Raw genomic sequence first — 55,165 nt, forward strand, 5'->3', positions numbered from 1 at the left:
TGCAGAAAGCTCAACGTCACGCCCCACGTGGCGGCCAAGGACAAGCACTCGGCGGTGGATGGCCGCATCAAACGGCATGAGGGCTACAAGACCAGCCTGAAAGTGCGCAAACGCATCGAAGAGGCCTTTGGCTGGATCAAGACCGTCGGCGGTCTGGCCAAGACCAGGCTGATCGGCCAAGCCAAGCTCACGGGGCAGGCACTTCTGTGCTTTGCCACCTACAACCTGGTGCGCATGGGCAGCATCGGCGGTTGGTGGGACGCGCATCATGCGTGAGCCATGGCAGGGGTGCGCCCAAAATGGGCGAAATGGCCTGCCAACAGGCCGAAACAACCGCCGGAATCGCTTCGCAGGCACGCCAGGGCGACTGGCTTCTTCAAAATCAGCGGCGGCAGGACGTTCGATGAGCACTTTTTCAACGGCCTGTTAGCACGAACTGAAGCCCGCATTGCGGAGCGAGATTGGTGTGCTGTCGCCGAAGTTAGCCAGGTTGGTGCACATCCTGGAATGGGTGCGCATTGCAGAATTTGTCAGTTCGTCGTAGGTGGTATCGGGCGGCCTGGACACGACCGTGGCATGCTGCAAATGCCTTTGTTGCCAAGGCCGTGTTGGGTCTGTCGACGAGTGCCGGGCTGATTGAAGGTCTGACCATGGATTGCGCATTGAAGCGCATCTATGGCTTTTCGAAGTGGCATAAATTGCCGAGCACCTCGAAAAACCCCGACACGTCCGCCCCTAAAATTACGTCGTTGTGAAACCTGCCATCGTCCGTTTTTATGAAGCCGCGTAGCGCCATCAAGACCGACCTGTTCGCTGACGAATATCACCGCAAGAAGATCGACGCGTTGGGTGATGCGCTGACCGAGATCGAGGCGCATATCGACTTTGCGGCGCTGGCGGCCGAGGTTGATCGGATGACGCCTCGTCCGAAGAGTCCGCAGGGCGGGCGTTCGCCGTATCCGACCGAGACGATGGTGCGCATCTTGGTGTTGAAGCGTCTGTACAGCCTCACGCACGGGCAGATAGAGTACCAGTTGCTCGACCGCATGAGCTACAAGCGTTTCTGCGGACTGGCGGACGCGATGAACGTCCCCGATCGCACCACTGTGTGGATCTTCGAGAACCGGATCGGCGAAGCGGGCGCGCAGGCCCTGTTCGACGGTGTTTCGGCGCAGTTGCTGCACAAGGGGTTCATGGCGCGCGGCTGCCAGATCATCGATGCCATGGTGGTGCCCGCGCCCAGGCAGCACAACGGGCGCGGCGAGAAGGAACTGATCGAACAAGGGGCGATGCCCGCCAATTGGAAGCCGGCGAAGCGGCGCCAGAAGGACACCGACGCGACTTGGACGAAGAAGCACGGCAAGAGCCACTTCGGCTACAAGCTCTCGATCAACGTCGACAAGAAATACAAGATCATCCGCCGGATCAAGACCGATACTGCCCCCACGCACGACAGCCAGCACTTTGACAGCGTCTTCGACTCGAACAACACGAGTCGCGATGTCTATGCTGATGGAGGCGACCCGTCCGAGGAGCGCCAAACCTGGCTCAAAGAGAACGGCTTCCGAAACCAGATTCAGCGCAAGGGCAGGCGCAACAAGCCGCTGTCCGCGTGTCAGCAAGGGCGCAACCAACGCATCGCCAAGACGCGCGCGCGGGTCGACCATGTGTTCGCAGCCACCAAGCAGATGGGCGGCAAATTGCTGCGTGCCATTGGTCAGGCGCGAGCGAACTTTGCGATGACGATGATTGCGACCTGCTACAACTTGAAGCGACTGGCCTACTTCGGGCAGGCCGCAATCGAGGTCTTCTGACGCCCAATATGGGCCAAATCGCCGACGCCCGAGGCGATTCAAGGTAAAAACGGGGCGACTCCGCCAAGAAAAGCGGTGATTTGCCAGAGAAATTGAACCGAATTCGGTCACGATCATGCTTGCGCGGCGGGGTTCACTGAAAACTTCGCGTTATTCGAGGTGCCCTATTGCGTCATTTTCTGAATTAGCGCTAATTCTTAGTAAGAAGGAGTTGGGGATTAGAATGCGAGCCGCCTTTCTTGCGTACCCTAGTTGATAAGATGTATTTCTGAAGAATTTACCAAGCATAATTTTTTATAAATGAGATCGAATGTCGTTAACTACACGCTATAAAATCAACGAGAGTTTACGTTTGCTCTCGGCTATTTTCAACGCGACTCCCCGCAACCGTGCGGCGGCCTTGCTTATCGTGCTGTTTGCCGCCATCGTGGCGGCGACCGAGCCGGTGCTTCCAGCTCTGATGAAGCATGTGCTCGACGTGGGGTTCACGGCCAAGCGGGACTTTCCGCTGTGGGCCGTGCCCGTAGTGCTGTTGGGCCTGTTCACCGTGCGGGGGCTTGCGTGGCTGGCCTCGCAGTTTCTTACGCAGTGGCTAACGCAGAACGTGCTGGCGCGGGTGCGCGAGCTGGTCTATGCCCAGATTGTGCATGCACAGCTGGCGCAACTCCAGCGCGAGAGTGCCAGCAGTCTGATCGGGGCCTCGGTGTACGAGGCGCAGCTGGCGCTGGGGATGATTTTCCCGGGCCTGCTCACCCTGGTGCGCGATAGCTTCACCCTGGTTGCGCTGTTCGGCTATTTGCTTTGGGTGAACTGGAGTCTCACGGCGCTGACGCTGGCAATCTTGCTGCCGCTGATTTTCACCATGCGCCTCATCAGTCGCCGCGCCAAGCGCTTGAATGCGCAGATGCAGAAAGCGGCGGAAGAAACATCCTACGCGCTGGAGGAGGGCATGCTGGCCGCGCCGGTGATTCGTGTGCACAACGCGCAGAGCGGTTTCGCCGCTCGGTTCGATCGCATCAATCAATCTTTGCGCCGCACCACGGTGAAAACGCTGGTGTCGGGCTCCACGACCACGCCAGTGTCGCAATGGTTGTCGGCGCTGGCGGTCTCGGTGGTCATCGTGTTTGCGATGTGGCAAAGCGATGTGTCGGGGCAGCACAGTGTGGGCGGGTTTGTCGCGTTCATCACCGCGATGATGATGACCCTCTCCCCCCTGCGCCGCGTGGCTGACATCGTGCAGCCGATGATGCGCGCGCTGTCGTCGCTTGACCGGCTGCAGGCCATCGTCAATGCGCCGCAGGAGCAGGATGGCGGCACCCATGCGGTCGACCGGGCGCGTGGTGATCTGGTATTCGACGCCGTCAGCGTGACTATCGACGGGGTGGGCCGCCCGGTGCTCGACCGCGTCAGCCTGCACGTGCAGGCGGGCGAGAGTCTCGCGCTGGTCGGTCCCTCGGGTGCCGGCAAGACCACTCTGATGCGGCTGGTGCCGCGTCTGATCGAGCCGACGCAGGGCCGTATCCTGCTCGACGGCGTGCCGCTGCGCGACTGGAGCCTGCATAGCCTGCGCGAGCAGATCGCCTACGTCGGGCAGGACGTGGTGCTGCTCAACGACAGTATCGGCGCCAACGTCAGCTTCGGCGCGCCGCTGGACCCCGAGCGCGCCTGGGCCGCGCTCGACGCCGCTGCCCTCGGCGACTTCGTGCGTGGCCTGCCCGGTGGGCTCGACGCCACCGTGGGGCACAACGGTTCGCAGCTCTCGGGCGGGCAGCGCCAGCGTCTGTCGATCGCGCGCGCGCTCTACCGCGACGCTCCGATCCTCATCCTCGACGAAGCCACGAGCGCGCTCGACGCCGAAAGCGAACGCCTGGTGCAGCAGGCGATCGACCGCCTGATGCAAGGTCGAACCACCATCGTCATCGCCCACCGCCTGGCGACGATCGCGCATTGCCACCGTATCGCCGTGCTCGACCAAGGGCGACTCGTCGAACTCGGCACGCAGGCAGAACTGCTGCGGAAAGACGGGCTGTATGCGCAGCTGCACCGGATGCAGTTTCACACGGCGTCGGCGTCAGGCTGAATCAGCGCCATCAACTTCGAGACGTACGTGGCGACGTCGGGCCGGTAACGCAGCACGGCGTGCAGCGTGTCGAGACGCGCTGCGGGCTTTCCGGCAATGCGTGCTGCGCGCGCCCGCAGAAGATTCAGATCAACCTGACATGCGATGACCAACGGGCGCTGCGACGGCATCATGCAGGTGTCATCCAGCGCTCGGCCTGTTGCCGCACGACCTCGGGCAGATGGCGCTCGCGGGTGTACACCTGCCGCAGCCATTGCGCATCGTTGCCGCGGGCGCTCACGTCGGCGAGCAGTTCGCGCAGCGCGACATCGGCCTTACAGTCGGCGGCGTGGTTCTCCAGCCTGACCAGGGTGCGGATCAGGTCTTCGCGCAAAGCGCGGTGCTCGCGGGTGGCGGGGTCGACAAACGTGCCGTCGAAGCCGAAGCGGCAGGCCTGGAAGCGGTTGAAGGTGTAAACCAGATAATCGTCCTCCTGCGGCTGGAAGGGCCGCTCGCGCTGGATGAACGCGCCCAGGGTCTGGATGTACGCGGCGATGCGCGCGGCCTTGGTGATGGTCAGCGGCGTGTCCATCACCCGCACCTCGATGGTGCCGTACTCTGGCTTGGGGCGGATGTCCCAATAGAAGTCTTTCATGCTCTTGACCACGCCAGTGGCGGTCATTTTGTCGAAGTAGCGTTCGAAGTCATCCCAGTTTAGGGCGAAGGGTGCGCGGCCTGAGAGCGGGAAGGCGAACACCGAATTCAGCCGCGCGGAGTGAAAGCCCGTGTCCTCTCCCTGCACATAGGGCGACGAGGCGGAGAGGGCGATGAAGTGCGGAATGAAGCGAGAGATGCAGTGCAGGGTGTAGAGCGCCGTGTCGGCGTCGGGACAGCCCAGATGCACATGCTGGCCGAACACGGTGAACTGCTTGCTCAGGTAGCCGTACAGCTCTGAGAGCTGCTGAAAGCGCGGCTTGTCGAAAATGCGCTGCTGCGCCCAGTGCTGGAACGGGTGGGTGCCGCCCCCGGCCAGGCCCACGTCGAGCTTGGTGGCGGCCTCGACCAGCGCGCCCTGGATGTCGGTGAGCTGGGCTAGCGCGTCGTCATAACCAGTGCAGATGCCGGTGGATAGCTCGATCATGCTCTCGGTTATTTCCGGCGTGACCAGCCCAGGCAGCTTGCGGCCTTCGAGCAGGCGCAGCAGATCGGGCGCACAGGGCATGAGGTCGTAGTTGTAGCGGCCCACGATCTGCAGCTCCAGCTCGATGCCGATGCTCAGCGCGTGCGACTGTTTGAACGGCCCCAGACTCATGCGTCGCTCCCCGTGCCGCGTCCGGCTGCGCCCGGCGCGATGTCGCCGCTATAGCCCAGCGCCCAGCGGGTGAGCAGTGGGGCGAGCAGCTCCAGAAAAGCGATGGCGCTGAACACTACGGCTAACACCGGGTGCAGCGTCGCGCCCGCAGACGTGCCGAGAAAGCTCAGGCCTAGCACGAAGCTCACGCCGGCAGCCGGGTTGAGTGCCAGCCCCAGTGCGAGCGATTGCCGCCAGCTTGCCCCGCTGACCCGCCCGAAGGCCAGCGCCCCGCCCAGCTTGGCCACCAGCCGCGCTGCGACCACCAGCGCTGCCGCCGCGCCGCCGGCCAGCAGGATGCGTGCATCCAAGCTCAGACCCAGGATCAGGAACATCAGCACCAGCAGCACTGCGCCGGCGGTGCCGAAATGCGGCGGCCACAGCCGCGGCCGCGGACTGCGCCAGCGCAGCAGCGCGCCCGCCAGCAGCGGCGTGAGCAACGCAGACCAGCCCAGCATGCGGGTCAGCGATAGGGTCAGCACGATCAGGCCGACCAGCATCAGCGCGCCGCCTTCGTTGCGAAAATCGAAATGCCGCTCCACCCAGTTCACCGCCCAGGCCAGCAACGCCGCCGCAAACACCGAGCCGCCGAGCAGATACAGCAGATGCAGCGCCGAAGCGACTGCGCCCTGCGGCCCGCCGGCGTCCATTATGCCCAGCAGCAGACTGCAGACCAGTAGCGCATAGAAGGTGTTGAGGGCCGAGAGCAGCAACAGGCGCTCGGTCACTTGCCCATTGGCGCGAAACTCGCTGCCGATGCGCAGCACCACGGCGGGCGACGTGGCCATGAGCACGCCCGACACGATGGCCGCCTGCAGCGCAGTGAAGCCCAGGAAGGACAGCACGGCCCACACCGCGCCAAAGCCCAGCGCGGACTCCAACAGACTCAAGCCCAGCAGCGCCGGGTTGGCGCGCAGCCAGCGCAGGTTGACCCGGTGGCCAATTTCGAACAACAGCACGGCCAGCGCCGTGTCCACGATGGCGCGCGCGCCGTTTTGCAGCTGATATACATTGAGCCCGGCGCCTCCGGCCGCCAGAATCATGCCGGCTGCGGCATAGCCCACCAGTCGCGGCCAGCGCAGGAAGCGAAACACCGACTCGCCCGTCAGCGTGGCCAGGACCAGCGCCGCCCCCACCCAGAACACCCCATCCGGGTGCAAGGGCCAGGAGGGCAGGTCGGCGTGGATCATCTTGCGCAGTCTCCAAAGGCAAATCGGGCAGTCGCCGCAGCCTAGGCTGACACCATACCAGACCCGGATGCCGGTTCTCGATCTGGTTGTTGAAAACACAGCGTCAAGCAAAAAAACGGCGCGATCTGCACGGGCCTTCGGGAGGTTCGAACGCATGCCGGATCGGCTCCTAGAATGCCGCCATGCCCTACGTCCACCTGCGCACCCATACCGAGTTTTCCATTGTCGACGGCATGCTGCGCGTCGACGACATGGTGTCTGCAGCCGCACGCGACGGCCAGGGGGCGCTGGCGATCACCGATTTCAATAATCTGTTCGCCACCATCCGCTTCTACAAGGCTGCGCTGGCTGTCGGGGTCAAGCCCATTATCGGCTGTGATGTGCTCGTCAACGGCAGCCGCGACGCCGCGCAGCACACCCGCCTGTTGCTGCTGGTGCAAAACCGCACCGGCTATCTTCATCTGTGTGAGCTGCTCAGCCGCGCCTGGCTGCACAACCAGCAGCGCGGGCGTGCCGTGGTGCGCTGGGAATGGCTGCAGGACGATGGGCTGGCCGAGGGGCTGATCGCCCTGTCGGGCGCGCAGGACGGCGCGATTGGCCAGGCTTTGCTGCAGGGCGACATGGCCGGCGCGCTGGCTCTGGCGCGGCAGCATGCCGCGGTGTTCGAGGGGCGTTTTTTCATCGAACTGCAGCGCAGCGGCCATGCCAGCTGCGAGCCGCATGTGCAAGCGGCAGTGCCGCTGGCCGCGGAACTCGGCTTGCCGGTGGTGGCCACGCACCCGGTGGAGTTCCTCAGGCCGGAGGATTTCGAGGCGCACGAGGCTCGGGTGTGCATCGCCGAAGGTGAAACCCTGGGCAACCCGCGGCGCCAGCGCCGGTTCACCGACCAGCAGTATTTCAAGTCGCAGGCGCAGATGCAGGCGCTGTTTGCCGATGTGCCCAGCGCGCTGACTAACACGGTGCTGATCGCGCAGCGCTGCAATCTGGTGCTCGATCTGGGCAAGCCGCAGTTGCCGCTGTTTCCCACCCCCGAGGGTTTGACCCCGGCCGAGTTTTTCCGCCAGCAGGCACAGCAGGGGCTGGAGCAGCGACTGGCGGTGCTGTATCCGGACACCACCCAGCGCGAGGCTGCACGCCCGCGCTACCAGGAGCGGCTGGAATACGAGCTGGGCATCATCGCCAAAATGGGGTTCGAAGGCTACTTCCTGATCGTGGCCGACTTCATCAACTGGGCGAAGAACAATGGGTGCCCGGTCGGGCCGGGGCGCGGCTCGGGAGCCGGATCGCTGGTGGCGTACAGCCTGCGCATCACCGATCTCGACCCGCTGGCGTACAAGTTGCTGTTCGAGCGCTTTCTCAATCCCGAACGGGTGTCGATGCCCGACTTCGACATCGACTTCTGCCAGGAAAACCGCGACCGGGTGATCGACTATGTCAAGCAGAAATACGGTGTCGAGGCCGTGTCGCAGATCGCCACCTTCGGCACCATGGCCGCGCGCGCCGCGGTGCGCGACGTCGGCCGCGTGCTCGATCTGAGCTACACCTTTTGCGACGGCATCGCCAAGCTGATTCCGGCCAAGCCCGGGCAGCACATCACCATCGCAGATGCCTTGAAGCAAGAACCCCTGCTTGCGCAGCGCTACGAACAGGAAGAAGAAGTGCGGCAGCTGCTCGATCTGGCGCAGCAGCTCGAGGGACTGCCGCGCAATGTCGGCATGCACGCCGGGGGCGTACTCATCGCTCCGGGCAAGCTCACCGATTTCTGCCCGCTGTATGCCCAGCCTGGCAGCAGCGATGCGGTCTCGCAGTTCGACAAGGACGACGTGGAGGCCGCCGGGCTGGTGAAGTTCGATTTTCTCGGGCTGGCCACGCTGACCATTCTGGAACTGGGCGCGCACTTCATTCGCCGTAACCACCCGGACCGCGCCGATTTTCGGCTCGAGGACATTCCGCTGGATGATCCGAAGAGCTACCGCCTCATGGCCGCGGGCGACACGGTGGCGGTGTTCCAGCTCGAATCACGCGGCATGCAGGGCATGCTGCGCGACGCACAGCCCGACCGCTTCGAGGACATCATCGCGCTGGTCGCGCTGTACCGCCCGGGGCCGATGGACCTCATTCCCACTTACTGCGCGCGTAAGGCGGGCAAGGAGCAGGTGGTCTACCCCGACCCGCGCATGGCGCCGGTGCTAGAGGAAACCTACGGCATCATGGTCTATCAGGAACAGGTCATGCAGGTGGCGCAGGTCATCGGCGGCTACTCGCTGGGCGGCGCCGATCTGCTGCGCCGCGCCATGGGCAAGAAAAAGCCCGAAGAAATGGCCAAGCACCGCGGCATCTTCGCCGAAGGTGCTGCAAAGAACGGTATCGCGCCGGAGAAAGCCAACGAAATCTTCGACCTGATGGAGAAGTTCGCGGGCTACGGCTTCAACAAGTCGCATGCCGCGGCCTATGCGTTGCTGGCGGTGCAGACTGCGTGGATGAAGGCGCACTATCCGGCCGAATTTCTCGCCGCCAACATGAGCATCGCACTCGACGATACCGACAAGCTCAAGGTGCTGGTCGAGGATGCGCAGGCGCGCGGCATCACCGTGCTGCCGCCCGATGTCAACGCCTCGCAGTGGCGTTTCGACCCGGTCGACAGCCGCACCATCCGCTACGCCCTCGGCGCGATCAAGGGCAACGGCCAGGCTGCCGTGGAGGCGATGATCGCCGCGCGCCAGCAGCGGCCGTTCGCCTCGCTGTTTGACTTTGCCGCCCGCGTGGACCGCACCCGCATCAACAAGCGCGTGCTCGAAGCGCTGGCCAAGGCCGGGGCATTCGACACGCTGCACCCCGAGCGCGCCGCGGTGCTCGCCGCCGTGGAAACCGCGATGGACTATGCCGTGCAGCAGGAAGCCGCACGCCAGCAGGCCGGGTTGTTCGACCTGTTCGCGGGCGATGCCCAGACCGACTGCGGCGACAACCCTGCGCATGAACCCGCGCTGCCTGCGGTCGAGCCGTGGGACTTGCGCACCAAGCTGTCAGCGGAAAAAACCGCTATCGGCTTTTACCTCAGCGGCCACCTGTTCGACGCCTGCGCGCAGGAAGTGCGGCAGTTCGCCCGCACCCCGCTGGCCGAGCTGGTGGATTCGCGCGAGCCGGTGCTCATCGCCGGCATCGTCTGTGGTGTGCGGCTGGTGCAGTCGCAGCGCGGGCGCATCGCCATCCTCACCCTAGAAGACCGCTCCGGCGCGATGGAAATCGTCATTGGTGACAGTCTTCTCGACACCGTGCGCGACCGTCTGCGCGACGACGCGCTGCTGGTGCTGCGCGGCAAGGCGCAGACCGATCGCTTCAGCGGCGGGCTGCGCTTCAACGCCGATGCGGTGTGGACACTCAACGAGGCCCGTGCGCGGCTGGGCAAACACATCCGGCTGACGCTCAATGGTGCCAGCAGCGCCCAGCCGCTGGTGGCGCTAGCCCGCGCGCGCGCCAGCGAAGACGGCCTGCCCCTGCTGCTGGACATCGAACGCGCCGGCGCTCAGGTCAGCCTGATCGTGCAAAGCGTTTTGCTGCCGCCGTCGGACGATGTGCTCGCCGCGCTGGCCCGGCTGTCCAAGGACGGTCGGGCAGTGGTGGGGTATTGATCAGCTCGGATCGCGCGGGCCGGCCTTGACCACCATCGGTGTCCAGATCTTGCCACTGTCGTCTGGCGGAAAGCGCCCAACGCGCTCGATCGCGCGCAGCACCGCCCGATCCCAACTCGGCACGCCGCTGGAACGCTCGATCTTGGCGGTCAGCACCGTGCCATCGGGCGCAAGGTTGACCAGGATGGACACGCGCGGATCGCCGCTGATCTGGTTGATCTCCGGATAGATCACGTTCTCGCGCACCAGACTGGCGATGCGCGCCGCATAGGCGCCCGACGGCCCCGAGGTCTGCGCCGCGGTCCCCGCGCTGGTGGCCGCCCCGGTGCCGGCCTGTTTCATCAGCTGCTTCATGTAATCGTCACGCGAGGAGGCGGCCAGCTGCGCCTGCTGCTGTTCGCGCTTTTTCTGGCGCAGCTCGGCTAGGCGTTTCTGCTCCTGCAGCTTTTTTTCCTCGATGCGTCTTTGCTCGCGCAACTTGTCCTGCTCGGCCTGTTTCTGCGCGGCCAGACGCTGCTGTTCTTGCAAGCGCTTCTGCTCGGCCAGGCGCTTTTTTTCCGCGGCGAGCTTTTTCTGCTCTTCCTCGAGGCGACGCTTCAGCTCGGCCTGCTCCTGCTGCTTTTTGAGTTCGGCTTGGCGCTGCTGATGCAGCACAATGTCGGCCTGCTGCGTCTGCGGCTGCGGCTTGGGCTCGGTCATCGGTTTGGGCGCGGGCGGGGGCGCCGGCTGCGGTTCGGGCTGCGGCTGTTTGCGCTCGATCGGCGCTGTGGGGCGCGGGGCGGCGCGCTGCACCGTAGGTGACCAGAGCTCGGCCTGCACCGCTTCCGGCGGGTGGCTCTTCCAGTGCACGCCGAAGGCGATGAGCGCGATCAGCAACAAATGGAACAGCGCAGCCAGCGCAAAAGCGCGCAGCGTGCCGCGCTCGTGCGGCGGGCGCAGCGCCTGGGGATCTGCCTGGGGAAAACCTGCAGTGCTCATGGTTCAGGAGGCATCAGAAGTTGTGAATTTTTCTGCTGCGCGGCCCGCCTGCCGTAAAGCGCGGTGATCGGGTCTGGCCGATCTGGCTGATCTGTCCGGACCTTGCGCGCCGTGCGCATGAGCAGCAGGTCGCTTGCGACGACATCTTCACAACTTCTCAGGGGTGAGACTGCACGGCCAGGCCCACGCGCTCCACGCCGTGCTTCTTGAGAATGTCGAGCGCGCGCATCACGGCGTCGTACTTGACCTCTTTGTCGGCGGCAATCAGTACCGGCATCGCCTGCAGGCTCAGCCCGGCCTGCGCAGCGAGCTGCTGCACGGTCTGCGGCAGGGCCTGGAGCGTGACTGGCTGCGGCGCGGCGCTACCGGCGCGGGCGTTGGGGTCGCGCAGCGCGACCTGCAGAGTATCGTCCTTCTGGATGGTGACCTGCACCAGCGTGCTCGGGGCCTGCGGCGCATTGCCCACGGTTGGCAGCTTGACTACCGTGGGGGTGATCAGCGGCGCGGTCACCATGAAAATGATCAACAGCACCAGCATCACGTCGATGTAGGGCACGACATTGATGTCGGCCAGCGCTCGGCGCGAACGGTGTGCGCGGCTGCCTTGCTGGATCGTGGGCATGGTCAGCGGCCTGCGGCGAAACCTGCGGCCGGGCCGGCGCGTCCGACCGCAGCGGCCTGTGCCACGGCAGGGGCCGGCGCACTCTGGCGTTGCAGGATATTGGAAAACTCCTCGGTGAACGATTCGAACCGGTTGGCCAGGCGGTCGATGTCGCGGGCGAAAAAGTTGTAGGCAATCACCGCCGGGATCGCGGCGAACAGGCCGATTGCCGTGGCTACCAGCGCCTCGGCAATGCCCGGGGCCACGGTGGCCAGCGTCACCTGCTGCAGGTTGGACAGGCCGACGAAGGCATGCATGATGCCCCACACCGTGCCGAACAGACCAACGTACGGCGAGACCGATCCGACCGAGGCGAGAAAGGAGAGATTGGCCTCGAGCGCGTCCATCTCGCGCTGAAAGGCCGCGCGCATGGCGCGGCGGGCGCCGTCCACCAGGGTCGAGGCATCGTGCACATGGCGCTCGCGCAGCTTGAGATATTCGCGCATACCCGAGGCGAAAATGCGCTGTAGCGGGCTGCCGTGGCGACCATTGCTCAACGCCGCCTGGTACAGGTCGTTCAGCCCCGTGCCGGACCAGAATTCCTGCTCGAAGTCCTCGGACTTGATGCGCGCGGACTTGATGGCGAAATACTTGCGGAAGATCACGGTCCAACTCGCCAGTGACACGCTGAGCAGCAGCGCGAGAACCAGCTGCACCACGATGCTGGCGCCGAGCACCATCGATACGATGGAAAAGTTCTGATCCATGGAGTGGGCTTGGAGTTGTGGGGGGGATTGCACGCGGCAGGTGGTCGCGCGCTGGCCTGCATTACAACAAATCCCGCAACGCGCGGGAACGACTCCGGGAAGACAGGGCCGCGGCAAAAAGGTTCATCGCCCTCAACGCTTCAGGCGGCGCTCGCGCCGGCTGTCCACTCGACGATGCGCTGGCGCAAGTCGGGCGCGATCCGCGTGGGCCGCAAGCTGGCCGCCGCCACGCAGCCCACGCGCACATTGGCTTCGCACAGCAGCAGCGCGGGCACGCCCTGTGCATCGCAGCGCCAGGCCTGCTGCGCCACGGTGAGACTGGCGTTGCCGATGTCGCTGACCTGAAGCTGGATCTGCAACAAGTCGTCGAGCCGGGCAGCCGCGGCGTAGCGCATCTGCATCTCGGCTACCACGAACATCAGCCCGGCGCTTGCCGCCAGCCCGGACTGAGCCAGCCCCAGGCTGCGCAGCCATTCGGTGCGCGCGCGCTCGAAAAACTTCAGGTAGTTGGCGTAGTAGACGATGCCCCCGGCGTCGGTGTCTTCCCAGTACACCCGCACCGGCCAGCGGAAGACCTGCGCCTGCGTCCTCATGCCGCAATGCGCTCCAAATGGCCGCGCAAGCGCAGCAGGGCCTCCTGCAGATTGGCGATGCTGTTGGCATAGCTCAGGCGAAAGTAGCGCTGCGGCTCGGCCACGCCGAAATCCTTGCCGGGCACCAGCACGACGCCAGTGTCGCGCATCACCTCCAGGCAGAAGTCCCAGCTGTCGGCGCTGAAGGCCGAGCAGTCGGCATACACATAGAACGCGCCGTCCGGCTGCACGGGCACGCGCAGGCCCAGGGCTTGCAGGCCGGGGACGATCAGGTCGCGGCGGCGCTGGAACTCGACGCGGCGGCGTTCGTACTCTGCCAGGCTGTCGGGCTCGAAGCAGGCCAGCGCCGCCTGCTGTGCGACGCTGCTGGCGCAGATGTACAGATTACCGGCCAGACGCTCCAGCGGCGCTGCCAGCGCGGGCGGCACGACCAGCCAGCCCAGTCGCCAGCCGGTCATCTGGAAGTATTTGGAAAAGCTGTTGATCGTGATGATGTCGTCGCCTGCGGCCAGGGCGGTGCGGTCGTAGGCACTGTCATAGCCGAGGCCGAGATAGATTTCATCGACCAGGCAGATCCCGCCCCGTCGGCGCACCACCTCGGCAATCCGGTGCAGTTCGTCCGCCGCGATCGAGGTGCCGGTGGGGTTGGACGGCGAGGCCAGCAGCACACCTGTGGTGCGGTCGTTCCATGCCGCATCCACCTCTGCCGCGGTGAGCTGAAAGCGTTGCTGCGCCGGCGCGGGCAGCATGCGCGCGCGCGCACCCGCCGCGGCAACGAAGTTCTTGTTGCACGGATAGCTCGGATCGGGCATGAGGACTTCGTCGCCCGGGTTGAACAGCAGCAAACTGGCCAGGGTGAGCGCGCCCGAGGCCCCGGCGGTGATGAACACCCGCGCCGGATCGATCTGCACCCCGTGCGCCTGGGCATAGTGCTGCGCAATGCGCTCGCGCAGCGCGGGCAGACCTGGTGCCAGGGTGTAGCCGGTGCGCCCATCACGCAGCGCGCGGGTGGCCGCTTCGACCACTGGCGCGGGCGCGGTGAAATCGGGCTCGCCCACGCTGAGGTGGATCATGCGCCTGCCCGTTCTGTCCCATTCAGCCTGCTGCTGCGCGGCAGCAGGCACCACGTCCATGACATAGAACGGTGCGATGGTTTGATTGCGTTGGGCAAGGCGCATGGCAGGGTGGGTAGGCAGTTCAGTCCTTGCGTGGGGTGCGGGGGCTGGCGCTGACGCGCCGCGTGGCGTAAGGCGAGGCCCGGCGCGCGGCGGTTTTGCGGCGCACGGGCACGCTCGCATAGGGGCTGGGCGCGGGGCCGTTGTCGGTTGCGGATGGCGGCGTCTGCGGATGCGATTGCTGCGCCGCCTCGACCTCGACCGGGCGCAGCTGCGCCGCAATGCGGTCGAGTACGCCATTGACATATTTATAGCCGTCGGTACCGCCGTAGATCTTGCCGAGTTCTACTGCCTCGTTGATCACCACGCGGTAGGGCACTTCGAGGTGATGCCGCAGCTCAAACGCGCCCATCAGCAGCAGGGCATGCTCTACCGGGGAGAGTTCGCTGGTCTGGCGATCGATGTGCGGCTGGATCAGCGCATCGAGCGCCCCGGCTTCGGCCAGCGCGCCGTGCAGCAACGACTGGAAGTGTGCATTGTCGAGCTTGATGGTGGGGTAGCGCTCGTGCAGGAAGGCTTCGATGGCGCCGGCGTCGCTGCCGGCGATCAGCCATTCGAAAATGCCTTGAAACGCGAGTTCGCGCGACTTGCGCCGCGCACTCTTCGGGGCGGTGGAAGCGGTCATGCGTCCTCGTCCTCGTCGGCGCTGATGTCGATGAACAGATTGGCCATTTCCACCGCCACCCGGGCGCATTCGGCGCCTTTGTCGATGCGGGCCTCGGCCTGCTCGACCGTGTCGACGGTGAGCACGCCGTTGGCCACCGGGATGTTGTAGTCGAGCGCGACCTGGTTGATGCCGGCGGCGCTGGTGTTGCACACTACCTCGAAGTGATAGGTGTCGCCGCGGATCACGCAGCCGATGGCGATCAGGGCATCGAATGCCTCGCTCTCGGCCAGCGCCTGCAGCATCAGCGGCAGCTCCAGCGCGCCGGGCACGGTGTACAGGCCGATGTCGTCCTCGCCCACACCCAGGCGCTGGAGTTCGTCGAGGCAGGACTGGGTGATGCGGTCGGTGATGGCGGTGTTGAAGCGTGCCTGCACCACGGCGATGCGTAGATCGTGGCCGTCGAGTTGTTCGGAGAGGATGCGGTTCTGGACGTTTTGCATGGCGGGGCGGGCGGAAGGGGCGGGGCGCCGGGTTGCGGCGCGGTGGTCTGGGCCGACAGCTTACGCGCCGGGCAAAGGGTGGGACGACTGCGCGGCTTCGAAGCCGAGGATTTCCAGCCCATAGCCTGCCATGCTGGGCATCTTGCGCGGCTGGCCAAGCAGCCGCATCTGTCGCACGCCCAGATCGCGCAGGATTTGCGCACCGATGCCGTAGTCGCGCAGCGCGGTGGTGCTTGCCTTGGGCGGCGTGGGCGCGGGTTGCAGCAAACGCTGGAACTGCGCGGCGAGCTGCTCGGCGGATTCGCCGCAGTTGAGCAGCACTGCCACACCGGCGCCTTCGCGCTGGATGCGGCTCAGCGCCTGCGGCAGGTTCCACGAATGCCGAGTGCTGGTGCTGTCGAGCAGGTCGAGCACCGACAGCGGCTCGTGCACCCGCACCAGCGGCGCGCTCTGCGCAGCTAGGTCGCCATGGACCAGCGCCAGGTGCAGGCCGTGTCCAGCTCGGTCGGTGTAGGCCACGCAGCGCATGGCGCCGAACGGCGTCTGCATGGCATGCGCACCGATGCGCTGCACCAGCGTCTCGGTGCGGCTGCGGTATTCGATCAGGTCGGCGATGGCGCCGATCTTCAGACCGTGCTCGGCGGCGAAGCGCTCCAGATCGGGCAGACGGGCCATGCTGCCGTCGGGGTTCATCACTTCGCAGATCACGGCCGCGGGCTCGAGTCCGGCCAGCGCGGCCAGGTCGCAGCCGGCTTCGGTATGTCCGGCGCGCATCAGCACGCCGCCCTCAGCAGCCATCAGCGGAAACACATGACCAGGCTGCACGATATCGCTGGGCTTGGCATGGCGCGCCACCGCGGCCTGCACCGTGCGGGCGCGGTCGGCAGCGGAAATGCCGGTGGTCACGCCCTCGGCCGCCTCGATCGACGCGGTGAATGCGGTGCCATGTGATGAGGCGTTGTGCTCGACCATGGCCTTGAGACCGAGTTGCTGGCAGCGCTGGCGGGTGAGGGTCAGGCAGATCAGGCCGCGCGCGTGCGTGGCCATGAAGTTGATCGCCTGCGGCGTGATGTGCTCGGCGGCGATGACCAGATCGCCCTCGTTCTCGCGGTCTTCCTCATCCACCAGGATGACCATGCGCCCGGCCTTGAGCTCGGCAATGATGTCGGGGATCGCTGACAGGGGCATGATGGGCAGGCGCTCGGGAAAACCCCGAATTCTACGGGCCCACTGCGGCGTGCGTTTTCCTTGTCAGAAATCGTAGCGGCCGAAGAAGAATGCGACGTTACCGTTGTTCAGCTTGTTGTTGACCTTGGGAATGAAGGTGCCGTAGAGCGAGAACCTGCCGAAGCGGATCGAGGCGATCGGCAGGGCGATGGGGAAGGGGATGTTGTGGAAAATGTCGGCCCGCGAGGTGACCGCCAGGGTGTAGCCCAGGCCGAGCCCGACCGGAGCATCGTTGAAATACATCCACTGGTGGGCGTAGCCGACCACCGGCTCGGCGTTCCAGTGCGAATCGGAAAAGATCATGGCGTAGACCATGTTCTCGTTGCCGGCGGCATCGGTGAGGTGGCGCCCCCAGCCGATGCCCCAAGCGCGGCTGTTGAGCGTGGCGCGCTTTTCGGCAGTGTAGGTGCCGGGGTCGTGCCAGGTGTAACCGCTGAAATACAGATCGTCCTTGCCGTGCCTGGTGGTGTCGACCGCGGTAGTCCAGGTGTCCTTGGCCCAGTCGGCCAGGCTGCCCAGGCCGAGTGCCCAGCTCGCACGGGGGGCGCCTGCCAGCGCGGCCAGGATCAGCAGGTGGATGAGGCGAGCGCGGGCGGTTGGTTCAAGGTAACACTGAATGAGTCCCTGTGATGCGGCGCGCCGGGCTGCAAAATGGGATGCAAGGCGCACACCGAGACAATAGCTGCCGCTATCGCGAGCGAGAGCGACACAGCAGACCGCCCGCAGGACGGATGCGCAGCGCGCAAGGGACTTGTTCAGTGTTGCCTTAAGCATGAACCGGGGCGGAAGCGTTTTGCTGCGCGGCAACTGTAGCAGTGCGGGCTGCCGGTGTTGTTGCGGATTGCAACCTGCGTGCCTGGGAGATCAGCCCTGCACCCGAGCCAGCAGGCGGCCATGCTGCAGCACCAGCAGGGTGTTCTCGGGCAGAGGTTCCCAGACCTCGGGGGTCAGCGGCACGCTGGCCAGCAGCACGGCGGGTGCGGGCTTGTCGTCCTGCCCGTGGATGTGCAGCCCGCTGGCGTGAACCTGGTGTTCGCTGGCCGCTTCGCGGCTGAGCATGTGCAGGCCCGCGACCCAGGTGTTGCCAGGGTGGGAAAGGCGTCGGTGGGCATGGGCGAACAACAGATCGCCGTCGGTGTAGAGAAAGTTTGCTGGGCCGAGGGTGCGCAGCCGGGCGGCAAAACCGGCGACCAGGTCGATGCGACGCTTGAGATCGCCGCCGCCGCCAGCGGCGTCCAACGCGATCAGCTCGTCCATCAGCACGTAAAAGGCATGCTCGGAATCGGTCTGGCCCATCGGCCGGTGTGGGGTGTGCGGCAGCGGCAGCGCGTGGTTGATGTCGGGCAGATCGCCGTTGTGCGCGAACACATGGCGGCGCCCGAACAGCTCGCGCGCAAACGGCTGGGTGTTGACCAGCGCCACCGCCCCGCGCGAGGCGCGGCGGATGTGCGCGATCACCAGGCGGCTGTGGAAGTCGTGCTTTTCCAGCACCGAGACGAAAGCGCTGGAAAGCGCCGGTTGGGCCTCGCGCAGCACATGCGCGTCCACCCCTTCGAAGTAGGCCGCGCCCCAACCGTCCGGGTTGGCCGCATGCGGGCCGCCGTGCTGGGCGAATTCGCGGAAGGCAAACCGCACCCGCGCAGGCACCCGGCTGGAATAGGCAAACAGTTCACACATGGGGCTGACTCCGGTTGAAGTTCAGCATGCGCTCCACATAACGGGCGATCAGATCGACTTCCAGATTCACCGCCGCGCCCGCCTGCAAGCGGTGCAGATTGGTGTGCTGCAGGGTGTGGGGGATGAGGTTGATGCGCACGCGGCAATGCTGCGGCAGGTCATCGACACGATTGACCGTCAGGCTCACGCCGTTGACCGTGATCGACCCCTTGTAAGCGAAGAATTTGCCGAGCTCGGCGGGTGCATCCACCTCCAGCAGCCAGGACTCGCCCACCGGCTCGAACCGGGCCACCTGGCCGATGCCGTCCACATGCCCGGTCACCAGATGGCCGCCGAGCTTGGTGGCCAGCGACAACGACTGCTCCAGATTGACCAGACCGCCCACCGCGTCCAGGCCGGTGGTGCGCGCCAGACTCTCGGCCGAGATGTCGAAGCCAAATCCGTCCGGCTGCAGTTCTACGATGGTCATGCAGGCGCCGCTGATGGCGATACTGTCGCCCAGCTGCACGCCCAGCAGCCATTGGGGGTCCACCTGCACGCCTACACGCTTGCCGTGCCGGCTGTCGCCGCCCAGCGGTGCGGTGCTCTTGATGGTGCCGACTGCGGTGATGAGTCCGGTGAACATGGCGATTCAGAAGGGGAGGGAGGAGGGAAGGTGCGCGAGGATGCGCAGATCGTCGCCGATGCGGTCGACCGCGTGCCAGCGCAGCCGCACGCCGTCGGCGAGGCGCTCGAAGGGCCCGAGCGCGGCCAGCCCCGTGCCCTGACCAAGCAGCGTCGGCGCCAGATAAAGCAGTAGTTCGTCGACCACACCGGCGCGCAGTAGTGAGCCGTTGAGCTTCTCGCCGGCTTCGCAGTGCAATTCGTTGATGCCACGCTGGCCGAGTGCGGTCATCAGCGCGCGCAGATCGGTCTTGCCGGGCTTGTCCGCGTCGGCGGGCAGGGCGATGTCCTGCAGATCGAGGCCCGGCGCCCCGGCAGCGCGCAGCGCAGACAGCCTCGGCGCAGCCGCCTCGGCGGGCAGAGCATGGACGATCCACAGCGGCGAGGCTGCGCTGTGCAGCAGGCGCGCGGTGGCCGGCAGTTCCAGCCGGCTGTCGATGACGATGCGCACCGGCTGGCGCGGCGTGTCCAGCGCGCGCACACTCAGCTGCGGATCGTCCGCCCGCACCGTGCCCAGCCCGGTGAGCACGGCGCAGGCGCGCGCGCGCCAGTGGTGGCCATCCGCGCGGGCGGCTTCGCCGGTAATCCACTGGCTTGTCCCGTTCGGCAGCGCGGTGATGCCGTCGAGCGACGCCGCCACCTTCAGCCGCACCCATGGCCGGCCGCGCACCATGCGGGAGATGAAGCCGATGTTGATCTCGCGCGCCTCGTCTGCCAGCAGTCCGACCTGCACCTGCACCCCGGCCTGCTGCAGCCGCTCCAGTCCCTTGCCGGCCACCAGCGGGTTGGGATCGGCCAGCGCCGCAACCACGCGCCGCAGGCCCTGCGCAGCCAGCAGGTCGGCGCAGGGCGGGGTGCGGCCGTGGTGGGCGCAGGGTTCGAGAGTTACATACGCGGTGGCGCCGCGTAGCACATGGCCGCGATCCCGGGCCTGTTTTACCGCCTGCACCTCGGCATGGTCTTGCCCGGCAGCCTGGGTGGCGCCTTCGCCCAGTACCATCCCGTCGCGCACCAGCACGCAGCCCACGCGCGGATTCGGACTGGTGCGGTACATCGCACTGCGCGCCAGATCAAGCGCCCGACGCATGTGCCGCCGGTCGTCGTCGGTGAATGCGGTGTCTGCCGGGATCATTCAGACGCCTTGCCGCGCCGGGGTTTGGTGCCCGGCAGCGGGGTGGGCTGCATTTCTTGCAGCACGTCGATGAACTGGCTCAGGTCCTTGAAGCTGCGATAGACCGAGGCGAAGCGCACATAGGCGATGCTGTCCAGCCCGCGCAATTCCTCCATCACCCAGGTGCCGATCTGGGTGGATGGCAGCTCACGCGCGCCGCTTTGCAGCAGTAATTGCTCGACCCGGCCGATCGCCGTGTCCACCGCCTCGGCGCTGACCGGCCGCTTGCGCAGCGCCAGCAGGAAGGAGGCGCGCAGCTTGTTGCGGTCGTAGTCGGTGCGGCGGCCGTCTTTTTTCACCACCACCGGAAAGCTAACCTCGGCGCGCTCGTAGGTGGTGAAGCGTTTGTCGCACAGCCCGCAGCGCCGCCGCCGCCGCAGCGCGGTGCCGTCCTCGACTTCGCGGGTCTCGATCACCTGCGTGTCGGGGCTTTGGCAAAAAGGGCATTTCATCGCAGCGCTCGCAAAGGCAAAGCTCCATTATTCATGCATTGCGGTGCCGCCGCGTGCCGTGCGGCGGCTACACTGCGCGCCGATGAAACATCTGGTTCTGCTTATTTCCGGGCGCGGCAGCAATCTGCAGGCCATTCTCGAGGCTGCGCAGGCGCAAGGCTGGATGGACAGTGTGCGCGGGGTGATCAGCAACCGCGCCGATGCCGCCGGTCTGCAGGTGGCGCGACGCTTCGGCGTGCTCACGCAGGTCGTGCCGCATGCGGACTTCGCCAGCCGCGAGGCGTTCGATCAGGCACTGGGTGACGCGATTGCCGCGATGCAGGCCGATCTGATCGCCCTTTGCGGCTTCATGCGGGTGCTTGGCGAAGCGTTCGTCGCGCGGTTTGCCGGGCGTGTGGTCAACATCCATCCGTCGCTGCTGCCAGCGTTCACCGGGCTGCACACCCATGCCCGCGCGCTGCACGAGGGCGTCAAGTGGCACGGTGCCACGGTGCATCTGGTCAGCAGCGCGCTCGATCATGGCCCGATCCTGGCGCAGGCAGTGGTGCCTGTGCGCGACGATGACACCCCGCAGACCCTGGCCGAGCGGGTGCTCGAGCAGGAACACCGCATCTATCCCCCGGTGATCCGCGCGCTGCTCGAAGACAGGGTGCGCATCGACGGCTTGCGCACCCGCATCCTGCCCGGCGCCGACTGGCCGGCCGAGGCGACGCGATGAAGCCGCGCGATCTGCTCTACACCGCACGCGACCTGCTGCGCGAACTGCTGCGTTTCGACGCAGCAGCCGACGCCGTGCTGACACGGCAGATGCGCGCCCGGCCCCAGCTTGGCAAGGGCGACCGGCAGATGCTGGCCGACACGGTCTACCAGGTACTGCGGCACCTGCGTTTGTTCCAGACCCTAGCCGACAGCGACCAGAGCATCGGCGGCGCTGCGGAACTGCGGCTGGCGATTCTCGGCTGGGCCGGCGATGCGGCATCGCTGCATGCGGCGCTCACACCGCCGCAGTTGCAATGGCGCAAGCAGATGCTCGCGCAGGACGCCATGGCCCTGCCGGAGGCGGTCCGCTGGAGTCTGCCCGACTGGCTGGCCGATGCGTTGCGCAATGCCTACGGCGACGAGTTTCCGGCACTGGCCCAGGCGCTGCTGCGCCCGGCCCCGCTTGATCTGCGGGTGAATGTGCACAAGGCGCGGCGCGAGGCCGTGCTCGACGCCTTCGCCCGGCTGGGCATTGCGGCGCAGGCAACCAAATACTCTCAGTGGGGCGTGCGTCTCGAGGGCAAGCCCGCACTGCAGGATCTCACCCTGTTTCGCGATGGCTGGGTGGAAGTGCAGGACGAGGGCAGCCAGCTGCTGGCGCTGCTGCTGGCGCCGCGCCGCGGCGAGATGGTGGTTGACTTTTGCGCCGGCGCCGGCGGCAAGACGCTGGCGCTCGGTGCCATGATGCGGAGCACCGGCAGGCTCTATGCCTTCGACGTGGCCGATTACCGCCTGGCCAAGCTCAAGCCCCGTTTGCAGCGCAGCGGGTTGAGCAATGTCTACCCGGTGACCATCGCCCACGAGCGCGACGAGCGGGTCAAGCGCCTGGCGGGCAAGGTCGACCGCGTGCTGGTCGATGCACCGTGTTCCGGCCTGGGCACACTGCGCCGCAACCCTGACATGAAATGGCGACAGGCTCCGGAGGGAATCGCCGAACTGACGGCAAAGCAGGCCAGCATCCTGCAGTCCGCAGCCACGCTGCTCAAGCCGGGCGGACGCCTGGTCTACGCCACCTGCAGCCTTCTGCCCGAGGAGAACGCGGCAGTGGTCGACGCCTTTCTGGCGGGGCATCCGGAGTTCGAACGGATTGCGGCGGATGCGGTGCTTACCCAGCAGGGCGTCGATGCGGCCGAATTGACCTCGGCCGGCGACCTGCATCTGTTGCCCAACCGTCACGCCACCGACGGCTTTTATGCCGCCGTGCTGCAGCGCCACAGCGTCTGAGGCGCGCCTCGGTTGCAAGTCGTAGCGTAAAGCGCCCGTGTCGACAACTTCTCAAGGTCATGGCGAGCGCCCGGCACATTTGCGGTCGCATTGACACGATAATGGAACATCGCAGTGACGCGCGTTGCCGATCGGGCTGTTTCATTTTGGAAGTTTTTCATTCATGTTTGATGCGTTTTTGACTTGGGCCGGACACGGCCTCGTTTGGGCCTCCTGGTGGCAGATCGTGCTGTTTGCGCTGATCACCACGCATATCACCATCGCCTCGGTGACCATTTTTTTGCATCGTGCCCAGGCGCATCGCGCACTGGAACTGCATCCGATCGCGTCGCATTTTTTCCGCTTCTGGCTGTGGTTGACCACCGGCATGGTGACCAAAGAATGGGTGGCCATCCACCGCAAGCACCACGCCAAATGCGAAACCGCCGAAGACCCGCACAGCCCGGTCACGCGCGGCATCGACACCGTTCTGCTGCGCGGTGCCGAGCTGTACCGCGCCGAATCGCGCAACGCACAGACCATCAGCAAATTCGGCCAGGGCACGCCCGACGACTGGCTCGAGCGTCACGTCTATTCGCGTTTTACCTGGCAGGGCGTGGGTGCGCTGCTGATCCTGGATGTGCTGCTGTTCGGCGCGATCGGTGCCACGGTCTGGGCGGTGCAGATGCTGTGGATTCCGGTGTGGGCTGCGGGGGTGGTCAACGGATTGGGGCATTGGTGGGGATATCGCAATTTTGCTGCGCGTGACAGCAGCCACAACATCTCGCCCTGGGGCTTGTTGATCGGCGGTGAGGAACTGCACAACAACCACCATACCTACCCCACCTCGGCCAAGCTGTCGGTCAAGTGGTGGGAGTTTGATATCGGCTGGGCGTATATCCGCGCCTTGAGCTGGGTCGGTCTGGCTAAGCCGCGCAAGCTGCCGCCGCAGTTCCAGTTGGGTGAACTGCGAGCAGAAGTCGATGAGCTCACGCTGCAGGCGGTGATCGCCAACCGCTACGAGCTGATGGCCCGCTACGCCAAGGGCCTCAAGGCCACGCTCAAGGCCGAACTAACCAGTGCTGCCGAGCAGGGCGGCTCGGCCAACTTGAATGTCTTGCGCGCGGCGCAGCGCTGGATCGGCATCGAGCGCGACATTCTGAGCGAGCGCTCTCGCGCTCTGGTTGACGCCGCAGCCAGCGCCAGCCCTAACCTGGGCAAGCTCCTGCACATGCGCGAGGAGCTCAAAGCGGTCTGGGAGCAGACCAATCTGAACGCCGAACAACTGCGCCAGAAATTGCAGGACTGGTGCCGCTCGGCGGAGGAAAGCGGCGTTGCCGCGCTGCGTGACATCTCGCTACGCCTGCGGCGCTATACCCCTGCGCATTGACCGCGGCAGCCACCCGACTTGCCCGGGCTTGCGGCGACTTTGGCGTTCAAAGAGCGAGAGACCCATCAACAAAAAATCCGCTGGACTGCCGTTTGCGACAATCCAGCGGATCGCAAGCCAGCCGGAAGAAGCGGCTTACTTGATCTTGCCTTCCTTGTAGGTCACGTGCTTGCGAGCCACCGGATCGAATTTCATGATTTCGATTTTTTCCGGAGTGGTGCGCTTGTTCTTGGTCGTGGTGTAGAAGTGGCCGGTGCCTGCAGAGGATTCCAGCTTGATTTTTTCGCGTCCGCCTTTGGTTGCCATTTCGGGCTCCGTGCAGTGAGGAGGTCAGTCGGGAGGGTCGGCAGGCGACGCTCAGATTTCGCCGCGCGCGCGCAGCTCGGCGAGGACGACGTCGATGCCTTTCTTGTCGATGGTGCGCAGACCCGAGCTCGTCACGCGCAAACGCACGAAGCGGTTTTCGCTTTCCACCCAGAAGCGGCGGTATTGCAGATTGGGTAGAAACCGGCGCTTGGTCTTGTTGTTCGCGTGGGACACGTTGTTGCCGACCATCGGCCGCTTACCCGTCACTTGGCATACTCGTGCCATGGCACACCTCGAAATTGTGTTGGACAAAATCTAAAGATTATATCCGCAGTTCATGGTCTGTCCACGCTCGGCTGCAACTGGGCGTGCGCGCCTGCGGGATGTCTGCCAATCAGGGGGCTGCGTTTTCCAGATAGCGCTGCGCGTCCAGCGCAGCCATGCAGCCAGTGCCGGCGCTGGTGATGGCCTGCCGGTAGACATGATCCTGCACATCGCCAGCAGCAAAAACACCGGGCACGCTGGTGGCTGTGGCCATGCCTTCGCTGCCGCCTCGGGTGAGGATGTAGCCGTCCTTCATGTCCAGCTGGCCTTTGAAAATGTCGGTGTTGGGCTGGTGGCCGATGGCGATGAAGCACCCCTTGAGCGCGATGTCCTCGGTCGCACCGGTCTGGTTGTTGCGGATGCGCACACCGGTAACGCCGGAGTCGTCGCCCAGCACTTCCTGCAGTTCGCTCCACAGCTTGAGCTCGACCTTGCCTTCCTTGGCACGCGCCAAGAGCTTGTCGACCAGGATGGGCTCCGCGCGAAACTTGTCGCGGCGGTGGATGACCGTGACCTTGCTGGCGATATTGGCCAGGTACAGCGCTTCCTCGACCGCCGTGTTGCCGCCGCCGACCACGCACACCGGCTGGTCTCGGTAGAAAAAGCCGTCGCAGGTGGCGCAGCCGGATACACCCTTGCCCATGAACGCTTGCTCGCTGGGCAGGCCCAAATACTTGGCCGACGCGCCGGTGGCGATGATCAGGCTGTCGCAGGTGTAGGTGCCGCTGTCGCCTTCGAGGCGGATGGGTTTTTCGTTCAGGTGCGCGGTGTGGATGTGATCGAACACGATCTCGGTGTTGAAGCGCTCAGCATGCGCCTGAAAGCGCGCCATCAGGTCGGGGCCCTGCACGCCGTCGACATCGGCGGGCCAGTTGTCCACCTCGGTCGTTGTCATCAGCTGTCCGCCCTGCGCCAGGCCGGTGATGAGCACGGGTTTGAGGTTGGCACGGGCGGCGTAGATCGCTGCGCTGTACCCGGCAGGACCCGACCCGAGAATGAGGACTTTGGCATGTTTGACTGACATAATGTGTGAGAAACTGGAGGTTTGGGAGAGGAGGCGTTGCACTCGGGAGCGGGCGCGAGGGCACCAAAAAATCGCAACGAATTGAATAAGATTTTAGAAGGGCGGCAAAAAGGTCGTGCGACCCGTTGCCCAAGGCAACACTGAAGGAGTCCCTGTGATACTGCGCTCTGGACTGCAGGATGGGATGCAAGGCGCGCGCCGCAGCCATAGGCACAGCCATGGCGAGAGAGGGATGCGCCGCAGACTGCCCGCAAACCGGATGCGCAGCGCGCAAGGGACTTATTCAGTGTTGCCCCAAGCCTTTGACCGACGCCACCGCCGCACACAGCGGGCAAATCCACGGCAACTGGAGATTCTGATGTCGCAAATCACCGATATTGACCTCGTTCGGCGCGTGCCGCTGTTTGCCGTGCTCACCGAATCGCAGGCGTGGTCGATTTCGCAGTCCATCGTCAAGCGGCGCTACAAGCGCGGAGAGAACATCGTCGAGCAGGGCAACAGGTCCAATGCGCTGTTCATCCTGCTGTCGGGTCGTGCCCGCGTGATCAGCGTGGACGCCAAGGGGCGCGAGGTCATCATCGCCATGCTTCACCCGGGCGATTACATCGGCGAGATGAGTCTGATCGATGGCGAGCCGCACTCCGCCACGGTGCAGGCAGAGGTACAGACCGACGTGATGATGCTGGGCCGCGTGGCCTTCCTGCAATGCCTGCCGGAAAACACCAGCATGTCGTTTGCCATCATGCGCGGTCTGGCGCTACGGCTGCGCCGGGCCGACCGCAAGATCGAATCCCTGGCGCTCATGGATGTCTATGGCCGTGTGGCGCGCGCGTTGATGGAACTGACCGACGAGATGCAGAACGAGCACGTGATCCGCAACAGGCTGTCGCGTCAGGATCTGGCCAAGATGGTGGGTGCCTCGCGCGAGATGGTCAGCCGGGTGATGAAAGACTTTGAACAGCAAGGCTTTGTGGTCGAACGCGAGGATGGCAGCATGCTGATCCGCGAACACCTAGCCTCATTGCTCTGACGTATGCCCAAAATCGATACTCAGCGCCGCTCGACCTCGACCTCACTCCGCCAGCCGCCGCGCAGCCGTCTGCAGCGTCTTGCGGCCGAAGTTCGCCTGACCGCAGCGTTCATCGGTTGGATTCTGCTCAGCCTGAGTCTGCTGAGCTACCACAAGTCCGACCCGTCCTGGTCGAGTTCGGGCGCGGGCGGCGCCGTGGCCAACTGGGTGGGTATGCTGGGCGCCTGGTTCTCGGACATCGCTTACTTCCTGCTCGGATATTCGGCGCTGTGGCTCATCCCCCTCGGGCTGTATGTTGTGCTGCGCCTGTGGCATGGCACGCAGCATGGCCTGCCCGAGGCCGATCCAGAGGCGGCCGGGGGCCGCTGGCACAGGCTGCGACCGCTCGCGGCGGCAGCCGGCGTGCTGTTGCTACCGCTGTCGAGCGCGGCGCTCGAGGCCACGCGACTGTGGAGCCTGTCCGCCCACCTGCCGGGACAGGCTGGCGGTCTGCTCGGCCATGCGCTCGGCACCGGGGTCGACACCCTGCTCGGCGACACCGGCGGGACGCTGGTGCTGCTGGCCGTGTTTCTGTTTGCGCTGAGCTGGGTGGGGCATTTTTCCTGGGCGGACGCGGCCGAGCGCCTGGGCGGTTGGATCGAGCGGCTGTGGACCTGGCAGATCGAGCGCCGTAGCCGCGAGCAGGATGCACGCGCCGGTCAGCAGGCTACGCAAGAGCGCGAAAAGGAAGTCGAACAGCAGCGGCCGCTGGTCGAGGAGCGCGAAGTGCTCGCGCCGGTGGTGATCGAGCCGTCCGTGGCAGTCGTGCCGCAGTCGCCTCGGGTGCTCAAGGAAAAGCAGCAACCCCTGTTCAACGAACTGCCGGACTCCTCCCTGCCAGCGCTGAGTCTGCTCGATGCCGCACCTGCGGTGCAGGTGGAAGCGGTGAACCATGAAACCCTCGAATTCACCTCGCGGCTGATCGAGAAAAAGCTCAAGGACTTCGGTGTAGAAGTGCGCGTGGTGGCGGCCTATCCCGGGCCGGTGATTACGCGCTATGAAGTCGAGCCGGCCACCGGGGTGAAGGGGGCGCAGATCGTCAACCTGTCGCGCGACTTGGCGCGTGCGCTGTCGCTGGTGAGCATCCGCGTGGTCGAGACCATTCCGGGCAAGAACACCATGGCATTGGAGCTGCCCAACGCCAAGCGGCAGACCATCCGGTTGTCGGAAATCCTAGGTTCCACCAGCTATCACGATGCAACCTCGTTACTGACCATGGGACTGGGTAAGGACATCGTTGGTCATCCGGTGGTGGTCGATCTGGCCAAGATGCCGCATCTGCTGGTTGCGGGCACGACCGGTTCGGGCAAATCGGTCGGGGTCAACGCCATGATCCTGAGCCTGCTCTACAAGGCCGAGCCAAGCGATGTGCGCCTGCTGCTGATCGATCCGAAGATGCTCGAACTTAGCGTTTACGACGGCATTGCGCATTTGCTGGCACCAGTGGTGACCGACATGAAGCAGGCGGCGCAGGCGCTGAACTGGTGCGTGGGCGAAATGGAGCGGCGCTACAAGCTGATGAGCAAGCTGGGTGTGCGCAATCTGGCGGGCTACAACACCAAGGTGCAGGACGCCAAGGCGCGCGGCGAGCCGCTGACCAACCCGTTCAGCCTGACCCCGGAAGCGCCCGAGCCGCTGGAAAAACTGCCGCACATCGTCGTGGTCATCGACGAACTGGCCGACTTGATGATGGTGGTGGGCAAGAAGATCGAAGAACTCATCGCTCGCCTGGCGCAGAAGGCGCGGGCCTCGGGCATCCATCTCATTCTGGCCACGCAGCGGCCGAGCGTCGATGTGATCACCGGGCTGATCAAAGCCAACATCCCGACCCGCATCGCGTTTCAGGTGTCGAGCAAGGTGGATTCGCGCACCATCCTCGACCAGATGGGCGCGGAAAGCCTGCTCGGCATGGGCGACATGCTCTACCTACCGCCGGGCTCTGGCATGCCGCAGCGGGTGCATGGCGCCTTCGTCAGCGATGCCGAGGTGCACCGTGTGGTCGAAGACATCAAGAGCCGGGGCGGACCGAACTATCTCGACGGCATCCTCACCGGCGAAGAGGAGGTTGGGGCAGCCGGTGGTGCGGGCGTGCCGGGGTCGATCGACGGCGAGAGCGACCCGCTCTACGACCAGGCGGTGCAGATCGTGCTGCAGCACCGCAAGGCGTCGATTTCGCTGGTCCAGCGTCATCTGCGTATCGGCTACAACCGTTCAGCCAGACTGCTAGAGCAGATGGAGCAGTCGGGTCTAGTCTCCGCACTGATGCCAAACGGCAACCGCGACATTCTGGTGCCGGTGCGGCCGGAATGAGCGCGGCTGCGGCCTGATCCGCCTCCTGGCTTTCCCTGAAGAAAGACGACGACATGACGAACCTCATCGCCCGCGTCCGCGCGGCACTGGCCGCCTTGCTGCTCGGTGTGGGCCTGCTCGCGCCCCTGACCGCTGCCGCCGCGGCCAACCCAGTGCAACTGCTCGAGCAGTGGCTGCAGCAGACCCGCAGCGGCAGTGCGCAGTTCACCCAGACCGTGCGCAACCTCAAGGGTCCGACGCAGGCTCCGGCCTCAGGCCAGTTTGCCTTCGAGCGGCCTAACCGATTTCGCTGGGACTACACCAAACCCTACGTCCAGGTCATCGTCAGCGACGGCAAGCAGCTCTGGACCTACGACCACGACCTCGACCAGGTCACCATCACCCCGGTCACACAGGCGTTCAGGGGCACGCCGGCCGCCATCTTTGCCGGTGCCGATCTGACCCGGTTGTTCACCCTACAGGCCCTGCCCGATGCCGACGGACTGCAGTGGGTGCAGGCCACGCCCAAGGCCAAGGACAGCAATTTCGACTGGATCCGCATCGGCCTGCGCAACACCGCGCAGGGGCCGGAAGTGGTCGAGCTGCAGCTGCGCGATGCCTTCGGCCAAGTGTCCACCATGCGGTTTTCCGACATTGTGCGCAACCCCAGCCTTGCCGCGGACAGCTTCCGCTTCACCCCACCCAAAAGCGCGTCGGTCATCCGTCAGCCGTGAACATGCAGGACAGTCCAGGTCTGTTCGACGATGCGCTAGCGCCTGAGCCGCCCAAGGCGGCGCAGCTGTCCGTCCCCGTGCAGGTGCCGCTGGCCGAGCGCCTGCGGCCGCATCATGTCGATGCGGTGGTCGGACAACGCCACCTGCTCGGCCCGGGCAAGCCGCTGCGAGTGGCCTTCGAGACCCGGCGGCTGCATTCCATGCTGTTCTGGGGGCCGCCCGGTGTGGGTAAGACCACGCTGGCGCGGCTGATGGCCGACGCCTTCGATGCCGATTTCCTGCCGCTGTCGGCAGTGCTCGCTGGGGTCAAGGACATCCGCGACGCGGTAGCGCAGGCACAGGCGGCGCAGCGGCGGGGGCGGGCCACCATCGTGTTCGTCGATGAGGTGCACCGCTTCAACAAGAGCCAGCAGGACGCCTTCCTGCCGCATGTCGAGTCGGGCCTGTTCACCTTCATCGGCGCCACTACCGAGAATCCCTCGTTCGAGGTCAACAGTGCGCTGCTATCGCGCGCCGTGGTGTATGTACTGCAGCCTCTGGATGATGACGATCTGCTGGCGCTGATGCAGCGCGCGCTGCCGGGCAGCGGGGTCGAGGCGATCGAACCCGCTGCGCAGCAGCGCCTCATCCGCCATGCCGACGGCGACGCGCGCCGGCTGCTCGGTGCGCTGGAACTGGCGTTGCAGGCCGCGCAGCGCGCGGGTCAGACGACACTCACCGCGGACGCCCTGGAGCAGACCCTGGGTGCCGCACTGCTGCGCTTCGACAAGGGCGGCGACCAGACCTATGACCTGATCTCGGCGCTGCACAAATCGGTACGCGGCTCGGACGCGGAAGCCGCGCTGTACTGGCTTGCCCGCATGCTCGAAGGCGGTGCCGATCCGCGCTATCTCGCACGGCGGCTGATCCGCATGGCGGTCGAGGATATCGGCCTAGCCGACCCGAGGGCGCTGACCCTCTCGCTGGAGGCAGCGCAGGTCTACGAGCGTCTGGGTAGTCCCGAGGGCGAACTGGCGCTGGCGCAGGCCGTGGTCTATCTAGCGGTCACGCCCAAGTCCAACGCGGTCTACACCGCGTACAAGGCCGCCCGTGCATTCGCCCGGCAAACCGGCACCCAGCCCGTGCCCATGCACCTGCGCAATGCGCCGACCCGGCTGATGAAAGACCTAGGCTATGGCAAGGATTATCGCTATGCCCACGACGAGCCGGACGCCTTCGCTGCCGCAGAGACCTATTTTCCAGAAGGCATGACGCCGCCGCGCTTCTACCAACCGACTTCGCGGGGACTGGAGGAGCGCATTGCCCGGCGCTTGCATGAGCTGGCAGAGCGCAATACCCACGGCAGTGTTCTGTCGACTTTGCCACTGGAAGGCGACACTATGGCGCCCGAGCCACCGTCCGACTGACCGCCATCACAATGCGGGTTCACCCGCTGCAGGGTGCAGCAAGGCAGGCAGTTATCATCGCGCCAGCTCGAAAAACAGGGGGCTTGGACAGCCGGCCCCCGCAAAACCAATGCAGCCTGTTCACACTTCCTCCCGGCTCTATTCCTGCCAGGTGCGATGCTTCCCATGGGGCGCGTGACCCCATGCGGGGCTGACATGCAAGCCCCGCTCAAACCAGCTGCCAACGCCACCGCACCGAAATCGTACGGTGAATCAGGCATGCGCCTTGCTTTCTGTTTCCTTTGTTGTTCTGTTTGCCCGTTTCATCTCGGCCGCTTCAAAAGAGACTGGCCGCAACGCACCAGCCATCCGCTCGTCAGGAGAATGTAGGAATGGAAATTTTTCTTCAGCAGATCGTCAACGGTCTGGTTCTGGGCAGCATGTATGCCCTGATCGCTCTGGGCTACACCATGGTGTACGGCATCATCAATCTCATCAACTTCGCGCATGGCGACGTGATGATGGTTGGGGCGCTGACGGCCTACAGCGTGTTCAAGCTCATGGAGCATGTGGCGCCGGGCATAGCGCCCTGGCTGGTGATCATGCTGGCCGTGATCATCGCCATGATCGCCACCTCGGTGCTCAACTATTTCATCGAACGCATCGCCTACAGGCCGCTGCGCAACGCACCCAAGCTGGCGCCGCTGATCACGGCCATCGGCATGTCCATCCTGCTGGAGACCCTGGCCATGATCATCTGGGGCCGCGACTACAAGGTGTTTCCGGCGCATCTGCTGCCGAGCAACATCATCCATGTCGCAGGCGTGGTCATCACCCCGGTGCAGGTGATGATCTTGATCGTCACCGCCGTGCTGCTGGGCGGTTTGACCTGGCTGGTCAATCACACCAAGCTGGGACGCGCGATGCGTGCCACCGCCGAGAACCCGCGCGTGGCAGCGCTGATGGGGGTCAATCCCAATTTCGTGATCTCCGCGGCCTTCGTGATCGGTGCGATGCTCGCGGCCATTGCCGGGGTGATGTGGTTCGCCAACTTCGCCACGGCCAATTTCTACATGGGCTTCACGCCGGGTTTGAAGGCGTTCACCGCGGCGGTGCTGGGCGGCATCGGTAACCTGTCGGGTGCGATGCTCGGCGGGGTGCTGCTCGGCTTGATCGAGGTGCTGGGCGCAGGCTATATCGGCACGCTCACCGGTGGCGTGTTCGGCAGCAACTATCAGGACATCTTCGCGTTCATCGTGCTGATTCTGGTGCTGACCTTGCGGCCGCAAGGTCTGCTGGGCGAGCGTGTGGCCGACCGCGCCTGAGGAGAGCAACATGGACAAACAAAAGAACTGGGCCTGGATCGTTGCCGCCGGCGCGGCGCTCATCGCGCTGCCGTTGGTGCTGCAGATCGCCGGTGACGCCTGGGTGCGCATCGCGGCGTTTGCCATGCTCTACATCATGCTGGCGCTGGGCCTGAACATCGTGGTCGGCCTGGCCGGCTTGCTCGACCTGGGCTACATCGCCTTTTACGCGGTCGGCGCGTATCTGTACGCGCTGCTGTCGTCGAACCAGCTCACCAGCAATTTCGACAGCCTCGGCGCGATGTTTCCCAACGGCTTCGATGTGTCGATCTGGCTGGTCATCCCGCTGGCGGCCGCGCTGGCAGCCGGTGCCGGCATCGTGCTGGGCACGCCGGTGCTCAAGCTGCGCGGCGACTATCTGGCCATCGTCACGCTGGGCTTTGGCGAGATCATCCGCATTTTCATGAACAACCTGAACGCGCCGATCAACATCACCAACGGCCCGCAGGGCATCTCGGGCATCCACGGCATCCGCCTGTTCGGCTGGGACCTGAACCACAACATCGAGATCGGCAACTACACCATTCCCTCGGTGGCGCAGTATTACTGGCTGTTCCTGATCCTGGTCGTGCTGGTGGTCACGCTGAGCTACCGCCTGCAGGACTCGCGCATCGGCCGTGCCTGGATGGCGATGCGCGAGGACGAAATCGCCGCCAAGGCGATGGGGATCAACACGCGCAACATGAAGCTGCTGGCGTTTTCGATGGGGGCGACTTTCGGCGGCGTCGCCGGCGTGATGTTCGCCGCCTTCCAGGGCTTCGTCTCGCCCGAGTCGTTCTCGCTGCTGGAGTCGATCATCGTGCTGGCGATGGTGGTGATCGGCGGCATGGGGCACATTCCCGGCGTCATCCTCGGTGCGGTGCTGCTGTCGGTACTACCCGAGGCGCTGCGCTACACCGGTTTCATCTCCGACTGGCAGCAGCACGCCTTTGGCCATGTGTTCATCGACAGTGGCATCCTGCGCCAGCTGATCTACGCACTGGCGATGATCATCGTGATGATCATGCGACCCAAGGGGCTGTGGCCTGCGCCGGAGCATGGCAAGGGCATTGCCAAGCTACCCAATCCGCTGCAGCAAGGAGGCAAGGCATGAGCGAGACCGTGTTGCAAGTCAGCGGCGCGTCCAAGCGCTTTGGCGGTCTGCAGGCGCTTAACGATGTGGACATCCGGATCGAGCGCGGTCAGATTTACGGCCTGATCGGCCCCAATGGCGCGGGCAAGACCACGTTTTTCAATGTCATCACCGGGCTGTATCCGCCGGATTCGGGTGAATTCATCCTTGCCGGCAAGCCGTACAAGCCGGCCGCGGTGCATCAGGTGGCACGCGAAGGCATTGCGCGCACCTTCCAGAACATCCGCTTGTTCCCGGACATGACCGCGCTGGAAAACGTAATGGTCGGCCGGCATGTGCGCACTCGCAGTGCGGTGATCGGCGCGGTGTTTCGCACCAGGCGTTTCAAGGCCGAGGAAAGCGCGATCCGCGCGCGTGCGCTCGAGCTGCTGGCGTATGTGGGCATCGAGCGCTACGCCGACTTCCGCGCCCGCACCCTGTCGTACGGCGACCAGCGCCGCCTGGAGATTGCCCGCGCACTGGCCACCGATCCGCAGTTGCTGGCGCTCGACGAGCCGGCCGCCGGGATGAATGCCACCGAAAAGCTGCAGCTGCGCGAGCTGCTCAGCGCGATCCAGAAAGACGGCCGCACCATCCTGATCATTGAGCACGACGTCAAGCTGGTCATGGGGCTGTGCGACCGCGTGACCGTGCTCGACTACGGGAAGATCATTGCCGAAGGGATGCCTGCCGAGGTGCAGAAAAATCCGAAAGTCATCGAAGCCTATCTGGGCGCAGGGGGGCACTGAGCATGGCCGACATCGTTCTCCAAGTCACCGGCCTGCGGGTCTCCTATGGCGGGATCGAAGCGGTCAAGGGCATCGATCTGGAAGTGCGCAAGGGCGAACTGGTCAGCCTGATCGGCGCCAACGGCGCGGGCAAGACCACCACCCTCAAGGCCATCACCGGACTGCAGCCGATCACTGACGGCGAGGTGCAGTTCGCCGGCCGCAATATCAATGGCCAGGGCGCTTACCAGCTGGTGCGCCAGGGGCTGTGCATGGTGCCGGAAGGGCGGGGCGTGTTCACCCGCATGACCATCCAGGAAAACCTGCTGATGGGCGCCTACAGCCGCAAGGACAAAGAGATCGCCAGCGACATCGACAGGGTCTACGGCATCTTTCCGCGCCTGAAGGAGCGGCGTGACCAGCTGGCAGGCACCATGTCCGGCGGTGAGCAGCAGATGCTGGCGATGGGCCGTGCTCTGATGAGCCGTCCGCAGGTACTGCTGCTCGACGAGCCGTCGATGGGCCTGTCGCCGATTATGGTCGACAAGATTTTTGAAGTGGTCGAGGATATTTCCAAGCAGGGCGTGACCATTTTGCTGGTCGAGCAGAACGCCAAGCGCGCGCTGGGCCTGGCCGACCGGGGCTATGTCATGGACTCGGGACTAGTGACCATGACCGGCCCGGCCGACGCACTGCTGGACGATCCTAGGGTGCGCGCGGCTTACCTCGGCGAGTCGGCGGGGCAGTAGGGCAAGGGGTCGCCTGGCCCCGCCCGTCAGGCCTGCGCGCCGGCCTTGTCGGCTTCTGTGGTGAAGGCATCGGCGAAAAATGCATCGGGCGGCAGCCTGCAGTGCTGGGTGAAATCGCGCTGCGCGGCGTCGACCATCACCGGCGCGCCGCAGGCATAGACCGCGTGGCCCGACAGGTCGGGAAAATCGGCCATGACTGCGAGGTGGACGAAGCCGGTGCGCCCGGCCCATTGCGCCTGCGCCTCGGACAGCACCGGAATGAAGCGCAGATTGGGCATGGCCGCGCATTGCTGCTCGACCCAGTCGCGCAGGTACAGGTCGTGCTGCTTGCGTCCGCCCCAGTAGAGCGTGACCTCGCGCGCATCGCCATTGGCCTGCATCTGCTCGAGCATGGCCTTGATCGGCGCAAAGCCCGTGCCGGAGGCGAGAAAGATCATCGGCTTGGCGTGCGGATCGTCGCGCAGGAAAAAGCTGCCGAACGGCCCCTCGATGCGCTGGATGTCCTTTTCCTTCATCGCGGTGAAGACATGGTCGGTGAAGCGACCGCCCGGCATATGGCGCACATGCAGCTCGATCTGCGGTGCCTCGGTGGGCGCGTTGGCCATCGAATAGCTGCGCCGCACGCCGCCCGGCAGCAGGAACTGGATGTACTGGCCGGCACGGTAGCGCAGCGGATCGGCTGCAGGCAGCTGCAGCATCACACGCATCACGTCGGGTGCCAGACGCTCGATGCGGCTGACCCGGGCCGGCATCTTTTTTACCGGGAACTCGCCAGCACCGACCACCTCGTGGCTTTCGATCACCGCATCGCTGAGCGCCTTGGCCCGGCAGGTGAGAATAAAGCCCTGTGCGCGCTCGCTCTCGCTCAGCGCCTTGAGCTGATGCGGCCCGAGTGCGATCTCGCCTTGCAGCAGCCTGCATTTGCAGGAACCGCAGGCGCCGTCCTGGCAGCCGTAGGGCAGACCGACGGATTGGCGGATCGCTGCGGCGAGCAGGGTTTCTTCCGCCTGCACGGTGAACTGATGGCCGCTGGGCTGGACAGTGACTCGGTGGCTCATGACAGGATAGACCAGGGATAGAACATGATTGGAACGAAGCGACTTCGGCGGCCCCGCCTGCTGATCGTGGGTTGCGGTGACATCGGCATGCGGGTGGCGGCTTTGGCGTGTGGGCGATACCGGCTGCTGGCGCTGACCTCGTCGCCCGAGCGGCTGGACGCGCTGCGAACGGCGGGCATCGTGCCCATCGTTGGCAATCTCGACCAGCCGCAAACCTTGTGGCGACTCGCCCGTCTGGCGCCGCAGCGGGTGCTGATGCTCGCTCCGCCGGCAGACACCTCGGGCACGCTCGACCTGCGCAGCCGCCATCTGATTTCCAGACTGAGACAGGCCAGCATCTTATCCGGCCCCGGGAAAAACACCTTGCGCGTGGTCTATGCCAGCACCAGCGGTGTCTACGGCGATTGCGCGGGCGAGCGGGTCGACGAAACCCGGCGCTGCATGCCGCAGACAGAGCGTGCGCAGCGCCGCTGCGACGCCGAGCAGCGCTGGCGGCAGGCCGGGCGGCAGCAGGGCTGGCACGTCGGTCTGCTGCGTATCCCCGGCATCTACGACGGCTGGTTGCGCTCGCCGCGAGTCCGGCTGACGCGTGGTCTGCCCGTGCTGGCGCCGCAGGACGATGTCTACACCAATCACATCCATGCCGACGACCTGGCCCGGTTGTGCCTGCTCGCGCTGGACCGCGCTGCGCCGGGGCGGGTGTACAACGTGTGCGACGACAGCGTCCTGCGCATGGGAGAATACTTCGATCTCGCGGCAGACCTGTACGGCCTGCCTCGCCCGCCGCGCGTGACGCGCGCCGGCGCGACAGCCGCGGGCCTGAGCCCGATGATGCTCAGCTTCATGCGCGAGTCGCGCCGGCTGGACAACACCCGGATGAAGGCCGAGCTGCGCGCGACCCTGCGCTATCCGGATGTGGCCAGCGGGCTGCGCGCCGGCAGCAGCGCAGGCGGCGGCAGCGAGGGTTGAGCGCGCCGCCGGCGGGCGCAGGTCAATGCGTCTGCCGGGTGTTTTCCGGCAGTGGCAGCGTGGGCAGCGTCCGCACGGTTTCCACCAGGATCAGCGGGCCCTCGTCCAGCTTGGGCACCGGCTTGCGCTCGCGCGGCACATGGATCGGCGCCGGCTGTGCCGCCAGCGCCTCCTGCGCCCGGCGGATGGCCTGTGGGTCGGACTGCACCCACACCAGCCCGGCGGCCTGTACCCTGGCACGCAACTCTTCTACGGGCAAGACATCGGCAGTGGATTGGGGCGAAGCGGCGGGAGCCGTCGGGCTCGGCGGCGGTTGCGGCGCATCCGGCGCGATTTCCGCAGCCGCGGCGGGCTGCGCAGGCTGCGGCATGGCCGGCGACGGGGCCGACGGCGAAAGTGCCGGCAGCGTCTCGGGTGGGGCGCTGGGCGCCGCTTGCGCGCCGCCCTGGTCCGCCGCGGCCAGCGTGCCGAGCGGCACGACGGGGGCGGCCAGCGAACCAAAGCTCGGACCGTGTGCTTCGGCAGGCTGGTCGCTGTCGGTCTGGGCGACGTCTTCGGGTTCTGCCGGGGTCAGGCTGCTCTGGGCTGCAGCACCTGCTTCGCGCCGTCCGCCACGCCGGCCACGGCCGCGGCGGTTGCGCGTCTTGCGCTCGGTTTGCGCTGCGTCGTTCTCGCCGTCGGCGGGCTGGTCAGGTGCCACCGCCTCGGCGGGCACGGCGCTTTCCAGGGCGATCAGGCCGGCGTCATCAGGCGCGGCAGCGGGCACGTTTTCCACCGCATCGCGGCGCGGGCGACGCTGCCCATTGCGGCTGGCGGTGTCAGTGCGGATTTGTGCCGTGGCGCCGGTGTTGGGGGGCGCGGCCTGGCCTGCGGCATCGGCTTGCGGTTTGCGCGTGGTGGCTTCTTCAGGCTTGCGTTCGCGCTGACTCTCACGCTCCGGGTTGGCAGTTTGTGCCCGCTGCGACCGGCTGCGGCCAGGTGCTGCCTCTGCTGGCTGAGTGCTGTCGACGGTGATTTCGTTGCCGTCTGCCTTGGGGCGCTGGCGACCTTCGATCTGGCGGTCGCGTCCTCCGCGGCGCCGGTTACCGTTCTGCCCGTTGCCGTTGCGTGGGCCACGGGCGCTGGTTGCACTGTCCGGCTGGGTCAGCGCCGGAGCAGGGGGCGGCGCGGGCTGGACGGGTTCGGTGGGCAGGGCGGGTTGCGGTGCGGCGCCAAACAGACGCCTGACCCAGCCGAACAGCCCGCCCGCAGCAGCGGGTGCTGGTGCGGCAAGGGGGGGCGTGGTGGCCGTGGCAGCAGGTACAGGGGCCGGTGGCTCGACGGCTGCCATCGGCGCCTGCCCTTCGGGCGTGATGCCCTGCACCTTGGCTTCTTGACGCGGGCGGTGTTCGCGGTTGCGCCGGGTGATGGCGGCGTCTTCCTCGATCTCGTCTGCCATCTTGTAGCTGGTCGGCAGGTTGTCCAGGCGCGGATCGTCGTGCTTGAGACGCTCGAGTTTGTAGTTCGGCGTGTCCAGATGCTTGTTCGGGATAAGCAGGATGGACAGGCGCTGGCGCAGCTCGATCTTGGTGATTTCGGCGCGCTTTTCGTTGAGCAGGAAGGAGGCGACCTCGACCGGAACCTGCACATGCACCGCCGCGGTGCCTTCCTTCATCGCCTCTTCCTGGATGATGCGCAGGATCTGCAGCGCGCTCGACTCGGTGTCGCGGATATGGCCGGTGCCGTTGCACCTTGGGCAGGTGACGTAAGCGCCTTCGGACAGCGCCGGACGCAACCGCTGACGCGACAATTCGAGCAGGCCGAACTTGGAAATCTTGCTCACCTGCACCCGCGCGCGGTCCTGGCGCATGGCCTCGCGCAGGCGGTCCTCCACCGCGCGCTGGTTGCGCGGCTCTTCCATGTCGATGAAATCGACCACGATCAGGCCGCCCAGGTCGCGCAGCCGCATCTGCCGCGCCACTTCGTCTGCCGCTTCCAGGTTGGTGCGCAGCGCGGTATCTTCGATCGCGCTGCCGCGGGTGGCGCGCGCCGAGTTGACATCGACCGCCACCAGTGCCTCGGTGTGATCGATGACGATCGCCCCGCCGGACGGCAGGCTGACCGTGCGCGAGTAGGCGGTCTCGATCTGCTGTTCGATCTGGAAGCGCGAAAACAGCGGCAGGTCGTCGCGGTAGCGCTTGACACGGTCGACCGTGTCGGGCATGACATGCAGCATGAACTGCCGCGCCTGCTCGAACACGTCCTGCGTGTCGATGAGGATTTCACCGATGTCCGCGGTGAAATAGTCGCGGATCGCGCGGATGACCAGCGAGGACTCCTGGTAGATCAGGAACGCGCCTTTCTGCGAGTCGGCAGCGTCACGGATCGCGCTCCACAGCTTGAGCAGGTAGTTCAGGTCCCACTGCAGCTCCTCGACACTGCGGCCGATGCCCGCGGTGCGCGCAATCAGGCTCATGCCCTCGGGATACTGCAGCTGTTCCATCGCCACGCGCAGTTCCTGACGGTCGTCGCCCTCGATGCGACGGCTCACGCCGCCGCCGCGCGGGTTGTTGGGCATGAGCACCAGGTAGCGTCCGGCCAGCGAGATGATGGTGGTCAGCGCCGCGCCCTTGTTGCCGCGCTCTTCCTTTTCCACCTGCACCAGCAATTCCTGGCCTTCGCGAATCACGTCCTGGATGCGCGCCTGCGACGGTGGCACGCCTTCCTTGAAATACTGCCGCGAGATTTCCTTGAACGGCAGGAAGCCGTGACGCTCCTCGCCATAGTCGACGAAACAGGCTTCGAGCGAGGGCTCGACCCGCGTGACCACGGCCTTGTAGATATTGCCCTTGCGCTGCTCGCGCCCGGCCTGCTCGATGTCGATGTCGAGCAGTTTCTGCCCGTCGACAATGGCCACGCGCAACTCTTCCGACTGCGTGGCGTTGAACAACATGCGTTTCATCTCATTGCTCCTGGCCGCGCACGGCGGCCGATCCAAAGCGGGCGCAATTGCGCCCCCATACGTTGTGGCCCGGAGCTGAAACCGTGCCGGTGTGCTTGCAGGTATTGCAGCGACACCAGCCGGCCGAGAATCAGACGGCACTCATGCCGGAGCATCCATCCGTTGCGCCCCGCAGCGCGGCACCTGGGTTGCGGCACCAGACCGTTGGTCCGGGGGCACACGGGCCGGGTCTGCGGCGGCGATCGCACGCTGCAGACGGGCAGGAGGGTGGGGTGGGTGAGCACAGGCAGGTTTCGCCCGCGGCAACGGCACACAGCGCGCGGTGTGCGCTGTGCTGCGGTCGTGGGCGAATGGTCGATTCAAGGGTTTCAGATCCAGGGTGGCAAAGTCCGTCGGGCGTTGCGCATCTGGTAGACACTGCGCAACCGCGTCGTTCGGGCTCTGGGCCAACGCTCATCAGGGTGAAGCCTGTTCGCGTTGCCGCAGCCCAGGGCGGCGGCGCGGCAACGGAAACAGTGTGGGGCCGAATCTAGAATGCGCACCTCGGCTGGGCAGTTTCGACGGCCCGGCAGGCTGCAAACGCCCTGCCGACGCATTCGCGACAGTGTTGGCACAGCGCCGAGCTGCTCAATGCAACTCCGCGGAATCATTGCCAAAATCCGCGCCCTTCGACTCCACGACTTCACGCCCGATTATATGCACACCGCCCCATCGACCCAGGTCAGGCTGCTTCAGGTCGGGGATGCAGGCGAGGGGCAGCGGCTGGACAACTTTCTCGCGCGTCATCTCAAGGGGGTGCCGCGCAGTCACATCTACCGCATCGTGCGCTCTGGAGAGGTGCGGGTCAACGGGGGGCGGGCCAGCGCAGACCAAAAGCTGCGCGCCAGCGACCAGGTGCGCATCCCGCCGGTGCGGCTGGCGCATGCTGATGCGCCGCGCCAGGCCCCGGCGCTGCAGTTTCCCATCGTGTTCGAGGATGATTACCTGCTGGCGATTAACAAACCCGCTGGCGTGGCGGTGCACGGCGGCTCGGGGGTGAGTTTCGGGGTGATCGAAGCGCTGCGCACGGCGCGGCCGTCGGCCAGATTCCTTGAACTGGTCCACCGACTCGACCGCGATACCTCCGGTCTGCTGCTCATTGCCAAGAAGCGCAGCGCGCTGACCGCACTGCACGCGGCACTGCGCGAGCGTCATGCGGACAAGCGCTATGTCGCGTTGGTGGCCGGGCTGTGGACGCGCGGTGCGGTCACGGTCGAAGCGCCGCTGCACAAATACCTGCTGGCCAATGGCGAACGCCGCGTGCGGGTGGACGCGCAGATCGGCCAGGCATCGCGCACCCAGTTTCGCCCGGAAGAACGCTTTGCGCTGAGCGGTCTGGGAGCGTGGGGCGGGTTGACGCTGATGCAGGCCAGGCTGCTGACCGGTCGCACGCATCAGATCCGGGTACATCTGGCGCACAGCGGACACCCCATCGTCGGCGATGACAAATACGGCGACGACGCGCTCAACGCCTTGCTGGCGCGCGGGCTGGTCGCGGGGCTGCCGCCGCTCAAACGCATGTTCCTGCACGCGCAGTCGCTTGCAATCGCGCATCCGGTCAGCGGCGCGCGGCTCGAACTGCAGGCGCCGCTGCCGCCCGATTGGGTGCAGTGGATGCATCATTTGCGGGCACAATGCAGCCCATGCTGAGCCTTCCGTGAGCGTGCCACCATGCACCGACAGAATTACGACCTGATTGTGTTCGACTGGGACGGCACGCTGATGGATTCCACCGCGGCGATCAGCGGCGCGATCCAGCGCGCCTGCGCCGACCTGGGGCTAACCGTGCCGAGCCGCGAGCAGGCGTCCTATGTGATCGGGCTCGGGCTGGAAGACGCGCTGCGGCACACCGCTCCCGACTTGCCGCCTGCCGATTACCCGCGGCTGGTGGCGGCCTACCGCAAACATTATTTTGCCCTCGACGAGCAGCTGGTGCTGTTCGACGGTGTGCTGGACCTGCTGCACGAACTCAAGTCGGCGGGCTACAACTTGGCCGTGGCCACCGGCAAGTCGCGCATCGGGCTGGCCCGGGCGATGGACCGGCCCGAGCTGCGTGGCCTGTTCGACGCCACTCGCACTGCGGACGAAACCTTTTCCAAACCACACCCGGCCATGTTGCACGAACTGATGGCCGAACTCGCCAGTCCGCCACAGCGCACGGTCATGGTTGGCGACACCACGCACGACCTGCAGATGGCGCGCAATGCGCAGTGCGATGCCATTGGAGTGAGTTACGGCGCGCACGCCGCTGCACAACTACAGGCCCTGGCCCCTGTCGGTCTGGTGCGGTCGGTCGGCGAGCTGCGCTGCTTTTTGCAGCAGCACGGCTGAGCGTTCGGCGCCGCGCACCGGCGCAAAAAACCCGGCCGCGCCGGGTTCGGGTCGAAGGCATCGCGGCCTCATTCGGGGATGAACACCTTGCCGTCGGCGATGGCCTTGACGGTGAGCATGAACAACAGGGCGATCAGCGCGGTGGTCACCGCAAGCAGCACGCCACCCAGGCCCATCAACAAGCCGCTGCCGATCTTGCTGCCCATGGTCAGACTGGCGATGGTGATGGCGGCCATCGGGAAGGAGTAGGCCCACCATGACATGAAAAACGGCACCTTGCGGAATTGCGGGATCTGATAGAAGAGCAGCAGGGTAGTGAACAACGCCACATAGAACAGCACGCGGGCAAAGCTGTCGACCACGCCGCCGTCAAGCGCCAGATAAGACAGAAAGCCCACCGCTGGCGGCGCGATCAGGATGAACAGCGTGGGCAGCAGCTTGGCAGGCACCGGGGGATGGAAGAAAAAGCGGTTCATCATCACGGTCAGCAGCACGATCCAGAACACCAGCCCGATGCTGAAGAAAAACCACGAGATTTCCGGCGAGCCGTGGGTCATGCCGGCAATTGGCACCAGGATGTTGCCCACCACTGGAATGAACCACGCCGGCGTGGAATGCTGGATCTGGTAATGGGTGTGATGGATCCAGGACGACATGATGACCACTGTGAACACCAGATGCAGCGCAATGCCACTCCACCACAGCACCTGCGACCACTGCGGCTGCACATGCAGGAAGGCGATGGACAGCAGCAGCGCGCTGATCGAGATCGCCGGGAAAAAGCTGATACGCACCGGGTGGTTGAACTCGGCCTTCACTTCACCGGGGTAGCGCAGTGCCTTGGCGCCATAGCCCAGCAGCAACACGACGTACAGTGCCAGCGCGGCATAGCTCAGGCCGACGCCCGCGCCGTGCGGCATCGACAGCACCTGCGCCGACTTGTGCCAGGCAATGGCCAGGCCAGTGGTGCCCATGATGGTGGCAAACAGGGTGATGGGAAAGTGCGCCAGCCAGCTGCTGGCGTGCGCCGGTTCTGCGGCGTGAGGACTTTGAGCGGTGGACATGGCAGTAGTAGTTGAGAAAAAAGGTATGGAATTGTGTGCCCGGCGCTCGACGCAGCCATTGATCAAAAGCAATATTGAAAAATTTTGATACAACTGTGTGACAAGGGTCACATCCAGTGCGAAATACCGGCTATTCCGGCCATTCCTATACTGCGCACATGAATTCGCTCTCCGATCTCCGCAAGGACTACAGCCGCGCCGAACTCGATGAGAACCATGCCGACGCCGATCCGCTCAAGCAGTTCGAGCACTGGCTGCAGCAGGCGCTGGACGCGCAGCTGCCCGAGCCCAACGCGATGACCCTGGCCACCGTCGGGGCCAATGGCCGCCCGTCCACCCGGGTGGTGTTGATCAAGCATGTCGATGCGCGTGGCCTGGTCTGGTACACCAACTACAACAGCCGCAAGGGTCGCGAACTCGCTGCAAATCCGTTTGCCGCGCTGCAGTTTCACTGGGTGGAACTCGAACGCGTGGTGCGCATCGAGGGCCGGGTGGAGAAGGTCAGCGCCGAGGAGTCGGACGCCTACTTCGCCAGCCGGCCGCTGAGCTCGCGCATCGGTGCCTGGGCCTCGCCGCAGAGTGAGCCGATCGACGGGCGCAGAGTACTGCTCAAGCGCGCCGCGGAATACGGCCTGCGCTTTGGCATCAGCCCACCTCGCCCGCCGCACTGGGGCGGCTACCGTCTGGTGCCCGATGCCTGGGAATTCTGGCAGGGCCGTCCGTCGCGGCTGCACGACCGCCTGAGCTACACGCTGCAGCCCGACGGCAGCTGGCTACGGCAGCGGCTGGCGCCTTAATCGTCGAGAATGTCCAGTGTTGCGGCGCCGTCCGCACGCTGAATGTCGATCTGCAGTTCGACATATTCCGGCAGCTCGCTCATCGGCGTCGGGTCGGCCTCGCAGGCGCAGCCGGGGATGATGCTGAAATAGCTCAGCCCGGCCCGCACCTGCAGGCGCTCTGCCGTCTCGCTGCGCTGCAGCACTATCAGGCAGACGTCGTCAGCAAGGGCGTGGCTGCCGCGGGTGATGCCACGCTGCAGCGCACCGACCAACACGCCGGATTGCCGCAGCTCGGCGAGCAGCACCGACTGGAAGTCGGGCTGCATCCAGGCGGCACAGGCGGCGGGGAGATGGACAGACATGGCGTGCCAATGCATGAAAAATGCAGCATTATTCGCTCCACCGAACATCGACAACATCAGGCAGACCCGCATGTCTCTGCGACTTTCCGCGCATCGCCGCAAACTCCTGCATGCTCTGGCTCTTGCGCCATTGCTAGGCGCCTTGCCCGCTGTCCATGCGCAAAGCGCAAGGCAGGCCGAAGGCGTGCTGGCCGATATCTCCAAGGCCACCTTCATTGCCGAAGGCACGGGCAAGCGGGCGATCTATATCTTTTTCGACCCCAATTGCCCGTTCTGCCATCAGCTCTACAAAAAGCTGCGTCCCTTTGTCGGCAAGGATGATGTGCAGTTTCGCTGGATTCCGCTGGGCATGCTCACGCCCAGCAGCCTGCCCAAGGCCGCAGCCATTCTGCAGGCCAGCGATCCAGTGCAGGCGTTCTACAAGAACGAGGACGACTACGACTTTGCCGCCAACGGCCAGCCCGGCGGCGGCATCGAACCAGCCAAGGACGTCTCGTCCAAGGTGCGTGCCGAACTGGCGGCCAATCTGGCGCTGTACAACAGCCAGAAGCTGTTCGGCGTGCCAGTGGTGATCTGGCGCAAGGCCGACGGTCGCGCCGACATGCTGATCGGCGTGCCGTCGGATGCGCAGATCCAGCGCATGCTCAGGCAGGCGCGCTGATCACAGGCTGAGCTGCACGCCAACTGCAATGCCGCGGCCGGGTAGCGGCGCGAGCCGCCGCAGGGTATCGATCGAGCCGGCGTTGTACCCGGTCTGATCGGTGAGGTTGTTCAGCCTGAGCAACCACAGGCCGCTGCGCCCGCCGAGGTTGATGCGCCGCGTCAGGCTGGCGTTGAGCAGCACATACCCGGGGGTGGGGCCGAGCAGATCGCTGTTCGGCACACGGTTCTGCCGCGCGGCCATCTGCAGTTCGGCGCGCGCCTGCCACGCGCCACTGGCATAGACCAGCGACGGGGTGAAGTGCAGCGGGGTGATGCGCGGCAGCGGCTGGTCGTTACTGAGGTCGTCGGCGCGCACCCAGTCCAGTCGCGCAGCCAGGTCAAGACGCACGCCAGCGCGCTCGAGCAGCGGTTGCAGCAGCGTTGCCTCGATGCCGACGAAGCGTGCGCGCACCCCCATGTAATTGAACTCCGGCAGTGCGTCCTGCGTGCCAGCTAGGACGGGGTTGCCGTCGCCATCGACCGTGTTGCCGCTGCGGATCAGCGCGATGTAGCTGGCGTAACGGGTGTAGAACGCCGTGGCAGAAAAGCGCGCGCGACCCTGCGCGAACCTGATCCCGGCCTCGATGCTGTTGCTGCGCTCCTTCGGCAGCGCCGCGTGGCCGCGCTCGTAGGCGCCGGTGGCGTCGTGCGGGCCGTTGGCATAAAGCTCATCGTAGCTTGGCGCGCGTTCGTTGTGCGAGAGCGTGCCGGTCAGCATCCAGCCCGGGCGGAGCGTGTACTCGCCCTGGAACGAGACGCTCAGCGGGGTGAAGCGCCGCGCGCTTGCCGGGCCGAAGCGGGCCACGCCGGTTGCCGCCTCGCCGTCGGAGGCGACGCGCACCTGCTCGATCCGTGCGCCCGTCGACCAGGCCCAAGGCCCCTGCGCAGTGCTCGCCAGCGCGAACAGCGCGGTGCTGCGCGTGTGCGTCTGCGGCAGGAAGGCCTCGTCGCCGAGCGCGGAAAAATCAAAGCGCAGCGCCTGCACCCCGGCGTCGAGCCGCAGCGCTCCCAGACTGTGACGCACGCTCAGCCGCAAGTTGTCGCCCTTGTTGACAAAGCGGGTCGCTGCTTGGCCGGCGTCGAGCTCGGTGTGCTGGTAGTCGGTGTGGGTGTAGGAGAGGTTCAAGCTCTCGGCACCGAGCACGTGCCGCAGTGCGCCGCGTAGGCTGGCGCGGGTCGAGCGCATGTCGATCTGCACGTTCGGATCGACGATGGTGCCGTAGAGTTTGTCGTCGCGGCTGATCGCCGCGCCGAGGTATCCCCAGTTGCCGCTCAGCCCGCCGCGCCGAGGTATCCCCAGTTGCCGCTCAGCCCGCCGCCGAGGCTGCCGCCGCTGCCGCGCGCGGCGGAATTGCGCACCCGGCCATTTTCGATCGATGGCGCGGTGGCGTGTCCCGGCGCACTGTAGTCGCCAGCTTCGCGGTGGTAGGCGTCGGCGTGTAGCCCGAGCCGGCCGTTGCCGCCGTCGAGCGAAAACGCTGCCGAGCCGCCGTGGAACGCCGAGTCCGCCTGCGCTTGCGCCAGGCCGTCGAGCCCGCGCAGCACCGCGCGCGGGATGTCGTCGTTGACGACGTTGACCACACCGCCGGCTGCGCCGCCGCTATATGGCAGCGCCTGCGGGCCGCGCAGCAGTTCGATCGACTGCGCCGCCAGCGGGTTGAGCGGGGCGTTGTGGTCGTAGCTCGCCGCCGATGCGTCGAGCAGCGCCGAGCCGTTGGACAGGATGTCCACGCGGTTGCCGTCCAGTCCGCGCACAACCGGTCGGTCGGCGTTCGGGCCGTACCAGGTCGAGCTCAGCCCGGGCAGACTGGACAGCGCCGAACCCAACGTGTCGCTCCCGCCCTGGCGCAGCAGCAGCCGCGGGCCGGACAGATCGAGCGTCGGCGCTCCTGGCGCGCCGACCACCGGTGTGGCATCGATCTCGATCGTAGGCAGCGGCGTCGGCTGTGCTGAGGTCTGCGCAAATGCGCTCTGGCAAAGCGCCAGCGCGCAGGCGGCAAACAGCGGATGCAGGGGCAGGCAGGGGCGCGGTGTGGTGTTCATTGGCGAACTGTCGGCAAGATCGGAACGAAGTATGTAAGTTATAACGTAACATATAAATCCGTCAATCCATGTGTTCCGAGTGCTCGACAGGCGCGATTTCAGCTTGTCGTCTGCGGCGCAGGTCGGTGCAATGCGCGCATCACGTCGCTTTGGGTAATCATGCCCACCAGCCGCGCGTTGTCGTCGATGACCGGGATGTGGTGATGGCCGCTGCTGGCAAACAGCGCAATCAGCTCGGAGAGATGGCGCGACTGCGACACCGCCTGGGCTTGCCGCGTCATGCGCGCAGCCACAGGTGTGGTCGATGCACGCAAGGTGCTGCGGGCCGCGTCTGGATCGGTGCGCAGGTCAGCCGCGGTCACGATGCCGATGACCAGGTGATCGGCGTCGATCACCGGCAGCGCCTTGATGGCGTGTTCTTCCAGCCGCCGCAGGGCTAGGGCCACGCTTTCATCAGGGCGCGCGGTCTGGACATCGCGCTGCATGATGTCGCAGCAGCGCACGCTGTCGAGCCGCTGGCGGTAGGCGCGGGTCTGCGCTTGCTCGAGCAGGTTGCGCAGGGTGGCGCGGTCGATGTCGAGCACTTCGCCATAGTGCTCGACCGCCGTGTCGATGGCGCTAGCGAGCTCGTCGGCATGAGGTAACACGGCGTCGTCCGCAGGCATGGGGGCGTGGTGCGGTCTGCGCGTGACGGCATGCCATCGCTGTGCACTGAGCACGAGCAGGGCCGAGTTCATTGCCACCGGCACCAGGGCAAAGCGCCAGTCCGTGGTGTGCGTGAGCACCGCAAGCAGCGCGCAGACTCCGCCGGGCGGGTGCAGACAGCGCGCCAGAGTCATCAGGGCGATCGCTGCGCTCACCGCCACCGCGGCCGCGAACCAGGGCGGGCCAATTCACAGTGCGCTGGCAATGCCCACCAAAGTGCCCAGCGTGTTGCCACCGATCACCGACCACGGTCGCCCCAGCGAGCTGCTCGGCAGCGCAAACACGATGACCGCACTTGCTCCAATGGGTGCGACTAGCCAGGTCAGCTGTGTCCACCCGATGCCGCCTTCGATGCGCTGGCTGGCCCAGCCGACGATGGCCACACCGATCAGCGCGCCCAGGGTGATCCGCGCCCATTCCAGAGCGCCCACGCGCAGGCTGGTTGCCGTTTGCGGCGCGCTTATGCGTCGGGACGCAACAGCGCAGCGTAGCGTCTGCGCAGTTTGTCAAGCTTGGGGGCGATGACCGCAGCACAGTAGCCCTGATAGGGATGTCGCGCGAAATAGTTCTGATGTTCGGCTTCTGCCGGGTTGTAGTTCGATTCGGGCGCGATTTCGGTGACGATCGGAGCGGCAAACAGCTTCTGGTCGCGCAAGACCTGGACATAAGCCTGCACAGCCTGGAGTTGCGCCGCGTCGTGGGTGTAGATGCCCGAGCGGTATTGAGTGCCCACGTCGTGGCCCTGACGGTTGAGCGTGGTCGGGTCGTGCATCGCAAAAAACACATCGAACACCGCATCGAGCGGCAGCACGGCCGGGTCGAAGTCGAGTCGGATCACCTCGGCATGACCGGTTGTTCCGGTGCAGACCTCGCGGTAGCTCGGGTTCGGCGTGTGTCCGTTGCTGTAACCGCATTCCACCTGCAGCACCCCGCGCAGCGGACGGTACACGGCGTCGAGGCACCAGAAGCAGCCGCCGGCAAGGGTGATGCGCTGGGCGAGCGAGGGCAGGGCAGAGGTGGGCATGGCAGTGACTGAGTGTGCGGCAATTTGTCGCGGCCTCTGAATTGTCCGCTGCTGACAGAATGCGCGGTTTGGATGGGGCGATTGTCGCGCAGTCTGCTGCGCACGCCCACGTCGTTTTGATCCGAAGGAGTGAACACATGACCATGCGCTTTAACCCCCAGGGCCGTCGACTGCTTGCCGGCTTCGCCGTCCTGCTGCTGGGCTTTTCCCCTGTCGCCTGGGCGCAGCGTACGGGCGACGTCGAAGTCATCCAGGCGCAGGCGTTGCCGTCCATTCCGGGTGCGCGCAACGGCGGCGGGTTTCTGACCATCGTCAACCATGGCAAAACCGACGAGCGCATCGTCGCCGCGATATCTCCTGCCTGCGGCCATGTCGAATTGCACACCATGCGCATGGAGAACAACCTGATGCGTATGCGCGAGGTCAGCGACATTGCGCTGCCTGCGGGCCAGACCGTGCGCATGCAGCCCGGATCGGGCTACCACCTGATGCTCATGGACCTGAAGCAACCGCTCAAGCTCGGCGATCTGGTGCCGGTGACCATCAAGCTCGCCAGCGGTGCGCAACTCGATGTGCAACTCAAGGTCGAGCCGCGCGAAACCATCGGCGGCGGGCGAGCCATGCCGAGCAAGGGAATGCACCCGGGCATGCACTGAAACAGTGCCTCAAATGAATCGGGCCGCAACCTGAAACGGTGTGCGGCCCGGAGGTCCGACAGTCGGGTGTGTTGCCGCCTGTCCAGATCATGCAGAGGGATGCATGATGGGGGTCAAGTCAGCCCGGGTTCAGTCCGGGCTGTTTGCCGCCGCAGCCGAACTGCGACGACGGCTCAAAGCTACCCCCCGGTCGAGACAGCGTCAAGGCAAACATGACTCGCCCATAGGGGCATTGCAGTCTTGCCGTCGATCGGGTTTGGGGCAACACTGCAGACCGCGCGCAGCTCCGGATGCGCAGCGCGCAGGGGACTTGTTCATTGTTGTCTTAGGACAGCAGCGCCTCGATCACGCCCTGCATGCGCGCCACCACCTGCGCATCCGGGGTGATCACCCGGCCCCATTCGCGTGCGGTCTCGCCGGGCCACTTGTTGGTCGCATCCAGCCCCATCTTGCCACCCAGGCCTGCGGTTGGCGAGGCGAAATCGAGGTAGTCGATCGGCGTGTGGTCCACTAGCACCGTGTCGCGCACTGGATCGACCCGCGTGGTCACTGCCCAGATCAGATCGTTCCAGTCGCGGATGTTCACATCGGCGTCGGTGACGATGATGAACTTGGTGTAGAGAAACTGCCGCAAAAAGCCCCAGATGCCGAACATCACCCGCTTGGCATGGCCGGCATAGGCCTTGCGGATCGAGACCGCGGCCAGGCGGTAGCTGCAGCCCTCGGGCGGTAGATAAAAATCCTGGATCTCAGGGTACTGCTTTTGGAGGATGGGCACGAACACTTCATTGAGCGCCACGCCAAGCACCGCGGGTTCGTCCGGCGGCTTGCCAGTGTAAGTGGAGTGGTAAATAGGCTGTTCGCGGTGGGTGATGCGCTCGACCTCGAACACCGGAAACCACTCCTGCTCGTTGTAGTAGCCGGTGTGGTCGCCGAATGGCCCTTCCAGCGCATGCAGGTAGCCGTTTTTTTCCATCAGCTGCATGCCGGTGTCGCTCTTGCCGCGCCAGCCTGGGGCGGCAGGTGGAATATGGCCTTCGAGCACGATCTCCGCAGTGGCCGGCACCTGCAGGTCCAGGCCGATGCAGCGGGCCACTTCGGTCCGCGAGCCGCGCAGCAGGCCGGCGAACTGGTATTCGCTCAAGGTGTCTGGTACCGGGGTGACCGCGCCCAGCGTCGTGGCCGGATCGGCACCCAGCGCCACGGCAATCGGAAAGGGCTTGCCCGGATTGGCCAGCGCGAATTCGCGGAAGTCGAGTGCGCCGCCGCGATGCGCCAACCAGCGCATGATCAGCCGGTTGCGGCCGATGCGCTGCTGGCGATAGATGCCCAGGTTCTGCCGCTTGCGCGGCGATGGCACGTTTTGCGGGCCACGGGTGATGACCAGTCCCCAGGTCAACAGCGGGCCGACGTCTCCCGGCCAGCAGGTTTGGATCGGCAGGCGGTTCAGGTCGACATCGCTGCCTTCGAGCACCACCTGTTGGCAGGGCGGGCGCGACACGCTGTGCGGCCGCATGTCCCAGACCGCCTTGACCAGCTGCATCAGCTCGCCCGCGTCCTTCAGGCCACGCGGCGGCTCGGGTTCCTTCAGCCGGGCGAGCACTTCGCCAATGCGCCGCAGTTCGCTGGTGTTCTGCGCTCCCATGCCCAACGCCACGCGCTGCGGAGTGCCGAACAGATTGCCCAGTACCGGCATGGCGTAGCCGGTGGGCTGCTCGAACAGCACCGCAGGCCCACCCCCGCGAAGCAGGGCATCGCAGACCACGGTCATTTCCAGCTCAGGCGAGACCGACTGCCGACTGCGGCGCAAAAGGGAAAGGGCTTCGAGCTGGGCGAGAAAATCGCGCAGGTCACGATATTTCATATAACTATAAGAATTGAATGAAAAGACCGTGTGCGTTGACCAGGAATATCGATGTTCCTAAAATCCACTCCGTGTTTGCCCTAATACGCCTGTCGATCAGGCGGGCTGCACACTCGTCCCGAAACACGCCTGGCCGCCACTGACTGCAACTGGCGGCGCACTGGATGCGCGGCTGATGCGCAGCCGGCATCTTAGGCCGTCGGGCTCCCTTGGTGAGCCTGTGTTGTCGGATCTGTGCCCCCGTGAAATGACTCTGCAAGGTTGTTGTCTGCAGCAGCGTTTCCGCTTAGACACAGGAGTGTTCCATGTTGAACGCAATGCATTCTGCCCTGCCGCGCGCACGCCGCCTGCTCGGTGGATTCTGGGAACTGACCCACCAGACCCTGATGATGGTGGGCTTGTTCGTGGTGCTGGGTGGGGTTTATCTGTATTTCCAGCCCAAAGCCGTCTCGATGCTCGACCGTGGTCTGACGCAATGGGTCATGGCGCGCAAGACCGCGGCAGATGAACTGCAGGCTCTGGCGCAAAAGCCGAGCGATGCGCTGATGCCTGCGGTGCAGGCTGCGCCCGTGCCTCCTCTGGCGGCACCCGAGCTCACGCCACAGCAGCGCGCGGTGTCCAACTGGCTGGCGCGGCGCTACAGCATCGCGCCCAATGCCATGGCGCAGCTGGTCAGTGCGGCCTGGACCGTGGGACGTCAGGAAAAACTCGACCCTCTGCTCATTCTTGCGGTCATGGCGGTGGAGTCTTCGTTTAACCCCTACGCTGCCAGTGGCGCAGGCGCGACCGGGCTGATGCAGGTCATGGCCGGGGTGCATCGCGACAAATTCGCGCCATTCGGCGGCCCGCAGGCCAGCATCGATCCGCTGGCCAATCTGCGGGTCGGCGCGGTGGTGCTCAAGGACGCGATCAAGCGCGGCGGTTCGGTGCGCGCCGGTCTGCGCTACTACGTCGGCGCCACGACAGACACAGCCGAAGGCGGCTATGCCGACAAGGTGCTGGCCGAGCAAATGCAGCTCGAACGGATTGCCGGGGTGGCGCCGAAAGCAACGCCACTGACCGCCCGAGCCGCAACGCACGGCGGTGCGACTCCGAATGCGGCTGCGGTCAGCCCGGCGGTCGCGGTCGAGCCTGCGCCTGCGGCGCAGAAGTCGTCTTCACTGACCTGAAGTCGGTCGCGCAACGCATTACCATACAGGCCTGCACGACTGGCGATAGAGACCGGCGATCCGTCCGGTCTCGAGGTGGGATCGACCACCGGGGAGTGCTGGACTTTTAGCCGTTCGCCTGGGCCAGCGCCATCGCTGTCAATGAGTTTGATCAGCCCAGGCTTGTGCGCTTGCCTTCACTCAGGCAAGCCGCGGGCCGTTACCTGGACTCTTTCCATGTTCGACCGCAACATCACTATCGCCCAGACCGACCCCGAGCTGTGGGCGGCCATTCAAGCCGAAAACCAGCGCCAGCAAGACCATATCGAGCTGATCGCATCCGAGAACTACACCTCGCCTGCGGTCATGCAGGCGCAAGGCTCGCAGCTCACGAACAAGTACGCCGAAGGCTATCCCGGCAAGCGTTACTACGGCGGCTGCGAGTTTGTCGACATCGCCGAGCAGCTGGCGATCGACCGCGTCAAGCAACTCTTTGGCGCAGAGGCCGCGAATGTCCAGCCCAACTCCGGCTCGCAAGCGAACCAGGCCGTGTTCTTCGCGCTGCTCCAGCCCGGTGACACCATCATGGGCATGAGTCTGGCCGAAGGCGGACACCTCACGCACGGTATGCCACTGAACATGAGTGGCAAGTGGTTCAAGGTGGTGAGCTACGGCCTCAACGCGCAGGAGGAAATCGATTACGACGCGATGGAGCGCCTGGCGCACGAGCACAGACCGAAGCTCATTATCGCCGGCGCCAGCGCCTACAGCCTGCGCATCGATTTCGAGCGCTTTGCCCGCGTGGCCAAGGACATTGGCGCCTACTTCATGGTGGACATGGCGCATTACGCCGGGCTGATCGCCGCAGGCGTGTACCCGAACCCGGTCCCGCACGCCGATGTGGTGACGACGACCACGCACAAAAGTTTGCGCGGGCCGCGCGGCGGCGTCATCCTGATGAAGGAGCGGCATGCCAAGGCGATCAACAGCGCAGTTTTCCCCGGCATTCAGGGCGGGCCGCTGATGCATGTGATCGCCGGCAAGGCGGTGGCGTTCAAAGAGGCGCTCGCACCTGACTTCAAAATCTATCAGCAGCAGGTGCTGACCAATGCCCGGGTGCTGGCAGAAACGCTGACGCGGCGCGGCCTGCGCATTGTCAGCGGACGCACCGAATCGCACGTCATGCTGGTGGATCTGCGTTCCAAGAGCATTACCGGCAAAGAAGCCGAAAAGGTGCTGGGCGAGGCGCATCTCACGGTCAATAAAAACGCCATCCCGAACGATCCTGAAAAGCCTTTTGTCACCTCGGGCATCCGCGTGGGCTCGCCAGCCATGACCACTCGCGGCTTCAAGGAGGCTGAGGCCGAGAAGACTGCCAACCTCATCGCTGACGTGCTCGACAACCCGCACGACGCGGCCACGCTGGAGCGGGTGCGCGCCGAGGTGAAGAAGCTGACCGACGCGTTCCCGGTTTACTCCGCCTGATCCTCGACTGTGCCCCTGAGGGCGGCGGCGGTGAGTGCCGAGAGGCGCTCGCGCTGTCGCCCTTTTTCATCGAAGTTTTCCGCGGCCAGCCAGCGCGTGAAAGCGGCGCGCAGTGCGGGCCATTCCCCGTCGATGATGCTGAACCAGGCGGTGTCACGGTTGCGGCCTTTGACCACGGCGGCCTGGCGAAATACCCCCTCGAAGCTGAATCCGAGCCGCCGTGCCGCCTTACGCGAAGCGGTGTTGAGCGCATCGCATTTCCATTCCAGTCGGCGGTAGCCCAGTGCAAAAGCTTGGTCCATCAGCAGGAACAGGGCTTCGGTTGCCGCGCGCTGACGTTGCAGCAAGGGCGAGAAGTAGAGGTGGCCGATCTCGATGCTGCCAGCCGCCGGGGTGATGCGCAAATAGCTGGCTATCCCGGTGGCGCGGCCAGTGCCTGAATCGACGATGGCAAAAAACAGCGGATCCTGGCCCAGACAAGTGGCCTGCATCCAGGCCTGGTAGTCGAATGCCGAGGCGAACGGACCGTAGGGCAGGTAGTTCCAGCTGTCACCGCTGGCGTCCAGAGTTTGCGCGGCGTAGAGGTCTGCGGCGTGGCGCTGCGGGTCGGCGGGTTCCAGCGTGCAGCTCGCGCCGATCAACGCAGTTTTCCCGGGTGGGGGAGGGGCGGTAAATCCGGGGACGGGCTGGCCGAGCGCAGCAGTGAAATGCGGGCGGGTTGGCATGGTGGCTGGTTGTTGCTTTTGTGGCAGGCGGTCAGCCCAGTGTCATGAGTTGTGCATTGCCGCCCGCTGCAGCGGTGTTGACGCTCAGGCTTTGTTCATGCACCAGGGCGGTGAGGTCTACCATCGCACCGTCTGCAAGCTGGGCTGGGCGCAGGCTTTCGATGCGCAGAATCAGGCCGTCGCGCTGCGCCAGCTGGTCTTGCAAGCGGGCCAGGGCGTCGGCGTCGCCCTCAAACAAGACCACGTTCAATTCGGGCAAGGTGTCGCGCTGGGCTGGGGGGCTGGAGCGCAGTTGCGCTTTCACCGCGGTCGGCAGCGCATCCAAAAAGGTGGCGAGCGGGCTTTCGGGGCTAGGCGCTTCGATGAAGGCGAAGTTTCCCG

General features: G+C 65.4%; 52 protein-coding genes, 3 pseudogenes and 1 riboswitch (2 of these 56 running past the window's edge). Of the genes and pseudogenes, 24 read left to right on the top strand and 31 right to left on the bottom strand.

The features are described 5' to 3' along the window. From ACZ47F_RS06535 to ACZ47F_RS06550, 4 genes and pseudogenes are all read left to right on the top strand, one after another. Positions 1-276, top strand: the final stretch of a protein-coding gene (locus tag ACZ47F_RS06535) for an IS5 family transposase (RefSeq protein WP_464926467.1). It extends 813 nt beyond the left edge of the window; only the last 276 of its 1,089 coding nucleotides appear in the window; its start codon lies beyond the left edge, outside the window; its stop codon occupies positions 274-276. A 160-nt stretch (positions 277-436) separates the two neighbouring features. Continuing rightward, a pseudogene (locus ACZ47F_RS06540) lies at positions 437-707 on the top strand (transposase); the annotation flags it as partial. Between the two features lie 69 nt (positions 708-776). After that, entirely contained in the window at positions 777-1,814 is a 1,038-nt protein-coding gene (locus tag ACZ47F_RS06545) for an IS5 family transposase (protein WP_464926468.1), read from the top strand. A gap of 310 nt (positions 1,815-2,124) precedes the next feature. After that, on the top strand, positions 2,125-3,894 hold the full coding sequence (locus ACZ47F_RS06550; RefSeq protein ID WP_464926469.1) for an ATP-binding cassette domain-containing protein: 1,770 nt from the start codon (positions 2,125-2,127) through the stop codon (positions 3,892-3,894). Here the strand turns inward: ACZ47F_RS06550 and ACZ47F_RS06555 are convergent. The 3 genes from ACZ47F_RS06555 to ACZ47F_RS06565 are packed head-to-tail and all read right to left on the bottom strand — an operon-like array spanning position 3,870 to position 6,414. Next, positions 3,870-4,067 carry a hypothetical protein gene (locus ACZ47F_RS06555; protein ID WP_464926470.1) on the bottom strand — a complete coding sequence of 66 codons (198 nt, stop codon included), beginning with the start codon at positions 4,065-4,067 and terminating at the stop codon, positions 3,870-3,872. The two genes, ACZ47F_RS06550 and ACZ47F_RS06555, sit on opposite strands and share 25 nt — an antisense overlap. Beyond that, positions 4,064-5,185 (bottom strand): YbdK family carboxylate-amine ligase, encoded by a 1,122-nt coding sequence (locus ACZ47F_RS06560; RefSeq protein WP_464926471.1) that lies wholly within the window; start codon positions 5,183-5,185, stop codon positions 4,064-4,066. Before ACZ47F_RS06560 ends, ACZ47F_RS06555 begins: the two co-directional genes overlap by 4 nt. Continuing rightward, entirely contained in the window at positions 5,182-6,414 is a 1,233-nt protein-coding gene (locus ACZ47F_RS06565; RefSeq protein ID WP_464926472.1) for a cation:proton antiporter, read from the bottom strand. The genes ACZ47F_RS06560 and ACZ47F_RS06565 overlap by 4 nt, the downstream gene beginning before the upstream one ends. Before the next feature lie 182 nt (positions 6,415-6,596). Here ACZ47F_RS06565 and dnaE point away from each other — a divergent pair, with 182 nt between their 5' ends. Beyond that, positions 6,597-10,043 (top strand): DNA polymerase III subunit alpha, encoded by a 3,447-nt coding sequence (gene dnaE / locus ACZ47F_RS06570; RefSeq protein WP_464926473.1) that lies wholly within the window; start codon positions 6,597-6,599, stop codon positions 10,041-10,043. Here the strand turns inward: dnaE and tolA are convergent, their stop codons facing one another. The 13 genes and pseudogenes from tolA to nrdR all read right to left on the bottom strand — a co-directional run bounded on the left by tolA (position 10,044) and on the right by nrdR (position 20,454). Then, positions 10,044-11,021: a cell envelope integrity protein TolA gene (gene tolA / locus ACZ47F_RS06575; protein WP_464926474.1), complete on the bottom strand. Its 978-nt coding sequence runs from the start codon at positions 11,019-11,021 to the stop codon at positions 10,044-10,046. 157 nt (positions 11,022-11,178) lie between these two features. Continuing rightward, the gene (locus ACZ47F_RS06580) at positions 11,179-11,643 is read right to left on the bottom strand and encodes a biopolymer transporter ExbD (RefSeq protein ID WP_464926475.1); all 465 of its coding nucleotides are present in this window, start codon (positions 11,641-11,643) and stop codon (positions 11,179-11,181) included. Between the two features lie 2 nt (positions 11,644-11,645). Further along, positions 11,646-12,389, bottom strand: coding sequence for a protein TolQ (tolQ, locus tag ACZ47F_RS06585; RefSeq protein WP_464926476.1), 744 nt, complete (start codon positions 12,387-12,389; stop codon positions 11,646-11,648). A 140-nt stretch (positions 12,390-12,529) separates the two neighbouring features. Then, on the bottom strand, positions 12,530-12,982 hold the full coding sequence (ybgC, locus tag ACZ47F_RS06590; protein ID WP_464926477.1) for a tol-pal system-associated acyl-CoA thioesterase: 453 nt from the start codon (positions 12,980-12,982) through the stop codon (positions 12,530-12,532). Continuing rightward, on the bottom strand, positions 12,979-14,160 hold the full coding sequence (locus ACZ47F_RS06595; RefSeq protein WP_464926478.1) for a pyridoxal phosphate-dependent aminotransferase: 1,182 nt from the start codon (positions 14,158-14,160) through the stop codon (positions 12,979-12,981). The genes ybgC and ACZ47F_RS06595 overlap by 4 nt, the downstream gene beginning before the upstream one ends. Positions 14,161-14,344: 184 nt before the next feature. Next, positions 14,345-14,851 (bottom strand): annotated as a pseudogene (gene nusB / locus ACZ47F_RS06600) (transcription antitermination factor NusB); the annotation flags it as partial. Continuing rightward, positions 14,779-15,264: a 6,7-dimethyl-8-ribityllumazine synthase gene (gene ribH, locus ACZ47F_RS06605; RefSeq protein ID WP_464926479.1), complete on the bottom strand. Its 486-nt coding sequence runs from the start codon at positions 15,262-15,264 to the stop codon at positions 14,779-14,781. The pseudogene nusB and the gene ribH, both read right to left, overlap by 73 nt. A 60-nt stretch (positions 15,265-15,324) precedes the next feature. Next, a complete protein-coding gene (gene ribBA / locus ACZ47F_RS06610) occupies positions 15,325-16,452 on the bottom strand; it encodes a bifunctional 3,4-dihydroxy-2-butanone-4-phosphate synthase/GTP cyclohydrolase II (protein ID WP_464926480.1) in 1,128 nt (375 codons plus the stop codon). 63 nt (positions 16,453-16,515) lie between these two features. Further along, the gene (locus ACZ47F_RS06615) at positions 16,516-17,160 is read right to left on the bottom strand and encodes a peptide ABC transporter permease (protein WP_464926481.1); all 645 of its coding nucleotides are present in this window, start codon (positions 17,158-17,160) and stop codon (positions 16,516-16,518) included. 195 nt (positions 17,161-17,355) lie between these two features. Continuing rightward, a complete protein-coding gene (locus ACZ47F_RS06620; RefSeq protein WP_464926482.1) occupies positions 17,356-18,168 on the bottom strand; it encodes a class II glutamine amidotransferase in 813 nt (270 codons plus the stop codon). After that, the gene (locus ACZ47F_RS06625; protein WP_464926483.1) at positions 18,161-18,793 is read right to left on the bottom strand and encodes a riboflavin synthase; all 633 of its coding nucleotides are present in this window, start codon (positions 18,791-18,793) and stop codon (positions 18,161-18,163) included. Before ACZ47F_RS06625 ends, ACZ47F_RS06620 begins: the two co-directional genes overlap by 8 nt. A 6-nt stretch (positions 18,794-18,799) precedes the next feature. Next, positions 18,800-19,963: a bifunctional diaminohydroxyphosphoribosylaminopyrimidine deaminase/5-amino-6-(5-phosphoribosylamino)uracil reductase RibD gene (gene ribD, locus ACZ47F_RS06630; protein WP_464926484.1), complete on the bottom strand. Its 1,164-nt coding sequence runs from the start codon at positions 19,961-19,963 to the stop codon at positions 18,800-18,802. After that, complete coding sequence (gene nrdR, locus ACZ47F_RS06635; protein ID WP_464926485.1) at positions 19,960-20,454, bottom strand: transcriptional regulator NrdR; 495 nt, start codon at positions 20,452-20,454, stop codon at positions 19,960-19,962. Before nrdR ends, ribD begins: the two co-directional genes overlap by 4 nt. Positions 20,455-20,536: 82 nt before the next feature. On the opposite strand from nrdR, the gene purN reads away from it, so the two are divergent. From purN to ACZ47F_RS06650, 3 genes are all read left to right on the top strand, one after another. Then, entirely contained in the window at positions 20,537-21,172 is a 636-nt protein-coding gene (gene purN / locus ACZ47F_RS06640; RefSeq protein ID WP_464926486.1) for a phosphoribosylglycinamide formyltransferase, read from the top strand. After that, complete coding sequence (locus tag ACZ47F_RS06645) at positions 21,169-22,437, top strand: RsmB/NOP family class I SAM-dependent RNA methyltransferase (protein ID WP_464926487.1); 1,269 nt, start codon at positions 21,169-21,171, stop codon at positions 22,435-22,437. The genes purN and ACZ47F_RS06645 overlap by 4 nt, the downstream gene beginning before the upstream one ends. A 163-nt stretch (positions 22,438-22,600) precedes the next feature. Then, the gene (locus ACZ47F_RS06650) at positions 22,601-23,806 is read left to right on the top strand and encodes a DesA family fatty acid desaturase (RefSeq protein ID WP_464926488.1); all 1,206 of its coding nucleotides are present in this window, start codon (positions 22,601-22,603) and stop codon (positions 23,804-23,806) included. A 135-nt stretch (positions 23,807-23,941) separates the two neighbouring features. On the opposite strand, the gene rpmG is transcribed toward ACZ47F_RS06650, so the two are convergent. The 3 genes from rpmG to trxB form a co-directional block, all read right to left on the bottom strand. Further along, on the bottom strand, positions 23,942-24,112 hold the full coding sequence (rpmG, locus tag ACZ47F_RS06655) for a 50S ribosomal protein L33 (protein ID WP_464926489.1): 171 nt from the start codon (positions 24,110-24,112) through the stop codon (positions 23,942-23,944). Between the two features lie 51 nt (positions 24,113-24,163). After that, complete coding sequence (rpmB, locus tag ACZ47F_RS06660; protein ID WP_464926490.1) at positions 24,164-24,397, bottom strand: 50S ribosomal protein L28; 234 nt, start codon at positions 24,395-24,397, stop codon at positions 24,164-24,166. 109 nt (positions 24,398-24,506) lie between these two features. After that, positions 24,507-25,460, bottom strand: coding sequence for a thioredoxin-disulfide reductase (gene trxB / locus ACZ47F_RS06665; RefSeq protein WP_464926491.1), 954 nt, complete (start codon positions 25,458-25,460; stop codon positions 24,507-24,509). Between the two features lie 358 nt (positions 25,461-25,818). Here trxB and ACZ47F_RS06670 point away from each other — a divergent pair, with 358 nt between their 5' ends. The 8 genes from ACZ47F_RS06670 to ACZ47F_RS06705 all read left to right on the top strand — a co-directional run bounded on the left by ACZ47F_RS06670 (position 25,819) and on the right by ACZ47F_RS06705 (position 34,889). Beyond that, the gene (locus ACZ47F_RS06670) at positions 25,819-26,490 is read left to right on the top strand and encodes a Crp/Fnr family transcriptional regulator (RefSeq protein WP_464926492.1); all 672 of its coding nucleotides are present in this window, start codon (positions 25,819-25,821) and stop codon (positions 26,488-26,490) included. A 3-nt stretch (positions 26,491-26,493) separates the two neighbouring features. Then, complete coding sequence (locus ACZ47F_RS06675; protein ID WP_464926493.1) at positions 26,494-28,839, top strand: DNA translocase FtsK; 2,346 nt, start codon at positions 26,494-26,496, stop codon at positions 28,837-28,839. A 53-nt stretch (positions 28,840-28,892) separates the two neighbouring features. After that, the gene (gene lolA, locus ACZ47F_RS06680) at positions 28,893-29,552 is read left to right on the top strand and encodes an outer membrane lipoprotein periplasmic chaperone LolA (protein ID WP_464926494.1); all 660 of its coding nucleotides are present in this window, start codon (positions 28,893-28,895) and stop codon (positions 29,550-29,552) included. A 2-nt stretch (positions 29,553-29,554) separates the two neighbouring features. Further along, positions 29,555-30,958, top strand: coding sequence for a replication-associated recombination protein A (locus tag ACZ47F_RS06685; RefSeq protein ID WP_464926495.1), 1,404 nt, complete (start codon positions 29,555-29,557; stop codon positions 30,956-30,958). A 371-nt stretch (positions 30,959-31,329) separates the two neighbouring features. Further along, positions 31,330-32,262, top strand: a complete 933-nt coding sequence (locus ACZ47F_RS06690; protein WP_464926496.1) for a branched-chain amino acid ABC transporter permease — start codon at positions 31,330-31,332, stop codon at positions 32,260-32,262. A 10-nt stretch (positions 32,263-32,272) separates the two neighbouring features. Further along, positions 32,273-33,394: an ABC transporter permease subunit gene (locus ACZ47F_RS06695; RefSeq protein ID WP_464926497.1), complete on the top strand. Its 1,122-nt coding sequence runs from the start codon at positions 32,273-32,275 to the stop codon at positions 33,392-33,394. Next, on the top strand, positions 33,391-34,161 hold the full coding sequence (locus tag ACZ47F_RS06700) for an ABC transporter ATP-binding protein (RefSeq protein WP_464926498.1): 771 nt from the start codon (positions 33,391-33,393) through the stop codon (positions 34,159-34,161). Before ACZ47F_RS06695 ends, ACZ47F_RS06700 begins: the two co-directional genes overlap by 4 nt. Before the next feature lie 2 nt (positions 34,162-34,163). Beyond that, positions 34,164-34,889, top strand: a complete 726-nt coding sequence (locus ACZ47F_RS06705) for an ABC transporter ATP-binding protein (protein WP_464926499.1) — start codon at positions 34,164-34,166, stop codon at positions 34,887-34,889. A gap of 26 nt (positions 34,890-34,915) precedes the next feature. Here the strand turns inward: ACZ47F_RS06705 and ACZ47F_RS06710 are convergent, their stop codons facing one another. After that, on the bottom strand, positions 34,916-35,947 hold the full coding sequence (locus ACZ47F_RS06710; RefSeq protein WP_464926500.1) for a CDP-6-deoxy-delta-3,4-glucoseen reductase: 1,032 nt from the start codon (positions 35,945-35,947) through the stop codon (positions 34,916-34,918). A 24-nt stretch (positions 35,948-35,971) separates the two neighbouring features. Between ACZ47F_RS06710 and ACZ47F_RS06715 the strand changes: the two genes are divergently transcribed. Beyond that, positions 35,972-36,916, top strand: a complete 945-nt coding sequence (locus ACZ47F_RS06715; RefSeq protein ID WP_464926501.1) for an SDR family oxidoreductase — start codon at positions 35,972-35,974, stop codon at positions 36,914-36,916. 22 nt (positions 36,917-36,938) lie between these two features. Here ACZ47F_RS06715 and ACZ47F_RS06720 read toward each other — a convergent pair whose 3' ends face one another. Beyond that, complete coding sequence (locus tag ACZ47F_RS06720; protein WP_464926502.1) at positions 36,939-39,857, bottom strand: Rne/Rng family ribonuclease; 2,919 nt, start codon at positions 39,855-39,857, stop codon at positions 36,939-36,941. A 696-nt stretch (positions 39,858-40,553) separates the two neighbouring features. On the opposite strand from ACZ47F_RS06720, the gene ACZ47F_RS06725 reads away from it, so the two are divergent. Together ACZ47F_RS06725 and ACZ47F_RS06730 are read left to right on the top strand one after the other, a co-directional pair. Further along, positions 40,554-41,546 (top strand): RluA family pseudouridine synthase, encoded by a 993-nt coding sequence (locus tag ACZ47F_RS06725; RefSeq protein ID WP_464926595.1) that lies wholly within the window; start codon positions 40,554-40,556, stop codon positions 41,544-41,546. Between the two features lie 21 nt (positions 41,547-41,567). Beyond that, positions 41,568-42,227 carry an HAD-IA family hydrolase gene (locus tag ACZ47F_RS06730; protein WP_464926503.1) on the top strand — a complete coding sequence of 220 codons (660 nt, stop codon included), beginning with the start codon at positions 41,568-41,570 and terminating at the stop codon, positions 42,225-42,227. A gap of 68 nt (positions 42,228-42,295) precedes the next feature. On the opposite strand, the gene ACZ47F_RS06735 is transcribed toward ACZ47F_RS06730, so the two are convergent. Next, the gene (locus ACZ47F_RS06735; protein WP_464926504.1) at positions 42,296-43,291 is read right to left on the bottom strand and encodes an SLAC1 anion channel family protein; all 996 of its coding nucleotides are present in this window, start codon (positions 43,289-43,291) and stop codon (positions 42,296-42,298) included. A gap of 158 nt (positions 43,292-43,449) precedes the next feature. Between ACZ47F_RS06735 and pdxH the strand changes: the two genes are divergently transcribed. Further along, a complete protein-coding gene (gene pdxH, locus ACZ47F_RS06740) occupies positions 43,450-44,088 on the top strand; it encodes a pyridoxamine 5'-phosphate oxidase (protein ID WP_464926505.1) in 639 nt (212 codons plus the stop codon). Here pdxH and ACZ47F_RS06745 read toward each other — a convergent pair. Then, complete coding sequence (locus ACZ47F_RS06745; protein WP_464926506.1) at positions 44,085-44,432, bottom strand: hypothetical protein; 348 nt, start codon at positions 44,430-44,432, stop codon at positions 44,085-44,087. The two genes, pdxH and ACZ47F_RS06745, sit on opposite strands and share 4 nt — an antisense overlap. Positions 44,433-44,502: 70 nt before the next feature. Between ACZ47F_RS06745 and ACZ47F_RS06750 the strand changes: the two genes are divergently transcribed. Continuing rightward, positions 44,503-45,093: a thioredoxin fold domain-containing protein gene (locus ACZ47F_RS06750; protein ID WP_464926507.1), complete on the top strand. Its 591-nt coding sequence runs from the start codon at positions 44,503-44,505 to the stop codon at positions 45,091-45,093. On the opposite strand, the gene ACZ47F_RS06755 is transcribed toward ACZ47F_RS06750, so the two are convergent. The 5 genes and pseudogenes from ACZ47F_RS06755 to msrA all read right to left on the bottom strand — a co-directional run bounded on the left by ACZ47F_RS06755 (position 45,094) and on the right by msrA (position 48,906). Next, positions 45,094-46,320, bottom strand: a complete 1,227-nt coding sequence (locus ACZ47F_RS06755) for a TonB-dependent receptor domain-containing protein (protein WP_464926508.1) — start codon at positions 46,318-46,320, stop codon at positions 45,094-45,096. A gap of 86 nt (positions 46,321-46,406) precedes the next feature. Next, positions 46,407-47,177: a TonB-dependent receptor plug domain-containing protein gene (locus ACZ47F_RS06760; RefSeq protein WP_464926509.1), complete on the bottom strand. Its 771-nt coding sequence runs from the start codon at positions 47,175-47,177 to the stop codon at positions 46,407-46,409. Between the two features lie 98 nt (positions 47,178-47,275). Further along, complete coding sequence (locus ACZ47F_RS06765; protein WP_464926596.1) at positions 47,276-47,914, bottom strand: CBS domain-containing protein; 639 nt, start codon at positions 47,912-47,914, stop codon at positions 47,276-47,278. Between the two features lie 3 nt (positions 47,915-47,917). After that, positions 47,918-48,313: pseudogene (locus tag ACZ47F_RS06770) on the bottom strand (HPP family protein); the annotation flags it as partial. A gap of 29 nt (positions 48,314-48,342) precedes the next feature. Beyond that, entirely contained in the window at positions 48,343-48,906 is a 564-nt protein-coding gene (gene msrA, locus ACZ47F_RS06775) for a peptide-methionine (S)-S-oxide reductase MsrA (RefSeq protein ID WP_464926510.1), read from the bottom strand. A 137-nt stretch (positions 48,907-49,043) separates the two neighbouring features. Here msrA and ACZ47F_RS06780 point away from each other — a divergent pair, with 137 nt between their 5' ends. Then, on the top strand, positions 49,044-49,562 hold the full coding sequence (locus tag ACZ47F_RS06780; RefSeq protein ID WP_464926511.1) for a copper chaperone PCu(A)C: 519 nt from the start codon (positions 49,044-49,046) through the stop codon (positions 49,560-49,562). Positions 49,563-49,887: 325 nt separating this feature from the next. Here ACZ47F_RS06780 and ACZ47F_RS06785 read toward each other — a convergent pair whose 3' ends face one another. Further along, positions 49,888-51,426: a UbiD family decarboxylase gene (locus tag ACZ47F_RS06785; protein ID WP_464926512.1), complete on the bottom strand. Its 1,539-nt coding sequence runs from the start codon at positions 51,424-51,426 to the stop codon at positions 49,888-49,890. 305 nt (positions 51,427-51,731) lie between these two features. Between ACZ47F_RS06785 and ACZ47F_RS06790 the strand changes: the two genes are divergently transcribed. Both ACZ47F_RS06790 and glyA read left to right on the top strand, forming a co-directional pair. Next, positions 51,732-52,595: a lytic transglycosylase domain-containing protein gene (locus tag ACZ47F_RS06790; protein ID WP_464926513.1), complete on the top strand. Its 864-nt coding sequence runs from the start codon at positions 51,732-51,734 to the stop codon at positions 52,593-52,595. Between the two features lie 25 nt (positions 52,596-52,620). Then, a riboswitch (ZMP/ZTP riboswitch) is annotated at positions 52,621-52,726 on the top strand. An 85-nt stretch (positions 52,727-52,811) separates the two neighbouring features. Next, entirely contained in the window at positions 52,812-54,059 is a 1,248-nt protein-coding gene (gene glyA, locus ACZ47F_RS06795) for a serine hydroxymethyltransferase (RefSeq protein WP_464926514.1), read from the top strand. Here the strand turns inward: glyA and ACZ47F_RS06800 are convergent. Continuing rightward, positions 54,047-54,784: a GNAT family N-acetyltransferase gene (locus ACZ47F_RS06800; protein WP_464926515.1), complete on the bottom strand. Its 738-nt coding sequence runs from the start codon at positions 54,782-54,784 to the stop codon at positions 54,047-54,049. The two genes, glyA and ACZ47F_RS06800, sit on opposite strands and share 13 nt — an antisense overlap. 31 nt (positions 54,785-54,815) lie before the next feature. Beyond that, positions 54,816-55,165, bottom strand: the end of a protein-coding gene (putA, locus tag ACZ47F_RS06805; protein ID WP_464926516.1) for a trifunctional transcriptional regulator/proline dehydrogenase/L-glutamate gamma-semialdehyde dehydrogenase. It continues 3,685 nt past the right edge of the window; the window shows 350 of its 4,035 coding nt (coding positions 3,686-4,035); the start codon falls outside the window, past its right edge; the stop codon is at positions 54,816-54,818.

It is taken from the genome of Thiomonas islandica, from assembly GCF_055383445.1.

What these genes read in the sequence shown, in the direction of transcription:
- pdxH (WP_464926505.1), top strand. Translation starts at nt 43,450, where the DNA reads ATGAATTCGCTCTCCGATCTCCGCAAGGACTACAGCCGCGCCGAACTC.
- ribD (WP_464926484.1), bottom strand. Translation starts at nt 19,963, where the DNA reads ATGATCCCGGCAGACACCGCATTCACCGACGACGACCGGCGGCACATG.
- ACZ47F_RS06750 (WP_464926507.1), top strand. Translation starts at nt 44,503, where the DNA reads ATGTCTCTGCGACTTTCCGCGCATCGCCGCAAACTCCTGCATGCTCTG.
- ACZ47F_RS06545 (WP_464926468.1), top strand. Translation starts at nt 777, where the DNA reads ATGAAGCCGCGTAGCGCCATCAAGACCGACCTGTTCGCTGACGAATAT.
- ACZ47F_RS06580 (WP_464926475.1), bottom strand. Translation starts at nt 11,643, where the DNA reads ATGCCCACGATCCAGCAAGGCAGCCGCGCACACCGTTCGCGCCGAGCG.
- ACZ47F_RS06620 (WP_464926482.1), bottom strand. Translation starts at nt 18,168, where the DNA reads ATGTGTGAACTGTTTGCCTATTCCAGCCGGGTGCCTGCGCGGGTGCGG.
- ybgC (WP_464926477.1), bottom strand. Translation starts at nt 12,982, where the DNA reads ATGAGGACGCAGGCGCAGGTCTTCCGCTGGCCGGTGCGGGTGTACTGG.
- ACZ47F_RS06685 (WP_464926495.1), top strand. Translation starts at nt 29,555, where the DNA reads ATGCAGGACAGTCCAGGTCTGTTCGACGATGCGCTAGCGCCTGAGCCG.
- ACZ47F_RS06765 (WP_464926596.1), bottom strand. Translation starts at nt 47,914, where the DNA reads ATGAACTCGGCCCTGCTCGTGCTCAGTGCACAGCGATGGCATGCCGTC.
- ACZ47F_RS06695 (WP_464926497.1), top strand. Translation starts at nt 32,273, where the DNA reads ATGGACAAACAAAAGAACTGGGCCTGGATCGTTGCCGCCGGCGCGGCG.
- ACZ47F_RS06715 (WP_464926501.1), top strand. Translation starts at nt 35,972, where the DNA reads ATGATTGGAACGAAGCGACTTCGGCGGCCCCGCCTGCTGATCGTGGGT.
- ACZ47F_RS06550 (WP_464926469.1), top strand. Translation starts at nt 2,125, where the DNA reads ATGTCGTTAACTACACGCTATAAAATCAACGAGAGTTTACGTTTGCTC.
- ACZ47F_RS06670 (WP_464926492.1), top strand. Translation starts at nt 25,819, where the DNA reads ATGTCGCAAATCACCGATATTGACCTCGTTCGGCGCGTGCCGCTGTTT.
- ribH (WP_464926479.1), bottom strand. Translation starts at nt 15,264, where the DNA reads ATGCAAAACGTCCAGAACCGCATCCTCTCCGAACAACTCGACGGCCAC.
- ACZ47F_RS06755 (WP_464926508.1), bottom strand. Translation starts at nt 46,320, where the DNA reads ATGCGCTCGACCCGCGCCAGCCTACGCGGCGCACTGCGGCACGTGCTC.
- ACZ47F_RS06625 (WP_464926483.1), bottom strand. Translation starts at nt 18,793, where the DNA reads ATGTTCACCGGACTCATCACCGCAGTCGGCACCATCAAGAGCACCGCA.
- ACZ47F_RS06650 (WP_464926488.1), top strand. Translation starts at nt 22,601, where the DNA reads ATGTTTGATGCGTTTTTGACTTGGGCCGGACACGGCCTCGTTTGGGCC.
- rpmG (WP_464926489.1), bottom strand. Translation starts at nt 24,112, where the DNA reads ATGGCAACCAAAGGCGGACGCGAAAAAATCAAGCTGGAATCCTCTGCA.
- ribBA (WP_464926480.1), bottom strand. Translation starts at nt 16,452, where the DNA reads ATGCCCCTGTCAGCGATCCCCGACATCATTGCCGAGCTCAAGGCCGGG.
- ACZ47F_RS06735 (WP_464926504.1), bottom strand. Translation starts at nt 43,291, where the DNA reads ATGTCCACCGCTCAAAGTCCTCACGCCGCAGAACCGGCGCACGCCAGC.
- ACZ47F_RS06690 (WP_464926496.1), top strand. Translation starts at nt 31,330, where the DNA reads ATGGAAATTTTTCTTCAGCAGATCGTCAACGGTCTGGTTCTGGGCAGC.
- ACZ47F_RS06780 (WP_464926511.1), top strand. Translation starts at nt 49,044, where the DNA reads ATGACCATGCGCTTTAACCCCCAGGGCCGTCGACTGCTTGCCGGCTTC.
- ACZ47F_RS06710 (WP_464926500.1), bottom strand. Translation starts at nt 35,947, where the DNA reads ATGAGCCACCGAGTCACTGTCCAGCCCAGCGGCCATCAGTTCACCGTG.
- ACZ47F_RS06800 (WP_464926515.1), bottom strand. Translation starts at nt 54,784, where the DNA reads ATGCCAACCCGCCCGCATTTCACTGCTGCGCTCGGCCAGCCCGTCCCC.
- msrA (WP_464926510.1), bottom strand. Translation starts at nt 48,906, where the DNA reads ATGCCCACCTCTGCCCTGCCCTCGCTCGCCCAGCGCATCACCCTTGCC.
- dnaE (WP_464926473.1), top strand. Translation starts at nt 6,597, where the DNA reads ATGCCCTACGTCCACCTGCGCACCCATACCGAGTTTTCCATTGTCGAC.
- ACZ47F_RS06745 (WP_464926506.1), bottom strand. Translation starts at nt 44,432, where the DNA reads ATGTCTGTCCATCTCCCCGCCGCCTGTGCCGCCTGGATGCAGCCCGAC.
- ACZ47F_RS06555 (WP_464926470.1), bottom strand. Translation starts at nt 4,067, where the DNA reads ATGATGCCGTCGCAGCGCCCGTTGGTCATCGCATGTCAGGTTGATCTG.
- ACZ47F_RS06760 (WP_464926509.1), bottom strand. Translation starts at nt 47,177, where the DNA reads ATGAACACCACACCGCGCCCCTGCCTGCCCCTGCATCCGCTGTTTGCC.
- glyA (WP_464926514.1), top strand. Translation starts at nt 52,812, where the DNA reads ATGTTCGACCGCAACATCACTATCGCCCAGACCGACCCCGAGCTGTGG.
- nrdR (WP_464926485.1), bottom strand. Translation starts at nt 20,454, where the DNA reads ATGAAATGCCCTTTTTGCCAAAGCCCCGACACGCAGGTGATCGAGACC.
- ACZ47F_RS06560 (WP_464926471.1), bottom strand. Translation starts at nt 5,185, where the DNA reads ATGAGTCTGGGGCCGTTCAAACAGTCGCACGCGCTGAGCATCGGCATC.
- ACZ47F_RS06645 (WP_464926487.1), top strand. Translation starts at nt 21,169, where the DNA reads ATGAAGCCGCGCGATCTGCTCTACACCGCACGCGACCTGCTGCGCGAA.
- trxB (WP_464926491.1), bottom strand. Translation starts at nt 25,460, where the DNA reads ATGTCAGTCAAACATGCCAAAGTCCTCATTCTCGGGTCGGGTCCTGCC.
- lolA (WP_464926494.1), top strand. Translation starts at nt 28,893, where the DNA reads ATGACGAACCTCATCGCCCGCGTCCGCGCGGCACTGGCCGCCTTGCTG.
- tolQ (WP_464926476.1), bottom strand. Translation starts at nt 12,389, where the DNA reads ATGGATCAGAACTTTTCCATCGTATCGATGGTGCTCGGCGCCAGCATC.
- tolA (WP_464926474.1), bottom strand. Translation starts at nt 11,021, where the DNA reads ATGAGCACTGCAGGTTTTCCCCAGGCAGATCCCCAGGCGCTGCGCCCG.
- rpmB (WP_464926490.1), bottom strand. Translation starts at nt 24,397, where the DNA reads ATGGCACGAGTATGCCAAGTGACGGGTAAGCGGCCGATGGTCGGCAAC.
- ACZ47F_RS06730 (WP_464926503.1), top strand. Translation starts at nt 41,568, where the DNA reads ATGCACCGACAGAATTACGACCTGATTGTGTTCGACTGGGACGGCACG.
- ACZ47F_RS06675 (WP_464926493.1), top strand. Translation starts at nt 26,494, where the DNA reads ATGCCCAAAATCGATACTCAGCGCCGCTCGACCTCGACCTCACTCCGC.
- ACZ47F_RS06595 (WP_464926478.1), bottom strand. Translation starts at nt 14,160, where the DNA reads ATGCGCCTTGCCCAACGCAATCAAACCATCGCACCGTTCTATGTCATG.
- ACZ47F_RS06700 (WP_464926498.1), top strand. Translation starts at nt 33,391, where the DNA reads ATGAGCGAGACCGTGTTGCAAGTCAGCGGCGCGTCCAAGCGCTTTGGC.
- ACZ47F_RS06785 (WP_464926512.1), bottom strand. Translation starts at nt 51,426, where the DNA reads ATGAAATATCGTGACCTGCGCGATTTTCTCGCCCAGCTCGAAGCCCTT.
- ACZ47F_RS06790 (WP_464926513.1), top strand. Translation starts at nt 51,732, where the DNA reads ATGTTGAACGCAATGCATTCTGCCCTGCCGCGCGCACGCCGCCTGCTC.
- purN (WP_464926486.1), top strand. Translation starts at nt 20,537, where the DNA reads ATGAAACATCTGGTTCTGCTTATTTCCGGGCGCGGCAGCAATCTGCAG.
- ACZ47F_RS06705 (WP_464926499.1), top strand. Translation starts at nt 34,164, where the DNA reads ATGGCCGACATCGTTCTCCAAGTCACCGGCCTGCGGGTCTCCTATGGC.
- ACZ47F_RS06565 (WP_464926472.1), bottom strand. Translation starts at nt 6,414, where the DNA reads ATGATCCACGCCGACCTGCCCTCCTGGCCCTTGCACCCGGATGGGGTG.
- ACZ47F_RS06725 (WP_464926595.1), top strand. Translation starts at nt 40,554, where the DNA reads ATGCACACCGCCCCATCGACCCAGGTCAGGCTGCTTCAGGTCGGGGAT.
- ACZ47F_RS06720 (WP_464926502.1), bottom strand. Translation starts at nt 39,857, where the DNA reads ATGAAACGCATGTTGTTCAACGCCACGCAGTCGGAAGAGTTGCGCGTG.